At 74.0% G+C, this 57,671-nt stretch carries 53 protein-coding genes and 2 tRNA genes (2 of these 55 only partly in view); 35 read left to right on the top strand and 20 right to left on the bottom strand.

Translation table 11 applies throughout. The features are described from left to right. From CLV37_RS12005 to CLV37_RS11990, 4 genes are all read left to right on the top strand, one after another. A protein-coding gene (locus CLV37_RS12005) for a TatD family hydrolase (RefSeq protein WP_106210546.1) crosses the window boundary here: on the top strand, window positions 1-708 show its 3' portion. The gene continues 120 nt to the left of window position 1, outside the view; the window shows 708 of its 828 coding nt (coding positions 121-828); the start codon falls outside the window, past its left edge; it ends in the stop codon at window positions 706-708. 205 nt (window positions 709-913) lie between these two features. After that, window positions 914-2,077: a resuscitation-promoting factor gene (locus CLV37_RS12000; RefSeq protein WP_170127215.1), complete on the top strand. Its 1,164-nt coding sequence runs from the start codon at window positions 914-916 to the stop codon at window positions 2,075-2,077. Continuing rightward, complete coding sequence (gene rsmA / locus CLV37_RS11995) at window positions 2,050-2,934, top strand: 16S rRNA (adenine(1518)-N(6)/adenine(1519)-N(6))-dimethyltransferase RsmA (protein WP_106210542.1); 885 nt, start codon at window positions 2,050-2,052, stop codon at window positions 2,932-2,934. The genes CLV37_RS12000 and rsmA overlap by 28 nt, the downstream gene beginning before the upstream one ends. Before the next feature lies 1 nt (window position 2,935). Next, window positions 2,936-3,868: a 4-(cytidine 5'-diphospho)-2-C-methyl-D-erythritol kinase gene (locus CLV37_RS11990; protein WP_106210540.1), complete on the top strand. Its 933-nt coding sequence runs from the start codon at window positions 2,936-2,938 to the stop codon at window positions 3,866-3,868. Between the two features lie 26 nt (window positions 3,869-3,894). Here the strand turns inward: CLV37_RS11990 and CLV37_RS11985 are convergent, their stop codons facing one another. After that, window positions 3,895-4,257, bottom strand: a complete 363-nt coding sequence (locus CLV37_RS11985) for a hypothetical protein (RefSeq protein WP_106210538.1) — start codon at window positions 4,255-4,257, stop codon at window positions 3,895-3,897. Between the two features lie 52 nt (window positions 4,258-4,309). Beyond that, a complete protein-coding gene (locus tag CLV37_RS11980; protein WP_106210536.1) occupies window positions 4,310-6,112 on the bottom strand; it encodes an ABC-F family ATP-binding cassette domain-containing protein in 1,803 nt (600 codons plus the stop codon). 370 nt (window positions 6,113-6,482) lie between these two features. On the opposite strand from CLV37_RS11980, the gene CLV37_RS11975 reads away from it, so the two are divergent. After that, on the top strand, window positions 6,483-7,949 hold the full coding sequence (locus tag CLV37_RS11975) for a sugar transferase (protein WP_106210784.1): 1,467 nt from the start codon (window positions 6,483-6,485) through the stop codon (window positions 7,947-7,949). Window positions 7,950-8,186: 237 nt separating this feature from the next. Here CLV37_RS11975 and CLV37_RS11970 read toward each other — a convergent pair whose 3' ends face one another. Together CLV37_RS11970 and CLV37_RS11965 are read right to left on the bottom strand one after the other, a co-directional pair. Continuing rightward, window positions 8,187-8,690 carry a MarR family winged helix-turn-helix transcriptional regulator gene (locus CLV37_RS11970; protein ID WP_245885370.1) on the bottom strand — a complete coding sequence of 168 codons (504 nt, stop codon included), beginning with the start codon at window positions 8,688-8,690 and terminating at the stop codon, window positions 8,187-8,189. A gap of 9 nt (window positions 8,691-8,699) precedes the next feature. Continuing rightward, window positions 8,700-9,314: a TetR family transcriptional regulator gene (locus CLV37_RS11965; protein ID WP_106210532.1), complete on the bottom strand. Its 615-nt coding sequence runs from the start codon at window positions 9,312-9,314 to the stop codon at window positions 8,700-8,702. 96 nt (window positions 9,315-9,410) lie between these two features. On the opposite strand from CLV37_RS11965, the gene CLV37_RS11960 reads away from it, so the two are divergent. From CLV37_RS11960 to pth, 5 genes are all read left to right on the top strand, one after another. Then, window positions 9,411-9,482: transfer RNA gene (locus CLV37_RS11960), tRNA-Gln, on the top strand. A 133-nt stretch (window positions 9,483-9,615) separates the two neighbouring features. Beyond that, on the top strand, window positions 9,616-11,124 hold the full coding sequence (gene glmU / locus CLV37_RS11955) for a bifunctional UDP-N-acetylglucosamine diphosphorylase/glucosamine-1-phosphate N-acetyltransferase GlmU (RefSeq protein ID WP_106210530.1): 1,509 nt from the start codon (window positions 9,616-9,618) through the stop codon (window positions 11,122-11,124). Then, on the top strand, window positions 11,124-12,101 hold the full coding sequence (locus CLV37_RS11950) for a ribose-phosphate diphosphokinase (protein ID WP_106210528.1): 978 nt from the start codon (window positions 11,124-11,126) through the stop codon (window positions 12,099-12,101). The genes glmU and CLV37_RS11950 overlap by 1 nt, the downstream gene beginning before the upstream one ends. Before the next feature lie 216 nt (window positions 12,102-12,317). Further along, on the top strand, window positions 12,318-12,953 hold the full coding sequence (locus CLV37_RS11945; protein WP_106210526.1) for a 50S ribosomal protein L25/general stress protein Ctc: 636 nt from the start codon (window positions 12,318-12,320) through the stop codon (window positions 12,951-12,953). A gap of 25 nt (window positions 12,954-12,978) precedes the next feature. Further along, window positions 12,979-13,575: an aminoacyl-tRNA hydrolase gene (gene pth / locus CLV37_RS11940; RefSeq protein WP_106210524.1), complete on the top strand. Its 597-nt coding sequence runs from the start codon at window positions 12,979-12,981 to the stop codon at window positions 13,573-13,575. Window positions 13,576-13,596: 21 nt separating this feature from the next. Here pth and CLV37_RS11935 read toward each other — a convergent pair whose 3' ends face one another. After that, window positions 13,597-14,853, bottom strand: coding sequence for a hypothetical protein (locus tag CLV37_RS11935; protein WP_106210522.1), 1,257 nt, complete (start codon window positions 14,851-14,853; stop codon window positions 13,597-13,599). 101 nt (window positions 14,854-14,954) lie between these two features. After that, complete coding sequence (locus tag CLV37_RS11930; RefSeq protein WP_146149380.1) at window positions 14,955-16,589, bottom strand: ArnT family glycosyltransferase; 1,635 nt, start codon at window positions 16,587-16,589, stop codon at window positions 14,955-14,957. A gap of 403 nt (window positions 16,590-16,992) precedes the next feature. On the opposite strand from CLV37_RS11930, the gene CLV37_RS11925 reads away from it, so the two are divergent. From CLV37_RS11925 to CLV37_RS11905, 5 genes are all read left to right on the top strand, one after another. Then, a complete protein-coding gene (locus CLV37_RS11925; protein ID WP_211298582.1) occupies window positions 16,993-17,955 on the top strand; it encodes a dolichyl-phosphate beta-glucosyltransferase in 963 nt (320 codons plus the stop codon). Next, window positions 17,952-19,394 (top strand): glycosyltransferase family 4 protein, encoded by a 1,443-nt coding sequence (locus CLV37_RS11920; RefSeq protein ID WP_211298581.1) that lies wholly within the window; start codon window positions 17,952-17,954, stop codon window positions 19,392-19,394. The genes CLV37_RS11925 and CLV37_RS11920 overlap by 4 nt, the downstream gene beginning before the upstream one ends. After that, window positions 19,391-21,886 (top strand): glycosyltransferase, encoded by a 2,496-nt coding sequence (locus CLV37_RS11915; protein ID WP_106210518.1) that lies wholly within the window; start codon window positions 19,391-19,393, stop codon window positions 21,884-21,886. Before CLV37_RS11920 ends, CLV37_RS11915 begins: the two co-directional genes overlap by 4 nt. After that, entirely contained in the window at window positions 21,886-22,629 is a 744-nt protein-coding gene (locus CLV37_RS11910; protein ID WP_146149379.1) for a PIG-L deacetylase family protein, read from the top strand. Before CLV37_RS11915 ends, CLV37_RS11910 begins: the two co-directional genes overlap by 1 nt. 320 nt (window positions 22,630-22,949) lie before the next feature. After that, on the top strand, window positions 22,950-24,332 hold the full coding sequence (locus CLV37_RS11905) for a glycoside hydrolase family 26 protein (RefSeq protein ID WP_106210514.1): 1,383 nt from the start codon (window positions 22,950-22,952) through the stop codon (window positions 24,330-24,332). 48 nt (window positions 24,333-24,380) lie between these two features. Here the strand turns inward: CLV37_RS11905 and CLV37_RS11900 are convergent, their stop codons facing one another. The 7 genes from CLV37_RS11900 to CLV37_RS11870 form a co-directional block, all read right to left on the bottom strand. Continuing rightward, the gene (locus tag CLV37_RS11900; protein ID WP_106210512.1) at window positions 24,381-25,442 is read right to left on the bottom strand and encodes a glycosyl hydrolase; all 1,062 of its coding nucleotides are present in this window, start codon (window positions 25,440-25,442) and stop codon (window positions 24,381-24,383) included. A 26-nt stretch (window positions 25,443-25,468) separates the two neighbouring features. Beyond that, entirely contained in the window at window positions 25,469-26,998 is a 1,530-nt protein-coding gene (locus CLV37_RS11895) for a lipopolysaccharide biosynthesis protein (protein ID WP_170127214.1), read from the bottom strand. Further along, the gene (locus tag CLV37_RS11890) at window positions 26,995-28,035 is read right to left on the bottom strand and encodes a polysaccharide pyruvyl transferase family protein (RefSeq protein WP_170127213.1); all 1,041 of its coding nucleotides are present in this window, start codon (window positions 28,033-28,035) and stop codon (window positions 26,995-26,997) included. The genes CLV37_RS11895 and CLV37_RS11890 overlap by 4 nt, the downstream gene beginning before the upstream one ends. A 213-nt stretch (window positions 28,036-28,248) precedes the next feature. Further along, window positions 28,249-29,406, bottom strand: coding sequence for a glycosyltransferase (locus tag CLV37_RS11885; RefSeq protein WP_106210506.1), 1,158 nt, complete (start codon window positions 29,404-29,406; stop codon window positions 28,249-28,251). 90 nt (window positions 29,407-29,496) lie between these two features. Next, complete coding sequence (locus CLV37_RS11880) at window positions 29,497-30,657, bottom strand: glycosyltransferase family 4 protein (protein ID WP_106210504.1); 1,161 nt, start codon at window positions 30,655-30,657, stop codon at window positions 29,497-29,499. 797 nt (window positions 30,658-31,454) lie between these two features. Then, window positions 31,455-31,790: a hypothetical protein gene (locus CLV37_RS11875; RefSeq protein ID WP_146149377.1), complete on the bottom strand. Its 336-nt coding sequence runs from the start codon at window positions 31,788-31,790 to the stop codon at window positions 31,455-31,457. Between the two features lie 155 nt (window positions 31,791-31,945). Beyond that, on the bottom strand, window positions 31,946-33,754 hold the full coding sequence (locus CLV37_RS11870; protein WP_106210500.1) for a DUF4012 domain-containing protein: 1,809 nt from the start codon (window positions 33,752-33,754) through the stop codon (window positions 31,946-31,948). Window positions 33,755-33,869: 115 nt separating this feature from the next. Between CLV37_RS11870 and mfd the strand changes: the two genes are divergently transcribed. Next, window positions 33,870-37,457: a transcription-repair coupling factor gene (mfd, locus tag CLV37_RS11865; protein WP_106210777.1), complete on the top strand. Its 3,588-nt coding sequence runs from the start codon at window positions 33,870-33,872 to the stop codon at window positions 37,455-37,457. Between the two features lie 3 nt (window positions 37,458-37,460). Here the strand turns inward: mfd and CLV37_RS11860 are convergent, their stop codons facing one another. Beyond that, window positions 37,461-38,009 (bottom strand): Uma2 family endonuclease, encoded by a 549-nt coding sequence (locus CLV37_RS11860; RefSeq protein WP_106210498.1) that lies wholly within the window; start codon window positions 38,007-38,009, stop codon window positions 37,461-37,463. Window positions 38,010-38,066: 57 nt separating this feature from the next. Between CLV37_RS11860 and CLV37_RS11855 the strand changes: the two genes are divergently transcribed. From CLV37_RS11855 to CLV37_RS11835, 5 genes are all read left to right on the top strand, one after another. Next, window positions 38,067-38,705: a nucleoside triphosphate pyrophosphohydrolase gene (locus CLV37_RS11855; RefSeq protein ID WP_106210776.1), complete on the top strand. Its 639-nt coding sequence runs from the start codon at window positions 38,067-38,069 to the stop codon at window positions 38,703-38,705. A 141-nt stretch (window positions 38,706-38,846) separates the two neighbouring features. Next, window positions 38,847-39,155: a hypothetical protein gene (locus CLV37_RS11850; RefSeq protein ID WP_146149376.1), complete on the top strand. Its 309-nt coding sequence runs from the start codon at window positions 38,847-38,849 to the stop codon at window positions 39,153-39,155. After that, window positions 39,152-40,264 (top strand): polymorphic toxin type 24 domain-containing protein, encoded by a 1,113-nt coding sequence (locus tag CLV37_RS11845; protein ID WP_106210493.1) that lies wholly within the window; start codon window positions 39,152-39,154, stop codon window positions 40,262-40,264. Before CLV37_RS11850 ends, CLV37_RS11845 begins: the two co-directional genes overlap by 4 nt. Then, on the top strand, window positions 40,261-40,713 hold the full coding sequence (locus tag CLV37_RS11840; RefSeq protein ID WP_106210491.1) for a hypothetical protein: 453 nt from the start codon (window positions 40,261-40,263) through the stop codon (window positions 40,711-40,713). Before CLV37_RS11845 ends, CLV37_RS11840 begins: the two co-directional genes overlap by 4 nt. A 31-nt stretch (window positions 40,714-40,744) precedes the next feature. Next, on the top strand, window positions 40,745-41,692 hold the full coding sequence (locus tag CLV37_RS11835; RefSeq protein WP_106210489.1) for an ROK family protein: 948 nt from the start codon (window positions 40,745-40,747) through the stop codon (window positions 41,690-41,692). On the opposite strand, the gene CLV37_RS11830 is transcribed toward CLV37_RS11835, so the two are convergent. Beyond that, window positions 41,689-41,892, bottom strand: a complete 204-nt coding sequence (locus tag CLV37_RS11830; RefSeq protein ID WP_106210487.1) for a hypothetical protein — start codon at window positions 41,890-41,892, stop codon at window positions 41,689-41,691. The two genes, CLV37_RS11835 and CLV37_RS11830, sit on opposite strands and share 4 nt — an antisense overlap. A gap of 141 nt (window positions 41,893-42,033) precedes the next feature. On the opposite strand from CLV37_RS11830, the gene eno reads away from it, so the two are divergent. The 4 genes from eno to CLV37_RS11810 all read left to right on the top strand — a co-directional run bounded on the left by eno (window position 42,034) and on the right by CLV37_RS11810 (window position 45,488). Beyond that, a complete protein-coding gene (gene eno / locus CLV37_RS11825; protein ID WP_106210485.1) occupies window positions 42,034-43,329 on the top strand; it encodes a phosphopyruvate hydratase in 1,296 nt (431 codons plus the stop codon). A gap of 215 nt (window positions 43,330-43,544) precedes the next feature. Then, a complete protein-coding gene (locus tag CLV37_RS11820) occupies window positions 43,545-44,000 on the top strand; it encodes an FtsB family cell division protein (RefSeq protein WP_170127212.1) in 456 nt (151 codons plus the stop codon). 10 nt (window positions 44,001-44,010) lie between these two features. Continuing rightward, window positions 44,011-44,529, top strand: a complete 519-nt coding sequence (locus CLV37_RS11815; protein ID WP_106210481.1) for a DUF501 domain-containing protein — start codon at window positions 44,011-44,013, stop codon at window positions 44,527-44,529. Further along, entirely contained in the window at window positions 44,526-45,488 is a 963-nt protein-coding gene (locus CLV37_RS11810; protein WP_106210479.1) for a Ppx/GppA phosphatase family protein, read from the top strand. Before CLV37_RS11815 ends, CLV37_RS11810 begins: the two co-directional genes overlap by 4 nt. A gap of 56 nt (window positions 45,489-45,544) precedes the next feature. Here the strand turns inward: CLV37_RS11810 and CLV37_RS11805 are convergent, their stop codons facing one another. Further along, window positions 45,545-45,904, bottom strand: coding sequence for an MmcQ/YjbR family DNA-binding protein (locus CLV37_RS11805; RefSeq protein ID WP_106210774.1), 360 nt, complete (start codon window positions 45,902-45,904; stop codon window positions 45,545-45,547). Window positions 45,905-45,945: 41 nt separating this feature from the next. Between CLV37_RS11805 and CLV37_RS11800 the strand changes: the two genes are divergently transcribed. The 10 genes from CLV37_RS11800 (at window position 45,946) to CLV37_RS11755 (ending at window position 54,389) form a co-directional block, all read left to right on the top strand. Next, window positions 45,946-46,389 (top strand): SRPBCC family protein, encoded by a 444-nt coding sequence (locus tag CLV37_RS11800; RefSeq protein ID WP_106210477.1) that lies wholly within the window; start codon window positions 45,946-45,948, stop codon window positions 46,387-46,389. Beyond that, window positions 46,349-47,224 carry a uracil-DNA glycosylase gene (locus tag CLV37_RS11795; RefSeq protein WP_106210475.1) on the top strand — a complete coding sequence of 292 codons (876 nt, stop codon included), beginning with the start codon at window positions 46,349-46,351 and terminating at the stop codon, window positions 47,222-47,224. The genes CLV37_RS11800 and CLV37_RS11795 overlap by 41 nt, the downstream gene beginning before the upstream one ends. Further along, window positions 47,217-48,518 (top strand): NAD(P)/FAD-dependent oxidoreductase, encoded by a 1,302-nt coding sequence (locus tag CLV37_RS11790; RefSeq protein WP_106210473.1) that lies wholly within the window; start codon window positions 47,217-47,219, stop codon window positions 48,516-48,518. The genes CLV37_RS11795 and CLV37_RS11790 overlap by 8 nt, the downstream gene beginning before the upstream one ends. Window positions 48,519-48,560: 42 nt before the next feature. Next, window positions 48,561-48,647 (top strand) — tRNA-Leu (locus CLV37_RS11785). Window positions 48,648-48,853: 206 nt separating this feature from the next. After that, window positions 48,854-49,117 (top strand): hypothetical protein, encoded by a 264-nt coding sequence (locus CLV37_RS11780; RefSeq protein WP_106210471.1) that lies wholly within the window; start codon window positions 48,854-48,856, stop codon window positions 49,115-49,117. Between the two features lie 98 nt (window positions 49,118-49,215). Further along, window positions 49,216-50,052, top strand: a complete 837-nt coding sequence (locus tag CLV37_RS11775; protein ID WP_106210469.1) for a Bax inhibitor-1/YccA family protein — start codon at window positions 49,216-49,218, stop codon at window positions 50,050-50,052. A 5-nt stretch (window positions 50,053-50,057) separates the two neighbouring features. Continuing rightward, entirely contained in the window at window positions 50,058-50,408 is a 351-nt protein-coding gene (locus CLV37_RS27585; RefSeq protein ID WP_170127211.1) for a hypothetical protein, read from the top strand. Between the two features lie 66 nt (window positions 50,409-50,474). Continuing rightward, the gene (locus CLV37_RS11765) at window positions 50,475-52,094 is read left to right on the top strand and encodes a methyl-accepting chemotaxis protein (protein WP_106210467.1); all 1,620 of its coding nucleotides are present in this window, start codon (window positions 50,475-50,477) and stop codon (window positions 52,092-52,094) included. Between the two features lie 33 nt (window positions 52,095-52,127). Beyond that, window positions 52,128-52,982 carry a transporter substrate-binding domain-containing protein gene (locus CLV37_RS11760; RefSeq protein WP_106210465.1) on the top strand — a complete coding sequence of 285 codons (855 nt, stop codon included), beginning with the start codon at window positions 52,128-52,130 and terminating at the stop codon, window positions 52,980-52,982. Between the two features lie 42 nt (window positions 52,983-53,024). Next, window positions 53,025-54,389: a cystathionine beta-synthase gene (locus CLV37_RS11755; RefSeq protein ID WP_106210463.1), complete on the top strand. Its 1,365-nt coding sequence runs from the start codon at window positions 53,025-53,027 to the stop codon at window positions 54,387-54,389. Between the two features lie 84 nt (window positions 54,390-54,473). On the opposite strand, the gene CLV37_RS11750 is transcribed toward CLV37_RS11755, so the two are convergent. The 4 genes from CLV37_RS11750 to CLV37_RS11735 all read right to left on the bottom strand — a co-directional run. Next, window positions 54,474-55,706 (bottom strand): ABC transporter permease, encoded by a 1,233-nt coding sequence (locus CLV37_RS11750; protein WP_106210461.1) that lies wholly within the window; start codon window positions 55,704-55,706, stop codon window positions 54,474-54,476. Next, on the bottom strand, window positions 55,703-56,440 hold the full coding sequence (locus tag CLV37_RS11745; protein WP_106210459.1) for an ABC transporter ATP-binding protein: 738 nt from the start codon (window positions 56,438-56,440) through the stop codon (window positions 55,703-55,705). Before CLV37_RS11745 ends, CLV37_RS11750 begins: the two co-directional genes overlap by 4 nt. Next, the gene (locus CLV37_RS27580) at window positions 56,440-57,465 is read right to left on the bottom strand and encodes a permuted SH3 domain-containing protein (protein WP_106210456.1); all 1,026 of its coding nucleotides are present in this window, start codon (window positions 57,463-57,465) and stop codon (window positions 56,440-56,442) included. The genes CLV37_RS11745 and CLV37_RS27580 overlap by 1 nt, the downstream gene beginning before the upstream one ends. Before the next feature lie 141 nt (window positions 57,466-57,606). Continuing rightward, window positions 57,607-57,671: the 3' end of a sugar phosphate isomerase/epimerase family protein gene (locus CLV37_RS11735; protein WP_106210454.1), read on the bottom strand. 688 nt of this gene lie beyond the right edge of the window; only the last 65 of its 753 coding nucleotides appear in the window; its start codon lies off the right edge, out of view; it ends in the stop codon at window positions 57,607-57,609.

Here is a 57,671-nt window from a genome sequence, read left to right as displayed (position 1 = left end):
GCGGCCGCGGGGGTCCCGCGCAGCGTCCAGATCGGCTGCGACCTGGCCGCGGCGCGGTGGACCGTCGAGGCCCTCGACCGCCACCCGCAGCTGCTCGGCGGGGTCGCGCTGCACCCCAACGAGGTCCCGGACCTCGTGGCGGCGGGGGAGTTCGAGGCGGCCCTGGCCGAGATCGCCGCCCTGGCCCGCCACCCCCGCGTGCGCGTCGTCGGGGAGACGGGCCTGGACTACTTCCGCACCGGTCCCGAGGGCGCGGGGGTCCAGCAGGAGTCCTTCCGGGCCCACGTCCAGCTCGCCAAGGACCTCGGGCTGGCCCTGCAGATCCACGACCGGGACGCCCACGACGACGTCCTGGCCGTCCTGCGGGAGGTCGGGGCCCCGGAGCGGACCGTCTTCCACTGCTTCTCCGGCGACGCGGCCATGGCGCGGGTGTGCGCCGACGCGGGGTACTACCTGTCCTTCGCGGGCACCGTGACCTTCAAGAACGCCGAGCCGCTGCGCGAGGCCCTGCGGATCGCCCCGCCCGAGCGGATCCTCGTCGAGACCGACGCCCCGTACCTGACGCCGACGCCCCACCGGGGCCGGCCCAACGCCGGGTACCTGGTCCCGCTGACCGTGCGGTCCATGGCGGCGACGCTGCAGACCGACCTGGACGGGCTGTGCGCCGCGCTGGACGCCAACGCCGAGGCCGTCTACGGGCCCTGGTGAGGCTCGTCACGCCCGGGCGTTGAAAGGGTTCAACCGGTCAAGCGGTCACGGCGGTTTGTCGATCGGGTCTCGGAGCGGTTACGGTCCGCTCCTGTCGGCCGGATCGAGGCGGCCGGACCGAACGGCGTCAGCTGGGGACGGGGGTCCCTCCACGACGGCGCCGGGTCCGGATCTCGTGCCCGGGCACATCGTCGAAGGATCCCTCGTGCCGTTCCCCCTCGTCCACGCCGTCCGCCGCTCCTCGAAGACCGTCCGCCTCGTCGCGGGCGGCACCTGCCTGGCCGCCGTCGTCGGCGGGACCGTGGCCGTCACGGCCCTCGACAAGGACGTCACCATCGACGCCGACGGGACGCGGACGCAGGCCAGCGCCTTCGGCGGCACCGTGGCCGACGTGCTCGCGGACCAGCACATCACCGTCGGTGAGCACGACATCGTCGCTCCCGCGGCGGGCACGAAGATCTCCGACGGCCAGACCATCGTGGTCCGCTACGGCCGTCAGCTGACCCTCACCGTCGACGGGCAGACGAAGACCTACTGGACCACGGCGCAGACCGTCGACGCCGCGCTGACCGACCTGGACGTGCGCGCCGACGGCGCCAAGCTGTCCGCCTCGCGCTCCGAGCCGCTGGGCCGCCAGGGCCTCGCGGTCGACATCACGACCCCCAAGGCCGTGACCCTCGTCGCCGACGGGCAGACCCGGCAGGTCACGAGCACGGCCGCCGACGTGAACGCCCTGCTCGCCGAGAACGGCGTGACGATGCGCCAGGGCGACGAGATGTCGAACGCCGGCGCCGACCCGCTCGCGGCGGGCATGACCGTCACGGTCGTCCGGGTCGACCGCTCCACCAGCACCGAGACGGTCGGCATCCCGCACGGGTCGCAGACCCAGGACACCGACACGCTGTTCCAGGGCGAGAAGAAGGTCGTCACGCCCGGGGTCGACGGGTCCAAGACCGTCACCTACGCCGACCTGTTCCGCGACGGCGTGCGCGCCGAGCACACCGTCACCGGTGAGGTCGTCGACGTCGCGCCCGTCCAGGAGGTCGTCCAGGTCGGCACCAAGGCCAAGCCGAAGCCCGTGGCGGCCCCGGCGGCCGCGGCCTCCTCCGGCGGTGGTGGCTCGGTCGGCGGCGCGGACGGCCTGAACTGGGGCGCGCTCGCGCAGTGCGAGTCCGGCGGGAACCCCTCGATCGTGTCCTCCAACGGCAAGTACCACGGGCTGTACCAGTTCAGCCCGCAGACCTGGCGGGCCGTCGGCGGCAGCGGGCTGCCGAGCCAGGCCTCGGCCGCCGAGCAGACCTACCGCGCCAAGCTGCTGTACCAGCGCTCCGGTGCCGGACAATGGCCCGTGTGCGGCAAGAAGCTCTGACCCCCGAACCGTCCGGCTCCCTCCTGACGGGCCGTGACGTCCGCGACCTCGCCGAACGTCTCGGCATCCGGCCGACGAAGACCCTCGGGCAGAACTTCGTCGTCGACGCCAACACGGTGCGGCGCATCGTCCGGGTGGCCGACCTCACCGCCGACGACGTCGTCGTCGAGGTCGGCCCCGGGCTGGGGTCGCTGACCCTGGCGCTGCTGGAGGTCGCCGACCGGGTCGTGGCCGTCGAGATCGACCCGGTGCTGGCCGCCGAGCTGCCGGCCACCGTCGCGGCCCGGGCCCGGCCCGGCACCTCGTTCGACGTGGTGCTCTCCGACGCCCTCGACGTCACCGAGCTGCCCGGCCCGGCGCCGACGGCGTTCGTGGCGAACCTGCCGTACAACGTCGCGGTCCCGGTGCTGCTGACGATGTTCGCGCGCTTCGACTCCCTGCGCGGCGGCGTCGTCATGGTCCAGTCCGAGGTCGCCGACCGGCTCGTGGCCGGGCCCGGCAGCCGCACGTACGGCGTCCCGAGCGTCAAGACGGCCTGGTACGCCCACGCCCACCGCGCCGGGTCGGTGCCGCCGCCGGTGTTCTGGCCCGTCCCGCGGGTCGACTCCGGGCTCGTCGCCTTCACCCGCCGCCCCGCGCCGCGGACGTCGGCCACGCGCGAGGAGGTGTTCGCCGTCGTCGACGCCGCCTTCGCCCAGCGCCGCAAGACGCTGCGCGCCGCCCTGGCCACCTGGGCCGGTTCCCCGGCCCGGGCCGAGGAGCTGCTGCGCGCCGCGGACGTCGAGCCGTCCCTGCGCGGTGAGCAGCTGGGCGTGGAGGACTTCGCCCGGATCGCGGCCGCGGCGGGGGAGTCCTGACGTGCGGGGAGCGGTGACGGCGCAGGCGCCGGCAAAGGTGAACCTGCTGCTGCAGGTCGGCCCGCTGCGCGAGGACGGCTACCACGACCTGGTGACCGTCTTCCAGGCCGTCTCGCTGCACGAGGAGGTCACGGCCGCCCCGGCGCGGGAGTGGGGGATCAGCGTCGAGTCGGCCGACGGCACCGACGTCAGCGGGGTCCCGCTGGACTCCTCGAACCTGGCGCTGCGGGCCGCGCAGCTGCTCGCCGAGCGCCGCGGGGTCGACGAGGCCGTGCACCTGCACGTGCGCAAGGGCGTGCCGGTGGCGGGCGGGATGGCCGGTGGTTCGGCCGACGCGGCCGCCGCCCTCGTGGCCTGCGACGCCCTGTGGCAGCTGCACTCCGGCCTCGACGGCCTGGCCGCGCTCGGCGCGGAGCTGGGCTCGGACGTGCCGTTCGGACTGCACGGGCGGACCGCGGTCGGCACCGGGCGCGGCGAGCAGCTGGTCCCCGTGCTGACCACGGCGTCGTTCGCGTGGGTGTTCGTCCTGGGGACCGCGGGGTTGTCCACGCCGGCGGTCTTCCGCGAGTGCGACCGGCTCCGGGCGCTGGACGGCGCGAGCGCGCAGCCGGGCGACGGGCGGCTGGAGGCCGTCGAGCTCGCCCTGCGCGGCGGGGACGCCGAGGCCCTCGGCCGGGCCCTGTCGAACGACCTGGCCGACGCGGCCTGCTCGCTGGCCCCCGAGCTCGGGCGCACCCTGGCGGCGGGCCGGGCCGCGGGGGCGGTGGCGGGACTCGTCTCGGGCTCGGGCCCGACGGTGGCCCTGCTCGCGGACTCCCCGGCCGGTGCCCAGCGGCTGGCGGCCGAGCTGGCGCCGGTCGTGGGCCCCGGACGCCTGCGCACGGCGACCGGGCCGGTGGCGGGGGCCCGCGTCCTCGAGCCCGTCGCGTCCTGACCCCCCGGCCGGCGGGGTCAGGGGGCTCAGGGGGCGTCGAACAGGCGCAGTTCGTTCTGCGCCTCGTTGCGACGGCGGACGGCGAGCTTGTGCTCGGCGTCGGCCTCGTCGTGCTCGTCCTCGGCCCTGGCCTGCGCGGCGCGGGCCCGCCGCAGCCGCGCGCGCTGGTCGCGGTGCAGCCGCCAGCGGGCGAACCAGCCCGCGGCGTCCTCGTCGAGCTGGCGCTGCTCCTCCAGCCAGACCGCGATCTCCTGCTCGGCCAGGGAGCCGTGGGCCAGCCGCGCCGCCTCGTCGGCCTCGGCCAGGTGCTGCTCGGACTCGACGAGCCGGCGCCACACGGCGTCCCGCTGCCTCAGCCGGTCGTCGGACCGGGGCTGCTCCGCGCTCACCCGAGGAGTATGCCCGACACCCTCCCGTCGCGTGAGGTACCGCGGCCGGGATTCACGCCACGAGTTCGGACAGCTCCAGCCAGCGCTCCTCCAGCGCGGACACCTCGGCCTCCAGGAGCTTCAGGCCGTCCGCCAGCTCCATCGTGCCCTCGTAGTCGTTCGGGTCGTGCTCGGCCATCTTCCGGTGCACGTCCTCGATCTGACCGGTCAGCTTGTCGAGGCGCCGTTCGGCCGCCGTCATCTCCTTCTGCGCCGCCCGCAGCTCGGCCCCGCTGAGCCCGGCGGGGGCGGTGGTGCCCCCGCCGGCCACGGGCGCCGGGGACGTCGCGGTCGAGGAGGCCGGGGTGGAGGAGGACGCCGCGCGCAGGCGCAGGTACTCGTCGAACCCGCCCGGCAGGTGTCGCAGGCCACCGTCCAGGACGGCGTACTGCTGGTCGGTGACGCGGTCGACGAAGTAGCGGTCGTGGGAGACGACGATCAGCGTCCCCGGCCAGGTGTCGAGCACGTCCTCCATGGCGGCGAGCATGTCGACGTCGAGGTCGTTGGTCGGTTCGTCCAGGATCAGGACGTTCGGCTCGGACAGCAGCACCAGGAGCAGGTGCAGCCGCCGCGCCTGCCCGCCGGACAGCTCCCCGACGCGGGCCGACAGGTGCTCGCGGGCGAACCCCAGGCGCTCCAGGAGCTGGGCGGGCGTCATCTCCTTGCCGTCCACCTGGAAGGTCGTCTGCGTCCGGGCCAGGACCTCGCGGACGCGGTCGGCGGCGAGGTCGGCGAGCTCGCGGAACTGCTGGTCCAGGATCCCGATCCGCACGGTCGTGCCGGTCTTGACCCGCCCCGCCGTGGGCTGCAGCGTCCCGGCGATCAGGGACAGCAGCGTGGACTTGCCGGACCCGTTGGCGCCCAGGACCCCGGTGCGCTCGCCGGGGGCGATGCGCCACTCGACGTGCTTCAGGACGTGCTTGTCGCCGTAGTCGACGGACACGTCGAGCAGGTCGACGACGTCCTTGCCGAGCCGGGCGGTCGCCAGCCGGGACAGCTCGACGCGGTCGCGGGGGGCGGGCACGTCGGCGATGAGGGCGTTGGCGGCCTCGATGCGGAACTTCGGCTTCGACGTGCGAGCCGGGGCGCCGCGGCGCAGCCAGGCGAGCTCCTTCTTCATGAGGTTCTGCCGCTTGGCCTCCACCGAGGCCGCCTGCCGGTCGCGCTCGACGCGCTGCAGGACGTAGGCGGCGTACCCGCCCTCGAACGGCTCGACGACCCGGTCGTGGACCTCCCACGTCGTCGTGCAGACCTCGTCGAGGAACCACCGGTCGTGCGTCACGACGAGCAGGGCGCCGTCGGAGGCGCTCCAGCGGCCCTTGAGGTGGCCGGCCAGCCAGGCGATGCCCTCGACGTCGAGGTGGTTGGTGGGCTCGTCGAGGACGAGGACGTCCCAGTCGCCGATCAGGACCTTCGCGAGGGCGACGCGGCGGCGCTGGCCGCCGGACAGGTCGCCGACGACGGCGTCCCAAGGGATGTCGGCGACGAGCCCGGCGATGACGTCGCGCACCTTCGGGTCACCGGCCCAGACGTGCTCGTCGGTGTCGCCGACGACGCTGTGCCCGACGCTCGCCCTCGCGTCGAGGTCGTCGGTCTGGTCCAGGACGCCCACCCGGACCCCGCCGCGGCGCGTCACGCGGCCGGCGTCGGGGGTGATCCGGCCCGACAGCAGCCCCAGCAGGGACGACTTGCCGTCGCCGTTGCGGCCGACGATGCCGATGCGGTCGCCCTCGTCGACGCCGAGGGTGAGGGAGTCGAAGACGACGCGGGTCGGGTGTTCCAGGCGGAGAGCCTCGCCGCCGAGCAGGTGTGCCACGGGACAAGGGTAGGCGCCCGCGCGCTTCGATCACTCTCCGTCGCCAAGGGTGATCATTGCGTCGAACGGGTGAGCCCAACAGGTCGAATCGTGCTCGACCTGGGTGAACTCGGCTGTCACCCCTTGCGTCGTTCGGGTGGCCTTCTACTACTGTCGGGCCCGCACCGGTGGGCAGAGCGTGGGGGCGTTCGGCCCGGTGCCGCTCACGGGTGACCGCGAGCGTGGAAGGTCGGAACCAGGTCCAGGGGGGACTTTGAGCATCAGCGACGTGCCCGACGCCAGGACGGTGCCGGGTGAACTGGACGACCAGCTCCTCGGCACCTCACCCGCGGACGAGACCGCTGACGCCGCGCGTCGCGAACGTCTCCTCGTGCCGCGCCAGCGCAACGCCCTCGGCACGGCCGAGCGCACACCCGCCTGGCAGCGCACCTACGTGCAGAAGATCGTCGCGGTGGACGCCCTCGCCGCCGCCTTCGCCGCCTTCGTGGGCTTCTTCGCCCGCTTCAACGACTCGCCCGCCGACCTGGCCTCGACCTCCGGTCGCGCCGTGGTCGCCTGCGCCGTCCTCCTGCCCGTCCTGTGGGTCGTGGCCATGGGCGCCCTGCGCACCTACGAGCCGCGCTTCCTCGGCGTCGGTTCCGAGGAGTTCCACCGCGTGCTGACGGCCGGGCTGGCCGTCGTCGCCCTCGTCGGCACCAGCTCCTGGGCCTTCGGCCTCGAGATCGCCCGCGGGTACGTCGTGGTGGCCTTCCCGATCGCCATCCTGCTGACCCTCGTCGGCCGGTACACCCTGCGCCAGCAGCTGCACGCCCAGCGCACCCGCGGCGAGGCCGGCCAGACCGTCGTCGCCGTCGGCCACCGCGCCGCCGTCGCCGGCATGGCCCGCCAGCTGCACCGCGCCAGCTACCACGGCATGCGCATCGTGGGGGCCTGCGTCCCTGGCGGCCCGGGCAGCGCGGCCGACGACGCCGAGCTGCGCGAGCTCGGCATCCCCGTCATCGGCAGCCTCGACGACGTCCGTCACGCCGTCACCACCGTGGACGCCGACGTCGTCGCCGTCACCGCCTGCCCCGAGCTCGACGGCCCCGGTCTGCGCCGCCTCGGCTGGGAGCTCGAAGCCACCCGCGCCGACCTCGTCGTCGCCCCGGCCCTCACCGAGGTCATCGGGCCGCGCGTCGCCATCCGGCCCGTGTGCGGCCTGCCGCTGCTGCACGTCGAACGCCCCGAGCTCGAAGGCGTCCGCCGCCTGGCCAAGACCACGGTCGACCGCGTCAGCGCCGGCCTGGCCCTCGTCGTCCTCAGCCCGCTGTTCCTGGCCCTCGCCGTCGCCATCAAGCTCGACAGCAAGGGCCCGGTCTTCTTCCAGCAGCAGCGCGTCGGCAAGGACGGCAAGTCCTTCCCGATGATGAAGTTCCGCTCCATGGTCACCGACGCCGAGAAGCTGCTCATCGACCTGCGCGAGTCCACCGACGGCAACGGCGTCCTGTTCAAGATGAAGGTCGACCCGCGCATCACCCGGATCGGCCGCGTCCTGCGCCGCTACTCCCTCGACGAGCTGCCCCAGCTCATCAACGTCGTCCGCGGCGAGATGTCCCTCGTCGGCCCCCGCCCGCCGCTGCAGAAGGAGGTCGACGAGTACGGCTACGACATGCGTCGCCGCCTGCTGGTCAAGCCCGGTCTGACGGGGCTGTGGCAGATCAACGGCCGCTCCGACCTCGACTGGGACGAGTCGGTCCGCCTCGACGTGCGCTACGTCGAGAACTGGTCCTTCACCTTCGACTTCATGATCCTCTGGAAGACCGCCGGCGCCGTCCTCCGCGGCCGCGGGGCGTACTGAGTCTTCGCGCTCCGCTCCTCACGGCGCTCCAGTCGAGGACGACGAGGGCCCGACACGCAGCGACTCCGTCGGCGTGTCGGGCCCTCGTCGTCCTCGACGCGCCGATCGTCGCTCCGCTGAGCGTCCTGGGCCCACTCCTCGCGGCGCTCTGGTCGACGACGAACGGCCCGTGACACGCAGCGACTCCGTCGGCGTGTCACGGGCCGTTCGTCGTCGACGCGCCGATCGTCGTGGGCCCTACTCGAAGGGCGCGGAGACCCGGCGCAGCAGGGTGGCGAGGGCTCGGCGCTCCTCGCGTCCCAGGACGCCCAGCATGTGGTGCTCGGCCTCGACGAGGTCGGCCAGCGCTGCGTCGACGACGGCCGAGCCGGCGGCCGTCAGGCGCACCCGGACGCTGCGCCGGTCCTCGGCGTCGGGGCGCCGTTCGACGAGGCCGCGGCCCGCGAGGCGGTCGACGCGGTTGGTCATGGTCCCGCTCGTGACGAGCGTCTCCACGAGCAGCTGGCCGGGGGACAGTTCGTGCGGGGCACCGGCCCGGCGCAGCGCGGCGAGCACGTCGAACTCCCACGTCTCGAGCTCGTGGGCGGCGAAGGCGTTGCGGCGCAGCCGGTCCAGGTGGCGGGCGAGGCGGGCGACGCGGGAGAGGACCTCCAGCGGCTCGACGTCGAGCTGCGGGGCCTCCCGGCGCCAGGCCGCGACGATGAGGTCGACCTCGTCGCCCCCCACCGGTTCGTGTGCCACAGCGCGACCCTAGTGCTCGGTGATCCGCGCCCGCGCCGACAGGCGGGGTTCGGCCTCCAGGGCGCTCAGACCGTTCCAGGCGAGGTTCACCAGGTGCGCGGCGACCTCCTCCTTGGCCGGTTCCCGCGTGTCCAGCCACCACTGACCGGTCATGGCGACCATCCCGACGAGCATCTGGGCGTACATCCCCGAGCGTTCGGGGGCGTAGCCGCGGGCCGCGAAGGCGTCGACGAGCAAGTGCTCGACCTGACGGGCGATGTCGGAGATGAGGCTCGCGAAGGTGCCCGTGGCCTGGTGGGCGGGGGAGTCGCGCACGAGGATCCGGAAGCCTTCGGTGGAGCCCTCGATGTAGTCCAGCAGCGCGATCGTGGCCCGTTCCAGCAGCGTGCGCGGGGACCCGCGGCCCGACAGCGCGCGGGTGATCGCCCCCAGCAGCGCCGCGATCTCGCGGTCCACGACGACGGCGTACAGCCCTTCCTTGCCGCCGAAGTGCTCGTAGACCACCGGTTTGGACACCCCGGCCGCGGCGGCGATCTCCTCCACCGTCGTGCCTTCGACACCCTTGGCGGCGAACAGCGAGCGGCCCACGCCGATGAGCTGCTCACGCCGCTCCCCACCGGTCATCCGGGCGCGGGGACGGGGCGGGCTCACGGGGTCATCCTGCCGGACGGGTGTCCGGGGGCCGGCGGCGAGCCTGGCAGGATGGGTCCGCATCGACCGTCCCGGGTGGTGTAACGGCAGCACGGCGGGTTTTGGTCCCGTCCAGTAGGGGTTCGAATCCTCTCCCGGGAGCGCGCCGGGGTGTCCGGCAGCGCGTTCGCGGGCCGTTATCCTCGGCTGTGTCCGCCGACGCCACCGGCCGGCTCGATCCCGGGACCACCTCCCGGTTCGGCCGACCGGACCAGCCGCGAGGAGCGCGCACCGCGTGACCACCGCCCAGCCCACCACCCGTGCCGCCACCGCACCCGCCACCGCACCCGTCGCCGTCATCGTGCTGGCCGCCGGTGAGGGCACCCGGATGAAGTCCGCCACGCCCAAGGTCCTGCACCCCCTCGGGGGCCGTCCCCTCGTGGGTCACGCCCTGCGCGCGGCCCGCTCGACCGGCCCCGGCCACCTCGTCGTGGTGCTGCGCCACCAGGCCGAGCGCGTGGCGGCCGCCGTCGAGGCCGCCGAGCCCGGCGTGCTCGTCGCCCTGCAGGACGACGTCCCCGGCACCGGCCGGGCCGTGCAGTGCGGTCTGCAGGCGCTGCCCGCCGACCTGACCGGCACGGTCCTGGTGACCTACGGCGACGTCCCGCTCCTGTCCGGTGCCACGCTGACCCGGCTGACGCAGGCCCACGTCGACGGCGGCAACGCCATGACCGTCCTGACCGCCGAGCTCGACGACCCCACCGGCTACGGGCGCGTGCTGCGCGACGCGGCGGGCGTGAGCGCGATCGTGGAGCAGAAGGACGCCACCGACGACCAGCGCGCCGTGCGCGAGGTGAACTCCGGCATCTACGCGTTCGAGGTCTCGGCCCTGCGCGAGGCCCTGGGCCGCGTCGGGCGGGACAACGCCGCCGGCGAGGTCTACCTGACCGACGTCCTGGCGATCCTGCGCGCCGACGGTGGTCGCGTCGAGGCGCTGGCCCTGGACGACGAGTGGGAGATCCGCGGGGTCAACGACCGCGTCCAGCTCGCCGACCTCGCCGCCGAGGCCAACCGCCGCACCCTGCGCCGCTGGATGCTCGCCGGCGTCACGGTCGTCGACCCCGCGACCACGTGGGTCGACGCCGACGTCGAGCTCGCCCCCGACGTGACGATCCGCCCCGGCGTCCAGCTGCACGGCGCCACCCGCGTCGCCACGGGCGCCGTCGTGGGCCCCGACTCCACCCTCACCGACGTCGAGGTCGGGCCCGGCGCCCGCGTCGAGCGCACCCACGGGTCCTCGGCCGTCGTCGGGGCCGGGGCCCAGGTCGGGCCCTTCGCCTTCCTGCGCCCGGGCACCCGGCTCGGCGACGACGGCAAGATCGGCACGTTCGTCGAGACGAAGAACGCCACCATCGGCCGCGGCTCGAAGGTCCCGCACCTGTCCTACGTCGGGGACGCCACCATCGGTGAGCACTCCAACATCGGGGCCGCGTCGGTGTTCGTGAACTACGACGGCGTCACCAAGGCGCACACCACCATCGGCAGCCACGTGCGGATGGGGTCGGACAACATGTACGTCGCGCCGGTCACCGTCGGCGACGGCGCCTACTCCGGGGCCGGGACCGTGATCCGCAAGGACGTCCCCGCGGGGGCGCTGGCGATCAACGTGGCCCCGCAGCGCAACCTCGAGGGCTGGACCCTCGCCAAGCGCTCAGGAACTCCCGCGGCCGAGGCGGCGCAGCGGGCTGGGAAGACCGACGAGCAGGACCCTGGGCAAGACCTCGAAGGGCAGGAGACCGACTGATGACCGGCATCACCACCACGGGTGAGAAGCGCATGGTGCTCATCTCCGGGCGCGCGCACCCGGAGCTGGCGGAGGAGGTCTCCAAGGCCCTGGGGGCCGAACTGGTGCCCACCAGCGCCTACGACTTCGCGAACTCGGAGATCTACGTGCGGTTCGAGGAGAGCGTGCGCGGTTCCGACGCGTTCGTCATCCAGAGCCACACCGCGAACGTCAACCAGTGGATCATGGAACACCTGATCATGGTCGACGCGCTGAAGCGGGCCTCGGCCAAGCGCATCACCGTCGTCGCCCCGTTCTACGGCTACGCGCGCCAGGACAAGAAGGGCCGCGGCCGCGAGCCGATCTCGGCGCGCCTGATCGCGGACATGTTCAAGACCGCCGGCGCCGACCGGCTCATGTCCGTCGACCTGCACACCGCGCAGATCCAGGGCTTCTTCGACGGGCCCGTCGACCACCTGTGGGCGCTGCCGATCCTGGCCGACCACGTCGGCAAGCGCGTCGACCGCTCCAACATCACGATCGTGTCCCCGGACGCCGGCCGCGTCCGCGTGGCCGACCTGTGGTCGGACCGCCTCGGCGCGCCGCTGGCGATCATCCACAAGCGCCGCGACCCGAACGTGCCGAACCAGGTCAAGGTCCACGAGGTCGTCGGTGACGTCGCGGGCCGCACGTGCGTGCTGGTCGACGACCTCATCGACACCGCCGGCACGATCGTGCAGGCCGCCGAGGCGCTGAAGGCCAACGGCGCCGCCGACGTCATCGCGACCGCGACCCACGCGGTGCTGTCCGGTCCGGCGATCGACCGCCTGAAGAACTCCCCGATCTCCGAGCTCGTCGTGACGAACACGCTGCCCATCGCCGAGTCGCAGCAGTTCCCGCAGCTGACGGTGCTGTCCATCGCGCCGCTGCTGGCCCGCGCGATCCGCGAGGTCTTCGACGACGGGTCGGTCACCTCGCTGTTCGACGGTCACAGCTGACGGTCGCCGGATCGGCACGTCGACTCCGCGGTCCCGTTCGCAGGGACCGTGGAGTCGACGTGCCGGAACGGGCGGACCGGGGGAGCGGGTAGACTCTCCGCCGGTTGCCTCGGCGAGGGTGGCGCGTGAGCGCCACCGTGATCGACGCGGTGGATGAGCAGCAGTTCTCTCCCGGGGCCTTCGCACGCCGTCCGTCCCGAGATCGAGGAGAACACCATGGCCGAGACCAAGCTCGCCGCCGAGAAGCGCGACACCTTCGGCAAGGGCGCCGCCCGCGCCGTCCGCCGCGCGAACCGCATCCCCGCCGTCCTGTACGGCCACGGCGAGGCCCCCCTGCACATCACCCTGCCGGGCCACGAGACCCTGCTGGCGCTGCGCCACTCCAACGCGCTGCTCGACGTGACCGTCGACGGCGAGTCGCACCTGTCGATCCCCAAGGACGTCCAGCGCGACGCCATCAAGGGCTTCATCGAGCACGTCGACCTGCTGATCGTCCGCCGTGGCGAGAAGGTCACCGTCGACGTGCCGCTGCACCTCGAGGGTGAGGCCGGCCCGGAGACCGTCGTCCAGCAGGAGCTGACGACCCTGTCCCTCGAGGTCGAGGCCACCCACATCCCCGACGCGGTCACCGTCTCGGTCGAGGGCCTGGAGGCCGGTTCGCACGTCGCGGCCTCGCAGGTCTCCCTGCCCGAGGGCGCGGCGCTGGCCGGCGACCCCGAGCAGCTCGTGGTCGTCGTGACCGCCGCCGCCACCGCCGCCCAGGCCGAGGCCGAGCTGGAGGCCGCTGAGGCCGAGGCCGGCATCGTGAAGGAGGAGCACACCGAGGTCGAGGGCGAGAACGAGAACGCCTGACCCGCTGCTGAGGGGAACCGAACGCGTGAGCGAGGTCTGGCTCGTCGTCGGCCTGGGCAACCCCGGGTCCGAGTACGAGCGCACCCGGCACAACGTGGGCCAGATGGTGCTCGACGAGCTGGCCTCGCGCGCGGGAGGTTCCTTCAAGCGGCACAAGTCCGGGGCCAGGGTCGCCGAGGTGCGCCTCGGCGTCCTGCCCGGCGGTGCCCCCGGGCCGCGGGTGGTGCTGGCGGCCCCCACGTCCTACATGAACGTCTCCGGCGGTCCCGTGGCCGGGCTGGCGAAGTACTTCGACGTCGACGTCGAGCGCGTCGTGGTCCTGCACGACGAGCTGGACATCGACTTCGGGGCGGTCCGGTTGAAGCGCGGCGGCGGCGAAGGTGGCCACAACGGTCTGCGCTCGATCTCGAAGTCGCTGGGCGACAAGGACTACCACCGGGTGCGGGTCGGCATCGGCCGCCCCCCGGGCCGACAGGACCCGGCCGACTTCGTGCTCAAGGAGTTCTCGAGCACGGAGAAGAAGGACCTGCCGTTCCTGCTGATGGACGCCGCGGACGCGGTGGAGAAGCTCGTCCTGGACGGGCTGGAGGCGGCGCAGCAGAAGTTCCACGCCCCCGCCTAGGCACCTGACCGCGTCCGGACCTCAGGAGAACGTGCGGGCCAGGGTCTTCGCCAGCACGGGGTCGCGGTTCACGGTCAGGTCGTTGAACCAGAACACGTGGCTGAGCCCGAGCGCCGCGGCGCGCTGCTGGCAGGTCCGCAGCGCGTCCAGGTCCTCGGCGGAGTCCGCGGTGTTCTCCCCGCCGACGGCGAGGTTCAGCGGCGCGGCCTGCCGGGCGAGGAACGCGACGGGGGACAGGTCCTGGTCGGAGGGGCCGAACTCGGGGCCGTCGAGCCACGTCGAGTACGCCACCGCGCGCACGGGGTAGGTTGCGGCCCGCGCGACGAGCCGGCTGAAGTCCAGGCCCTGCACCAGTTCCGAGTAGCGGACCGCCTTGCGGGACAACGCCGCGGCGACGGCTCCGGCGCGGTCGCCGGTGCGGACGCCGAACGAGGGGTACATCAGCAGCAGGTCGCCGGAGAACGCGGCCGTCGTCGCGCCGACGAGGAAGTCCTGGTAGGCGGCCAGCGACGACAGGTAGTGCTCGAGGAACTTCGCGTCCTTGGCCTGGTCCCGCTTGGAGATCCCGGGGCGGTAGCCGGGGACGGGGGAGGAGGTCTGCGCGTTCCTGCTGAACGACCACCACGAGCCCGTGCCGGTGGTCGCGTCGACCGCGCCCCGGGCGTCGCGGGGGAAGCGCAGTTCACCGGTCAGCAGGCCGCCCACGCGGATCGCGGAGAACGTGGTGCGTCCCAGCGCACTCGCCAGGGCGGCGAGGTAGGCGGCCTGCGCAGAGCGCACGCGGGGGTTCCAGACGGCGTCGGGGACGTTCTCGCCGGACTCCGTCGTCGCGGTGTGGGCGGTCCCGAACTGGTCGACGAACAACGCGTCCGGCAGCTTCAGCACCCACGCCGGCGCGTACTGCAGGCCCGTGTCGAGGACGACGGACAGCCCCTGCGCGCGGTAGGCGGCGATGCGGGCCCGCAGCTGGGCGACGTACCCGGCGTCGAGGCCCGTGCCGGGGGTGGGCTGGGCGGCGTCCCAGGCGACCTGCAGGGTGACGGACGTCAGGCCCGCCGCGCGCAGGTCGGGGGCGGTGCGGGCGTCGGAGCCGAGGACGCCGACGACCTTGGCGACCGCGGGGCCGGGCCCGGCGGGCGCCGCGCCGGGCGTCGGGCGCTGCGTCGTGGTGACGGCGTCGGCCACGGGCGCGCTCGCCGCGGCGATGCCGCCGAGGATCGCGGTGGAGAAACCGGCGGCCAGCAGGCGGCGGCGGTCGATCGGATTCCTCGCGAACACCCCCTCATCCTCGGCCCCGCCGCGGTCCTCTGGAGCCTCGCGCACCCGTTCGGCGTCCGAGCGGCGGTGCGGCGCAGCCGGTCCCGTCGCGGACCGTCACGTCAGGAGGTTCCCGTCAGCTCCACGTCGTTCACCCGTCCGCTGCCGCCGGTCACCGACCGCACGTCCCACAGTTCCAGACGGCCCAACGACTGACCCGTCGAGGTGAAAACGAGCCGGCCGTGGTCCTGCAGCTCGCTCAGCAGCTCCGGGGAGGCCGTCCCGTAGCCGCGGGAGACCAGCTCGGTGGACAGCAGGACGAGGTCGACGTGCTCGGAGCCCAGTTCCGCCCACGTGTCGGCGGCGGAGATGTCGTAGCCCTCGTAGAGGAACTGCCCGGTGACTTCGGTCATCGCGATGCGGGCGTCGAGGGGCACGTGGGCGGCCAGGTAGTCGCGCACCCGCAGGTAGGAGTCGTCCTCGCCGGCGTGGACGTGCGCCCACGACGTGAGCGACGCCCCCAGCAGCAGGCCGACCGCGAGCCCGGCGGCCACGGTCCGTCGCCTCGTCCGGGGGCGCAGCACCGCCGCCAGGAGCACCCCGGACCCGGTGGCGGCCGGGGCCAGCAGCATCGAGACGTTCTGCTCCTCGAAGGTCCCGAAGCAGAAGGCGTAGCCGACGTACGCGAAGGCGCACGCCGTCCACAGCGACGTCACCGCCCGTCCGGCCCGCTCGGGGTCCGCCGGCAGCCGTCGCGTCCGCCACAGCGGACGCAGCAGCGGCAGGAGGACCACGGCGGCGCTGAGGGCTCCCAGCAGGGCGAGGACCACGCTGGGGACGAACGTCGCCAGGTGCTCGGTGAAGCTCGAGGACGCCGACTGCGCCCCCGGGGCGTTGTACCCCGTCGACTGGTCCTGGCCGACCAGGCGCAGGAAACCGCTGCTCTGCTCGGTCCACCAGTCGCCGAACTCCCCGGCGGCGGCCAGCGCGCCGAGCAGGCCCACGTTGGCGACGACGGTGATCGCCAGGACCGTGCCGGTGTCGCGGCGCCGCGCCAGCCGTCCGGTGACCAGCAGGACCAGCGGCGGCAGCGCGGCCAGGAAGGCGTAGGGCTCCTTGCACAACGTGCACGCGGCCACCGCGAGCCCGGTGCCGACGACCAGCCGGCCCCGCGGCCGCTCCTGCTGGACGAGGGCGACCAGGCAGCTGATCGCGGTGACGCTGAACAGCGTCGCGGGGGCCTCCAGGAAGACGCGGCTGTCCCAGCGGTTCGCGAACGGGTCCAGGGCCAGGACGAGCCCGGCCAGCACGGCGGGGACCCGCCCGGCGAGCCGGTCCACCAGCACCGTGACCAGCGCGCACGTCAGCGCCCCGAGGACGGCGCCGGCGGGACGCAGGTGCAGGACCTGGGCGAAGCGGTCGGCCTCGCTGAGCCCGAAGGGGGCCAGGACCTTCTCCACGACGGCGAGCAGGACGAAGTACCCCGGCGGGTGCAGGTGGAACGGCACCCCGAACATCGTCAGGCCCTGCCCGTCCGCGACGGCCGTGGCGGTGTCGGCGTAGGAGACCTCGTCGACGTGGATCTCGTAGGCGGTGTCGATGCGGTACAGCCGCGCGGCCAGCGCGACGACCAGCACCGCCAGCGCCGGGTGGTGCAGGCCCCGCCGGAGCAGGTCCGCCGCCCGGGCCACGGCGTCGACGACGCGACGCGGCCCGGGCAGGGCTCGGGTCGCGCCGGCGCGCAGGACGAGGGCCATCGAGAGGTGCTCCAACGGTCGGGACGTGCGGGGCCGTACTCCTGATCGGCTGCCGAGGCCGCTTCCTCCAGCGTCGACGACGCCCGGCCACCGGCCCGTCCGGCCCGTCCACCGGGCGGTTGCCCCGAGCGGGTGAGGGGTTCGGCGGCGAACGGGTGACGCACGGTGCCGGACGGTGCACCCCTCACCCGTCCGCCCTGCGACCCCGCGTCGGCCGGGTGGTCCGCGGCGCGAGGGGTCTTCGCGGGTGCGGGCCGTGAGGACGTGGACCGCGCGGGGGAAACCGGTCGGCGAAAGGGTGACGAGCCGTGCTGCGAGGTCACGTCCCGTGGGTTGCCGGCCGATCCAAGAGCCGTACGTGGGGCGCAGAACCCCGCTGACCACCACGAAGCGGAGTTCACCCGTGACCCCCTCGCAGCCCCTCACCCCGGCCGCCGAGCCGGCCGCCGCCCCGGACCTGCACGAGACGCCGGAGCGCACCCCCGCCGTGCCCCGCGCCCACGAGGTCGAGGCGTTCCGGGCGCTGGCCCGGGCCAACGCCACCATCGACGCCCTGGCCCGGCCCTCCGCCGGGCAGCACCCCGACGGGGGCCTGCACGGCGGCGCCGACGCCACCGACCGGCCCGTCGTCGACCTCGAGGTCGTCGTCCCCGCCTACGACGAGGAGCACCGGTTGCCGGCCACCCTCGCCGCCGCCGTCGAGCACCTGTCCGCCCTCACCGCCCGCACCGGGCTGAGCGCGGCGGTCGTCGTCGTCGACAACGGTTCGGTGGACCGGACCTCCGACCTGGCCAGCGCCGCCCGCGGGGACGTGCCCGTCTACCTGCTCGGCTGCCGCCAGCGCGGCAAGGGCAGCGCCGTGCGCCGCGGTTTCGCGACCAGCCGCGCCCGCTGGGTCGGCTTCATGGACGCCGACCTGGCCACCCCCATGGACACCCTGGACCGCGTGCTGCCGCTGCTGGCCGACGGAGCCCCCGTCGTCATCGCCTCGCGCAACGCCGGGGAGGCCGACCGCGTCGTGAAGCAGAGCTCCCTGCGCCGGCTCGGCGGCTCGGTGTTCCGCCTCGCCGCCCGCTCGATCCTGCCCGACGTCGCCGACAGCCAGTGCGGGTTCAAGTTCTTCGACGGCCGCACCGTGCGCGCCGTCCTCGACGACTGCACCATCGACGGCTTCAGCTTCGACGTCGAACTGCTCGCCCGCCTGCGCTGGGCCGGGCACCCCGTCGTGGAGGTCCCCGTGCTGTGGACCGACGTCCCCGGGTCCACGTTCTCGCCGGTGCGCGACGGCGTGCGGTCCTTCTCCGACACCGTCCGCATCCACCGCGCCGCCCGGCGCTGGCCCGCGCCCGCAGGGAGCCCCGCGTGAGCATCGACCCCGGAACCCGCCCCCTGACCGAAGCCGTCCCGTTCCCCCTGCAGGGCAAACGGGTCCTCCTGCTGAACTGGCGCGACCGCACGCACCCCCTCGCCGGGGGCGCGGAGGTCTACACCTGGAACATCGGCGAGCGCCTCGTCGCCGGCGGCAGCGAGGTCACCGTCTTCACCGCCCGCCACGCCGGGTCCGCCCGCACCGGGCTCGACCGCGGCATGAGGGTCGTGCGCGGCGGCGGGACCTTCGGCGTCTACCTCGCCGCGGCGTGGTTCCTGCTGCGCCACCGGCGGCGCTTCGACGCCGTCGTCGACTTCCAGAACGGCATCCCGTTCTTCGCCCCGCTGTTCGCGGGCCGCCGGCGCGCCGTCGTGGTCGTCGTCCACCACGTCCACACCGAGCAGTTCGCCCTGCACTTCTCCCCCTTGTTCAGCCGCATCGGGCAGTTCCTCGAGGGCCCCGCGTCCCGGCGCGTGTACGGCAGGCGACCCGTCGTCGCCGTCTCGCCCTCCACCCGCCGCGACGTGCGCCGCCGCCTGAAGCTGCGCGGACCCATCCACGTCGTGCCCAACGGCACCGCCGCGCGGCCCACCGTCCCCGCCGGTGCGCGCTCGCCGTTCCCGCACGTCGTCGTCGTCAGCCGGCTCGTCAGCCACAAGCGGTTCGACCTGCTCCTCGAGGCGGTCCCCGACCTCCTCGCCACCCACCCCGACCTGCGCGTCGACATCGCCGGCGACGGCCCCGACCGGGCCGCGCTGCAGGCCCGGGCCGCCGAGCTCGGCCTCGACGACGTCGTCACCTTCCACGGTTTCGTCTCCGCCGAGCAGCGCGAGCAGCTGCTCGCCGCCGGCTGGGTCACCGCCGCCCCCTCCCAGGCCGAGGGCTGGGGCCTGACCGTCGTCGAGGCCAACGCCGCCGGCGTGCCCGCCGTCGCCTTCGACGTCCCCGGCCTGCGCGACTCCGTCGTGCACGGCCGCACCGGCTGGATCGTGCCCACCGGCACCCCGCTGGCCGCCGGCCTCGACCACGCCCTGCGCGAACTCGCCGACCCCCGCACCGCCGGGTCGATGGCCGACCGGTGCCGCACCTGGGCCGGGTCGTTCTCCTGGGAGACCAGCGCCGAACGCCTCGCGGGGGTCGTCGCCGGGGAGATCGACGCCCGGCGCTCGCGCTCGCGCCGCGAGGCCAGCGACCTGTCCGTGCGCGTCGAGGCCGACCTGCGCGGTTTCTCCGGGGACGTCGACGCCCTGCTCACCCGGCTGCCGCAGGTGCTGCGCCGCTCCGACGAGTGGGTCGTCGACGGCCACACCCTGCAGGTCCTGCTGCACGGCTGCGACCAGGCCGTCGCCTCGGAGGTCATGGACCGGCTCGGGCTGGCGCTGTGCTCGCGGATGCGGCTGGCCACCAGCTCCGACCTGCTGACCGGCGCCCGGTGAGCCCCGCGGTCGGTCCGGAGGCGGACGCGCCCTCCAGCGCCCGGGGGGCGCGGGTCCTCACCGTCGCCTCGCTGCTGGTGGGGGTCGTGAACTACGCGTTCTCGCTGGCGCTGACCCACGTGCTGCCCATCGCGCAGTTCGCCGTCGTCGGAGCCGGGCAGGCGTTGCTGCTGACGGCCGGGACGGTGGCCTCGACGTCGGTGTCCTGGGTCCTGGCGCAGGCGCTGCTGCAGGCGCGCTCGGTGGCCGACCGGCGCGCGGCGCTGTGGTTCTCGGTGTGCACGAACCTCGTCCTCGGCGTCCTCGGCGGGGCGGTGACGTTCGCGCTGGCGTCGCGCTTCGCCTCGCCGGCCGCGTCCGTCGTGCTCGCCGCCGGGGTGTTCGGCGTGTTCTGCTCGGCCACGAGCGTCGGGCTGCTGCAGGGCGAGGAACGCCTGGGTCTGCTCGGGGCGGGCCGCATCGGTGAGGTCCTGGTCAAGGTGGCCGCGGGGTTGGTCCTCGTCGTCGCCGGGGCCGGTGCCGTCGGCGCGCTGGGGGGTTTCCTCGCCGGGTCGCTGCTGCTGGTCGCCCTGGGGGTCGTCGTGGCCCGCGGGGACCTGCGGCCCGTCCGGGGTGCGCTGCGGCTGCGCCGGCTGTGGGCGCCGGCCCTGGGGGTCGTCGGGGTGCAGGGCCTCGTCGCGGTGCTCACCTCGGCCGACCTCGTCCTCGTCGCGGTCCTGGCCGACGACCCGGCGCAGGCCTCGACCTACCAGGCCGCCATGATCGTCTCGCGGGTCCCGCTGTTCGTGGCGACGGCCCTGAGCACGTCCGTCTTCGCCGTCGTCGTGCGCGACCCGGCCCGTTCGGCGGCCGCGCTGCGCCGGACGTCGCTGGCCTACGCGTTGCTGTGCGCGCCGTACGCCGCCGCCCTGACGGTGGCGCCGCCCCCGCTCCTGCACGTCGTCTTCCCCTCCGGGTACTCCCTGGCCGGGGTGCTGCCCTGGACGGCGGGCGCGGGGCTCGTGCTCGGCTGGGTCGTGCTGCTCGCGACGTACGTGCAGGCGCGGACGCTGTACCGGCGTTCCGTCGTCGCGCAGTCGCTGTGCCTGGTGGTCCACGTCGCCGCCCTGGTCGCCGGGTACCTCGTGGCGGGGGTGCCGGGGCTGGCCGCGGGCGCGCTCGCGGGGTTCGTCGTGACGTGCGCCGGGCTGTTCGCCGCGGTCCCGCGCTCGTGGCGGCCGGCGTTCGCGCTGCCCCGGACCGTGCTGCTCGGATCGGTCGTGTTCGCGGTGGCGCTGCTCGCGCTGCGCCCGCACGTGATCGCCTGGGTGGCGCTGGCGGTGGTCGTCGGGGTGGGCCTGGCCCTGCTGGGGTTGCGGTCCACGGGGCCTCTCCCGCCGGCTCCCGACGTGACCGATCCGTCGCGGCGGCTGCGAATCCTGCACCTGGGTTTCGAGGACCCCCGCAAACCCGGGTCCGGCGGGGGAGCGGTGCGCACCCGGGAGATCGACGAACGGCTCGCCCGTCACCACGACGTGACCGTGCTCGTCTCGAACTACCCGGGTGCCGTCGAACGCGTCGAGAACGGTGTCCGCTGGGTCCCCGTCGGTCTGCCGCTGGGGTACTTCACCGGGATCGTCAGCTACTTCCTCGCGGTGCCGTTCGCGATGCGCCGGTTCGAGGCCGACCTGGTCGTGGAGGACTTCGGCGCCCCGGTGGGCAGTTTCCTGCCGCAGTTGTGGACGGCGAAACCCGTCGTCGCGGTCGTGCAGTGGCTGGGCGCCGAGGAGAAGGCGAAGCAGTACCACCTGCCGTTCCACTGGGTGCAGAACCTCGGCGTCCGCCGCCACCGCACGCTCATCGCGATGTCCGAGGACCTCGCCGACCGGCTGCGCGCGGTGAACCCCGCCGCCGAGGTCGTGGTCCTGCCCAACGGCGTCGTGCGCGACGCGTTCGACGCCGGGGGGACCCGTGGCGACGACGTGGTGTTCCTCGGCCGGCTGGAGGTCGAGCAGAAGGGGCTGGACCTGCTGCTGCCCGCCTTCGCCGCGGTCGCGGACCGCCTGCCGGGCCGTCTGGTGATCGCCGGTGACGGCGCGGGCCGGGCCGCCGTGGAGCGGATGGCCGTCGAGCTCGGCATCGGCGACCGCGTGGTGTTCGCGGGCCGGGTCGAGGGTGGGGCCAAGTACGCCCTGCTCGCCTCCGCGCTGCTGGTGGCCATGCCGTCGCGGCAGGAGACGTTCGGGATCGTGGCCGCGGAGTCCCTCGCCTGCGGGACGCCCGTCGTCGCCTTCGAGATCCCGTCCCTGCGCGAGGTCGTCGTCGCGGGGACCGGGGTCCTGGTCCCCGCGTTCGACGTCGCCGCGTTCGGCGCGGCGATGGCGCGGCTGGCCGCGGACCGCGCCTGGCTGGACGTCATGGGGGCGGCCGGGCGGGTGCACGCCCGCGGGTACGACTGGGACGACGTCGCGCGCCGCCAGGACGACCTGTACCGGCGGCTGGCGGGGGTGTGATGTACGAGGAGCTGCCCGGGTTCGACCTCGACGCCGTCGGGCCCTCGCGGTGGGTCGTGCTCTCACCGCACCTGGACGACGCGGTGCTGTCCTGCGGGAACCTGCTCCTGGCGCTGGCCGGGCGAGGGTGGCCCGCGACCGTCGCGACGTTCTTCACGGAGTGCTCGGCGCCGCTGACCCTGTCGGCGCAGGCGTTCCTGCGCCAGTGCGGGGCCTCGTCGGCGCCGGTGCTGTACGAGGAGCGGCGGCGCGAGGACGCCGAGGCCGTCGCGGCCTGCGGGGCGCGGGCGCTGCACGCGGGCCTGCCGGACGCCCTGTTCCGGCGGTTCCGCTCCTCCGTCGTGCCCGAGCTGGCGCACGTCTACCCGACGTGGAGGTTCCACCTCTCGCGCGGGGTGGTCTCGCGCCGCGATCCGGCGGTGGCGCTCGTGGACCGGCTCCTGGCCGACCTGCTGGCGGAACCGTCGGACCTGCCGACGGTGCTGGTCGCGCCGATGGGGATCGGGGGGCACGTGGACCACGTGCTCGTCGGGCAGGCCGCCGAGCGCGCCCGGGGGCGCGCGGGCGTGCGGGTGGTGCGGTACGCCGACGTCCCGTACGTCCTCTCCTCCGCGCTGCCGGCGGGGGTCCGGCGGTTCGCGGGACCGGGGAAGGCCGAGGTCATCGGGCACTACCGGAACCAGGTCCACGCCCTGTTCCCGCAAGGGGTTCCGGTGGGGTTGCCGGACCTGCTGGCGGCGTGAGGAGAACCCCGTCTGACGGGTGATCGCGACGACCCGCTCGCGTGGACCCGGTGCGGTTCCCCCCTGGTCTGTGACGCGCGCCACGTGCCGTCGACCACGAGGCGTGGTTCTCCCCGGGTTTTCGGACCCGGGTGGCGGAGTTCAGGGGGACGTGATCGCACCGCGTGACCGTCCGCTGGCGAACGTGTGATGCATCACTCGATCCTCGCCGCACCGTCAAGGACCGGCGTCGGCGGGCCGAAGTCATGGGGGTAACCAACGAACGCCGACTGACCGCAGCTGACCCCCCACGTGCAGCCGACTCGAAGGACCCACCCCCGATGAAGACCACGAAGACCCCCCGTCGCCACCGGTTCACCAGCCTCGCCGCCGCGCTCGTCACCGCCGGCAGCGCCCTCGTGGCCACCGCGACCGTGAACGCCCCGGCCGCCGACGCCGCCACGATCCCGGTCAACACCAAGGCGGGCGTGTTCTCCACCGGTTCGCGCGCCACCGTCACCGAGTGGGGCCAGTGGGTCGGGCGCGACGTCGGCGTCACGACCGCCTTCATCCCGCACATGACCTGGAACGACATCTCCAACTGGCAGTGGGGCGTGGGCCTGTACGCCGACCGCTACCACCGGGTGGCCTGGGCAGTCCCGATGCTGCCCGACACCGCCGGGGTCAGCATCCAGCAGGGTGCGGCGGGCCAGTACAACGGGTACTACAAGTCGCTCGCCCAGCTGCTCGTCAAGAACAACCAGGGTGACTCCATCATCCGCCTGGGCTGGGAGTTCAACTCCGACAGCTACAAGTGGAGCGCGAAGAAGGACCCCGCCGCCTGGGTCGCCTACTGGCGCCAGGTCGTCACGACGATGCGCTCGGTCCCCGGCGCGAACTTCTCGTTCAACTGGTCGCCCGGCAGCGGCAACAACATGGGGCAGTTCGACTCCGCCAAGGCCTACCCCGGTGACGCCTACGTCGACATCGTCGGGCAGTCCCTGTACGACCACAGCAAGAGCTTCAAGGCCTCGCAGAGCGTGGAGCGCTGGGGGAACTTCTACAACCAGCCCGGTGGCCTGAAGTGGCTGGCGGAGTTCGGCAAGGCGCACGGCAAGCCGATCGCCTTCTCGGAGTGGGGCCTGACCAAGAGCTGCGACGGCCTGGACAGCGGTGACGACACCTACTTCATCCAGAAGTTCTACGACTACGTGTCGAACAACAACGTCGCGTACGAGAGCTACTTCAACAAGGACGTCAACGGCTGCGAGCAGCACGCGCTGAACACCGGCAACTTCCCGAAGGCCGCGGCGCTCTACAAGAAGCTCTGGTCCGCCGGGTTCGTGGCCTCGGTCGCCCCCGTGACGAGCGGCACCCCGGCGACCGACACCACGCTGATCCGCACGCGGGTCGACTCCGACGTCACCTCGGCCAAGTTCGACCTGAACGGTGCCCACCTGCACGGCGCGAACTACATCGACGTCAACGTCCCCAAGAAGTCCACGCGCGCCGTGTACTTCTACCTCGACAAGGCCGCGACCGGCACCCCCACCAAGACCGAGTGGACCGCGCCCTACGACTTCGGCGGGATGTCCCCGATCTCCCCGTCCGCCCTGCCGACCGACGTCTCGTCCTGGACCCCCGGCCAGCACACGATGACCGTCGTGGTGAGCCGCTACAACCTGCCGAACCTCGTCCAGACCGCGACCTTCCAGGTCGGCTGACCCGGCTCGCACCCGGGGCCGGCGTGAGCCGGTCCCGCGCGCTCGACCTCACCCGCTGCCGCGCAGCTCCCCGGTCCGTCCGGGGGGCTGCGCGGCGGTCGCGTTCCCCGTGCCCGCGACGGACGCCCGCGGCCCGAGCAGGCGCAGGTACGCCTGCGCGGCCCCCGCGTTGCACCCCTCGTCCAGCCGGTAGCGGCACCGCTCGTCGGGGTCGTTCGTCCGGTTGAAGTACCCCTCGTAGGCCAGCACGTCGGTGTTGGCCGCGAACAGCGCGACCATCCCCTCGACGTAGGCCACCTGATCGGCGTCCGGGGCCTCGCGCGCGTCGACCGCCCACTCGGGCACCGCGAACCGCTTGCCGTGCTCGCGGGCGAACTGCGCCAGCCGGCACAGCCCCACCGGGCGCTCGGCGGTCCCGGCCCAGCAGCTCTCGGTCCAGGCCGCCGCGCTGGTCGTCTCCGACGACAGGTAGACGTCGTTGGCGACGATGTCCACGAACTCGTCACCGGGGTAGACGTCCGCGATGTTCGTCACGCGTCCGATCCCGTTGCCGTAGTTGAGCTCCAGCCGGGTGTCGGGGGCGACCTCGCGGAACACCGCCGCGAGCCGCGCGAAGCAGCGCCGGAACCGTTCCTCCGCGACCTCGACGTCGTCGCCGTCGGCGGTGTTGCGCGGCGAGGTGACGCCCCACGGGTACCAGCTCGCCGAGCCCTCCCAGCCGGGCCGCACGATCGCGTCGCCGAAACCGGTGTCGACGATGCCCTGCGCCATCACCCGGAAGTGCCCGTCGTTCCGGCCGGCCGCGCACCCGGCCAGGCTCTGACCGGCTTCCTCGGTGACCAGCGGCACGCCGTAGCTGACGAGTCGCCGCTCGCCCTGTTCCGCGGCCTCTCGCAGCACGTAGTTGCGTTCGGCCCTGTCCCACGTCTCGGTGTTGTTCCACATCACCCGGACGTCGACCGGGCGGCCCCGCCAGCGTTCGAAGGAACCGATGCCGCGGTCGTCCGAACCACCGCTGGCCCAGGGCAGCCCGGATCCGCGGGGGGCCTCGTCCCGGGTCCGGTCCACGACCACGACGGTGCCCACGACGATCACGGCCAGCAGCGCCACGGCGGCGGCGATCCAGCGGCGCGGGGTCAGAGCGCGGCCTTCGGCGAGGGCCGGCGCCGCAGCGCGGAGCGGGCCGTCCGCAGCAGGTCGGTCACGAAGCCGCGGTCCAGCAGGAACAGCACCAGGGCGTAGACCAGGACCATGACGACCGCGCCGAGGACGAGCAGCAGGAGCGGGGGAGCGCCGCCGAGCAGGGCGCCGAGCCCGACGCCGGCGGCGGCCGCGGGCAGCGTGGCCAGCACGGGACGGCTCCACTGCGCGAGGTAGCGCAGCACCGACAGGCCGGTCACCCGACGCAGGAAGACGATCCGCAGCGGCCACAGGCCCCACGTCCGCACGACCAGCAGGACGCACACCCCCACCAGGCCCCAGTGGGCACCGACGAAGCTGGCGAGCGCGGTGCCGACCGCCGTCGCGGCGGCCACGACGAGTTCCAGCACCGGGCGTCCGGCGGCGTACAGGACGCTGCGGTCGAAGAACGTGACGGAGAAGACCAGGCCGCTGACGCACAGGACCTGCGTCAGCACGACGGCGTCGGACCACTGCCGGCCGAAGACCACCGGGACGAGTTCGGGGGCCAGCACCAGGATCGTCACGAACACGGGGGCGGCGACCGACACGGAGACCTTCGTCGCCTTCATCAACGCGCGGACCGTCGCCTCCCGGTCGCCCTTCAGCCGGGAGAACAGCGGCAGCGCCACCGCGGACATCACCCCGGTCATGACCTCGGTGGCCAGCATCAGGATGCGCCAGGCGATGTAGTAGTACCCCAGCGCCTTCGTGCCCAGCACCGCCCCGACGATCAGCTTGTCGAGGTTGCCGGCCGCCCACGTCATCAGGTCCACCCCGAGGACCCCGCTGCTGAACCGGACCAGGCGCTTCCAGTGCTCGCGGCCGAAGGTCAGGCTGGGGCGGAACCGGGTGGCGGCGTACAGGACGACGACGGCGCCGGCCAGGGTCACCAGGGTCTGCGAGACCAGGGCCCAGACACCGCCCCCGGCGGCCGCGACGACGATGCCGACGATCCCGCCGAGCGCCACCGACACCAGGCGCCGGACCGCGAGCTGGCGGAACTTGAACTCGCGCGACAGCAGCGCGTTCGGCACCCCGGCCCCGGCCTGCAGGACGAAACCCAGCGAGAGCCAGCGCAGGACGGCCGTCAGCTGCGGTTCGTCGTAGTAGCCGGCGATGACGGGAGCCAGGGCGAACATCGCCGCGGCGCACACGACCGACGCGGCGACGCCGACCCAGAAGGCGGTGCTGACGAACCGTCGGTCGGGTTCGTCCTCGACGACGATGGCCTGGCTGAACCCCTGGTCCACCAGGATGCGGACCAGGTCCAGCACGACCGAGGCGATGGCCACGACGCCGAAGACCGTCGGGTCCAGCAGGCGGCTGAGCATGACGAACACGAGCAGCTGGGTCAGCCGGGAACCCCACTTCTCCAGCACCGACCAGGCTGTCCCCCGCAGGGCGTGGACCCCCAGCGGGACGGCGGTGCCGCCCGGGGGCGCCGGGTCCACCCGGGGTGGGGGCGGGGAGGCGGGCGAGGTCACCGGCGACCCTGCACGTCCGGCTGCCGGCCCAGCTCCTCCACCAGTTCCCGGGCCCGACGCACACCGGCGCGACCGTCGCTCTCCAGGTGGGCCAGCGGTGAGTCGGCCAGCCAGGTCTCGTGGTAGCTGCGGATCTTGCCGTACCCGGAGTCGACCGCGACGTGCGGGATGCCCAGGAGCTCGGCGAGCAGGTGCGCGTGCAGGCGGTCGGTGAGGACGACGCGACCGCGGCCGAGGAAGTCCAGGCCGCGCTGGACGTGCCCCTCGGCCAGGTGCTCGTAGACCCAGCCGTGGCGCCGCTCGAACAGGCCCAGCGAGCGCAGCGGCGCCGGCAGGCGGGCCAGGCCGAGGTTCACCCGGATCAGGAAACCCTCGGGGGTGTGCGCGGCCGGACGGGGGCGACCCCAGTCGACCGGCTGCAGCCCCTCGGCGGCCGCGACCGGGCCCAGGGCCTCGCCCAGGGCCTCGTGGTCGGTGCGGGCCAGGGTGAAGACGTCCTGCACCGGCGGAGCGCTCGGCGTCAGCGCTCCGAGCATGAAGGCCATGTCGGGGGAGAGCATCACCCGGCAGTCGAAGTTCTCCTCGGCGAACCGGCGGCTCTGGTGGTCCCGGACGACGAGGACGAAGTCGGGGTGCTGGTCGATGATCCGCCGGGTGCGTTCCAGCGCCTTCGCGTCCTGGAAGTGGATCGACTGCGGCATCTGCACGATGCGGCGGTCCGGGAAGTCCTGGACCACGCGTTCGCGGAAGGCGTGGAAGTGGGGCCAGAGGTCCCCGAAGTTGCCGCCGCCGTGCAGGAGCACCACGGTCGAAGAGGGCAGCCGGGCCACGTCCTCGCGGCGGTAGGTCCCCGTCTCGCAGCGGTAGACGACGCGGCAGCCCAGGGCCTGCGCGAGGGCCACCTCACCGCGCCAGATGGCGCTGTCGCCGCAGTTGCTGTGGTTGGGGAAGTCCAGGATCGCCAGGTCACGGCCCTCGAGCAGGGGGCGGAAGGCCTCGAGGGTGGACTGCTGCAGAGCGGAGATGACCGTCGACATCGTGCCTCCGTGGGTGGGAGCGGTCGCGACCGGGCGGGACGGTTCGACGGACCGCGCCCGACGCCCGAGCCGTCCCGGCCCGAGGTGCGGGCCCCAGAGTACCGAAGGTCGTCGGGGCATCGGCCCGTCGACTGTGACGCATCGGTGAAGACGAGGGCCGGTCCAGGTCGCGCGCTGGAGCGTGCGACCTCGACCGTCCTCGTCGGCGGACGACTACCGGGAGAGGGTTTCCGCGGTCCGGGACCGCGTGCCCATCCGCGCCAGCAGTTCCCTGCTCAAGGCGACGTGCCGCTCGGCGTACCCGGTGTCGGTGAACTGCTCGCTGCGCACCCGGGCGCGCATGGCGGCGACCACCGACTCGCCCGCGGGGCCGACGAGATCACGCACCTCCTGCCACCACCGTTCCGCCGCCGCCCCCTCGGGCAGGTAGCGGACGGCGTCGTCGTCGAAGTAGGTCCGCAGACCACCGGTGTCCGTGACCACGCACGGGGTGGACCAGGTCGCGCACTCGAGCAGGACGGTGATCCCCGAGGCGTGCAGGTTCGTGTGCAGCGGCAGGCAGACGACGTCGGCGGCGGCGTAGGCGTCCGCCGTCTGCGCCACCTGCAGGGCGGGCCGCACGTGCAGGTTCGGCAACCCCTCGGCGAACGAGGGCGCGAGGCGTTTGGTGATGAGCGTCACCTCGGCGGCCGGGCCGGCCACCCGCGCCAGCTCGCGCAGGAGTTCCCAGTCGCGGTGAACGTCGTTGCCCAGGCACAGCACGCGGATCGGCCGGTCGGCAGCAGGTTCGGCAGCGGTTTCGGCGGTGGGTCCGGGGTTCACCCCACCCGAGCCGGGCCAGGGGTCCTCGCGCACCCCGAAGGGGACGACCCGCACGGGAGAACCGGTGAGGCGTTCGAGGAACGCCGCGTTGAGGGGGGCCAGCGTGGTCAGGAGTTCCACGTGGCCGAGGCACCAGCGGAACAGGGCCCGCCGGGGCCGGGGCCAGGAGTTCCAGTGGTCCGCCACCCACACCGACTGCGCGATGACCGGGGGCAGCGGGCGGGTTCCGCGGCCGAGACCCAGACCCTTGAGCAGGCCCAGGCCGAGGTGTTCGCGTTCGGTGTGGGTCCAGACGACGTCGGCCCGCCGGAGTTCCGGCAGTTGCCGCAGCGCGTGCACGAGGTCGAAACCGAGGAGTTTGGCGGTTCCCCGGCGCACGAACGATGAGAGCCGACCCTCCGCGTGGTCGGTCGACAGCACGACCTGCACGTCGGGGTCCTCGACCGTCCCGTACCCGTAGGGGGTGGCTTCGTAGACCTCGCCGCGGCGGAAACGTTCGCCCCAGCGGGGATCGCCCTTGCCGTGCTCGAGCAGGACGAAGACGCGCATGTGCACCTCTCGGACGAGACGGGGAGGAGGTCGTGCGTGAACCGTACTACGGGGGTGGTCCCGTCCCGGCCGAACGGGCGGCGGGTGCCCTCAGGCGAAACGACGCTGGTCCGCGTCCGCTCCCGCAGCGAGTTCCCCGCGGTTCCGCAGCCGGTCGGCGAGCACCGAGAACGTGGCCCGGACCGGGCGCGACGAACTCCCCGAGGTGGCCGCACGCAGGTACCTCCCGGCGATCTCGCGCGGGGAGTGCCGTTCCGCGGCGATGTCCTGCGCGTGCTTGGCCATGGTCGCCACCTCGCTCTCCTGGTCCAGGACCTCGCGCAGGACCCCGGCGAGGTCCTGCGCGGACCCGGCCTCGAAACGCCGGCCGGTGACCCCCTCGTCGACCATCTCCGAGGCGCCGCCCCGGTCCGGGACGACGACCGGGACCCCGGCCAGCTGCGCCTCGGCCACCGAGCGCCCCAGCGCCTCCTCGTGGTTGGCCACCACCAGGCAGGACAGCCCTTGCATCGCCGAGTCCCGGGGCACGCGTCCCTCGTAGACCAGGCGTTCCCCGAGCACCGCGTGCGCGTGCTCGAGCAACCGCTCGGTGTAGGTCTCGTCCAGACCGGAACCGCCCCGCAGGACGAGGGTGACGTCCGGCATCGTCGCGACGGCGTCGACGACCACCTCGATCCGCTTGTCCGCGTCGAGGCGACCGACCACGCCGACCCGGTCCACCTGCGGGCGGTCGGCGGTCAGGTCGATGGTCGTGGCGCTGCCCGCGGCCGCCGGGTCCAGCTCGACGGGACGGGGCAGGACCGTCACGGAGGTGTAGTCGGGGTGCAGCTGGGTCGTGGTGAACTCGCTGACGGCGATCACGCGGTCGAAGAACCAGGTCGACCACTTCATCCGGCGGCGTCCGCGCGGGGCGGGCATGTAGTCGTGCAGGTCGAACACCAGCGCCGGCCGCCACCGCCGGGGGACGATCCGCAACGGGACGAAGACCATCGACAGCCGGTTGTTGCAGCAGACGAGCGCCTGCGGCCTGTCGCGGAACGCGACCTCGAACAGGCGCAGGTAGAACTGCGTGCCCGTGGCCAGGCGCTTGGCCGCCCCCGGCCAGCTGTCGACGAGGTCCGGCGCCTGACCCAGGAGCCCCACCTCGACGCCCTGGTCGGCCAGGTGCCGGGCGGTGGTGAGCAGGCTCAGCTCGGCGCCCCAGACGATGGAGCTGGTGCTGACGAAGACGGCGGGCAGTCGGTCGTTCACGGCGTCGACTCCTGGGGGTGGAGGGGGACTGGGGGCGGTGAGCGGTCAGCGGCTGGTGGCCGTCGTGCCGGGCTGTCGTCGTGGTGCGCCTGGTCGACCCGCCTCGGCCGCCGGCCGTCCGGGCGTCACGGGCGACCGGTGGGGGCGGTCGCCGGCTCGGTCCCGGGCGGGAGGGTGACCCGGGGCCCCCGCCGTCCGGGGCAGTGCTCGCGAGGTGGGGCGCCGTGGACCCGCGGGCCGGGCCCGACGGGGGCGAGCGCCCGGCGTCCCCGGAGCGGTCGGGGTGGGGTGGACGACCAGCAGCACGAACCTGCGGCGGAGGACGAACCGGAACTCACCTGTGGTCACTGCGGGTCTCCATCTCAGCGCCCTTCCCCGGAGGGTGGGAGGACGCCGGTCGGCCTGGGTCACGCGGTACCCGTCGTACGGACACCGTTGTGAGACATCTGTGCGACGGCCTGGTCTTGCGGGTGAAGATCGCCTCTCACACAGGGGTGGAGATCGTTGGTCCTGCAGGTGCGAAGCGGCTCCATGATGGGGGATCTTCACCCGTTGAGTCCAGTTCGTCCACTATCCGGAGAAGCGAAGTGTCGGAGAGTGTTCGTGTGCTGAATGATTACTGACCGTCACCGCTCGGGCGTCTGGATCGACGCCGGAATGAGGCTGTGCTCGGCGTCGAGCAGCCCTGTGGGCGGCGGTGCGCCGCGTGTGCCGTCCCCGCCGTCCCGACGGCTCCGTCCGGACGCGCGAAGGGCCGCCGGGATCACCCGGCGGCCCTTCGTGCGTGGTGCGTCAGCTCAGTGCGAACGACCCGGCTTGCGGCGGCTCGCGACGACCAGGGCGGCACCGCCGAGGACGAGCACGGAACCGGCAGCGGCCCAAGGCAGGACGTCGGCGCCGGTGTAGGCGAGCTCGTCGCTGGTGCCGGCCACGGCGGCCGGGGTGGTGGAGCGGGTGGTCGACGGGGTCGAGCCACCGGTCGTCGGGCTGGCCGACGGGGTGACGACGTCCGACACTGTGGGGGTCGGGGTCGTCGGGGCGTAGTTGCTCGCGAAGGCCGCCCCGGAGGAGGCGCCCAGAGCGGCGACGGTCAGAGCGCCGGCAGCGGCCAGGCGGACGGTGGTCTTGGGCACGGTGGTTCCCCCCACTTTCGGTACCTCAGCGAACCCTGTGATCGTGAGGCAGGGCTCAGGATGACGGAACGTCACCCCCGGAGTCCAGTTGATCGACTCTGTTCGTGTGACGTGTTGTGATCTCGGTGACGAGATCCACCCGTTCGGCGCAACGCTCACGGGGTGCAGCTCCGGGTGGTCACCGTCGGAGCACTGGCTGTCGCAGGACCGGTCACCGTGCGGGGCAGGGCCGCCGCGGAGCCGCTGAACGACCACGTCACGACCACGGGGGCGCCGGGCGGCAGGTCCACGGTCAGCCGGACCAGCCGCCACCCCTCCTCGGAGTCGACGGCCGTCCCCACCCCGCGACCGTCGACCGTCACGCCGTCCAGCCCCACCCAGGGCGCCACCCACAGCGACACCGTCTCCTGGGCGGTCCGGCGGTCCGCGGCGCGGCGGGCGGTCGCGTTGGCCACGTAGTCCGGGATGGTCTCCGGCACGGTGTTGGTGAGGGTCAGCGTCAGCGAACCCTTCCCCGCACCGGTCGCGGCGCACGGCGCGGAGACCTCGAACGCCGGCTGGACCCAGTAGTCCAGCTTCGACGGCTCGGTGTTGGTCAGGCCCGCGCGGGCGACCGGTCCCGCCGTCGCGGGGTCGCCCAGGACGCCGGCCACCCCCGCCGCCACCAGCGCGGCCTGCTCCTCGGCCTTCGACGACCACACCGCCAGGTGGCCGGAGCCCACCGCCGTGCGGGCCCCGTCGAGCGCCGCCGTCGACAGCCCGTCGGACAGGACCGCCTCGAACGCCGCGGCCGACGTCGCGGCCAGGAAGGCCTTGCGGGCGTCCTGGTCCGCGCCGTAGGTGACGTACGCGTCGTACATGAGGGTCTTCGCCAGGTCCGACGTGCGCACCTGCCCGAAGGGGCCGAGCTCCAGCGGGGCGTGGTCGGTGCCCAGGAGCTGGGCGAGCCCGACGGGGTCCACGAAGACGACGACGTCGGGCCTCGGCAGCCCGGCGTCGGTCACCAGGGAGGCCGTGAGGACCCCGGCCTCGTCCGCGCTGCCGCCGGTCGTGACGTTCTGCACGATGGACGCGTCCTCGCCGTACAGGGCCGCGTACTCCGCGCTCACCGCCGAGACGTCCGCCCTGGCGCTGTAGAGCTCGTTGTCCGTCCCCGTGGACGTCAGCGAGATCTTCCCGGCGTCGACGGACAGGTAGGCGTAGGCGCCGACGATGCCCTGCACCGGCCGGATCTCGGCAGGGTTCGTGAAGGCCACCAGGACGGTGCGGGCGCCGTCCGCCCCCAGCAGGGACGGCAGCTGCGGCAGCACCCGGGCGGCGGTGTCCAGCGGGCCCGCGACGGTGTCGAGCCGCGAGGCCACCGGGTCCAGCCGGCGGCTGATGGCGGGCAGCACGTCCGGGCCGCGTCCCGCCCGCAGCGACGACCGGGCCGCTGCCACGCGGGCCTGGTAGTCCGTCACGACCGGGATCAGCTCCTGCAGGCCCGCGACGTCGACCCGCCGGTCGGCGGAGACCAGACCGTCGCGCACCACGTTCCCGGCGGTCTGCAGCGCCTCCGGCAGCGGCTCGGTCAGCAGCGCCGCCGCGTGCGCCCCGCCCCGCACGGCGGCGAGCTGGTCACCCACCCACGGCACGTGCTCGGCCCAGCGGTAGGGGAACTGCGCGGTCGCGCGGTCGGCGGCCGCCGCGTCCCGCGCCACCGCGGCCGCGGTGGTCGTCGCCGCGGTGAGGTCCTGGTCGCGGACCTGCTGCTCCAGCACCGGCACCCGGTCGGCCACCCGCTGCAGGGCGCGCCCGGCCTGGTAACCGGACACCGCGACCGCCACGACCCAGGCGAGCAGCACCAGCACGACGACGCCCAGCACCAGCAGGACCGGCCGGCGCCGGCCCCCGCGGCGCTCGCGGCGCCCGGCCCGGCGGGTCGGCATCGGCTCGTCGGGGGACTGCGCGGCGTGGTCGGACACGTCGCGACAGTAGCGAGCAGGGGTGTCGTCCCCGGCCGTCCGGCGCGACCGGGCTCGTGTCGGACACCGGTCGTAGGCTGGTCGCACCCCTTCCGGATCTTCTCTCGGAGTGTTCGTGAGCCTCACCGGCCTGCTCGACGTCCTGCGCACCGAACCCGCCGTCCGCGCGGCCGTCGAGACCGCCCACGAGGGCGGCAGCAGCGCCCTCGACGTCGTCGCCCCCCTCGGCGTGCGGCCCGCCCTCGTGGCGGCCTTCGCCGCCGAGCGGCCGCTGCTGGTCGTCACGGCCACCGGCCGCGAGTGCGAGGACACTGCGACCTGGCTGCGCTGCTACCTGCCGCACGACGCGGTGGCCGAGTTCCCCGCCTGGGAGACGCTGCCGCACGAACGCCTCTCGCCCCGCAGCGACACCGTCGCCCAGCGCCTCGCCGTCCTGCGCCGCCTCGCCCACCCCTCGCCGGACGACCCCACGACCGGGGAGGTGCGGGTCGTCGTGGCGCCCGTGCGCGCCGTCCTGCAGCCGCTGGTCAAGGGGCTGGCCGACCTCGAACCCGTCCGGCTGCGCGCCGGCGACGAGGTGGGCCTCGACGCGACCGTCGCGGCGCTCGCGGCCGCGGCGTACACGCGGGTCGACATGGTGGAGCGGCGCGGGGAGTTCGCCGTCCGCGGCGGCATCCTCGACGTCTTCCCCCCGACCCGCCCCCACCCGCTGCGCGTGGAGTTCTTCGGCGACGAGGTCGAGGAGGTGCGCTCCTTCTCCGTCGCCGACCAGCGCACCCTGGAGGTCGAGCCCGACGGGGTCTGGGCCCCGCCGTGCCGCGAGCTGCTGCTGACCGACGCGGTCCGCGAGCGCGCGGCGGCGCTCGCGGAGAGCCTGCCGGGCGCCGCGGACGTGCTGGCCAAGCTCGCCGAGGGCATCGCCGTGGAGGGCATGGAGTCCCTGGCCCCGGCCCTGGTCGACGGCATGGAACCGCTGCTCGACGTGCTGCCCGCCGGCACCCACGTCGTCCTGACCGACCCCGAGAAGGTCCGCGCCCGCGCGCACGACCTCGTCGCCACGGGGGCGGAGTTCCTCGACGCGGCCTGGGTGAACGCCGCGGCGGGCGGGCAGACCCCCGTCGACCTCGGCGCGTCGTCGTTCGCGACGCTGGCCGAGGTCCGCGCCCACGCCGAGGTCACCGGCCGCCCGTGGTGGTCGATCACCTCCCTCGGGGACGACGCCGAGCTGCGCGACCTCGAGGACGTCCGGATCCTGCGCGTCGGCGCCCGGGACGTCGCCGGGTACCGCGGGGAGACCGAGAAGGCGCTGCACGAGCTGCGCGACCTGGCCTCGGCCGGCTGGCGCATCGTCGTGACCACCGAGGGGCACGGCCCGGCCAAGCGCCTCGTCGAGATGCTGTCCGGCGAGGACGTGCCCGCGCGCCTGGTCGACGACCTCGTGGAGGAGCCCGCACCGTCGGTCGTCACCGTCACCACGGCCAGCGTCGAGCACGGGTTCGTCGCCGAGAAGCTCAAGACGGCCCTGGTCACCGAGTCCGACATCACCGGCGTGGGCGGGCAGTCGACGAAGGACATGCGCCGGATGGCGCCGCGCCGGCGCCGCAACGCCGTCGACCCGCTCTCGCTGCGCCCGGGCGACTTCGTCGTCCACGAGCAGCACGGCATCGGCCGCTTCGTCGAGATGGTGCAGCGCACCGTCTCCGGGGCCACCCGCGAGTACCTCGTGCTGGAGTACGCCCCCAGCAAGCGCGGCCAGCCCGGGGACCGGTTGTTCGTGCCGTCCGACACCCTGGACCAGGTCACCCGCTACACCGGCGGCGAGGCCCCGACGTTGTCGAAGATGGGCGGCTCGGACTGGTCGAACACCAAGAACAAGGCACGCCGGGCGGTCAAGGAGATCGCCGGCGACCTCATCCGCTTGTACTCGGCGCGGATGGCGACCAAGGGGTACCAGTTCGGGCCCGACACCCCGTGGCAGCGCGAGCTCGAGGACGCCTTCCCGTACGTCGAGACCCCCGACCAGCTGGCCAGCATCGACGAGGTCAAGGCCGACATGATGAAACCGGTCCCCATGGACCGGCTCATCTGCGGCGACGTCGGCTACGGCAAGACCGAGATCGCCCTGCGGGCGGCGTTCAAGGCCGTCCAGGACGGCAAGCAGGTCGCCGTCCTCGTGCCGACCACCCTGCTCGTGCAGCAGCACTTCAAGACGTTCGCCGAGCGGTACGCGCAGTTCCCCGTGGTGGTCAAGCCCCTGTCCCGGTTCACGCCGGGCAAGGACGCCAAAGAGACCATCGCCGGGCTCGCGGACGGGTCGGTCGACGTCGTCATCGGCACCCACCGCCTCATCAGCGGCGAGGTCAAGTTCAAGGACCTCGGCCTGGTGGTCGTCGACGAGGAGCAGCGGTTCGGCGTCGAGCACAAGGAAGCGCTGAAGACGTTGCGCACCAACGTCGACGTGCTCGCCATGAGCGCCACCCCCATCCCGCGCACCCTGGAGATGGCCGTCACGGGCATCCGCGAGATGTCGACGCTGGCGACCCCGCCGGAGGAACGCCACCCCGTCCTGACGTACGTCGGCGGCCAGGAGGAGAAGCAGATCACCGCCGCCATCCGCCGCGAGCTCCTGCGCGAGGGGCAGGTGTTCTACGTCCACAACCGGGTCTCCTCCATCGAGCGGACCGCGGCGCGGCTGAAGGAACTCGTCCCCGAGGCGCGCATCGCGACCGCGCACGGGCAGATGGGGGAGCACCGCCTCGAGCAGGTCGTCGTCGACTTCTGGGAGAAGCGGTTCGACGTGCTCGTCTGCACGACGATCGTCGAGACCGGCCTCGACATCTCCAACGCGAACACGCTGATCGTGGAGCGGGCCGACACCATGGGCCTGTCGCAGCTGCACCAGTTGCGCGGCCGGGTGGGCCGCGGCCGGGAACGGGCGTACTCCTACTTCCTGTTCCCGCCGGAGAAACCGCTGACCGAGACGGCGCACGACCGGCTCGCCACGATCGCCCAGCACACCGACCTCGGGTCGGGCATGGCCGTGGCGATGAAGGACCTCGAGATCCGCGGCGCCGGGAACATGCTCGGCGGCGAGCAGTCCGGGCACATCGCCGGCGTGGGGTTCGACCTCTACATGCGGATGGTCGCCGACGCCGTCGCCGACGTGCGCAACAAGGTGCCGGGTGCGGCCAACGAGGACGCCGAACCCGAACCCACCGAGGTGAAGATCGAACTGCCGATCGACGCCCACCTGCCGCACGACTACGTGCCCTCCGAGCGGCTGCGGCTGGAGGCCTACCGCCGGCTGGCCGCCGCCGACTCCGCCGAGGACCTCGTCGAGCTGCACGCCGAACTCGTCGACCGCTACGGCACCCCGCCGCAGCCGGTGCTGAACCTGCTCGAGGTCGCGAAGTTCCGCATCGCCGCCCGCCAGGGCGGGTTGCGGGAGGTCGCGCTCATGGGCAAGCAGGTCCGGTTCGCGCCGATCAACCTGCCCGAGTCCAAGGAACTGCGCCTCAAGCGCCTGTACCCGGGGACGATCCTCAAACCCGCCCTCGACGTCGCGCTCGTGCCGGCGCCCATGACCGCGCGGATCGGGGGCAAACCGCTGCAGAACGCCGAGATGCTCGCGTGGGCGACGGAGTTCGTGAACGCGGTGCTGCTCGACCAGCCGGCGGCGGTGGCGGCGGGCAACGCGCGGTAGGGCCTACGGCAGCAGGGCGCCGAGGTCCAGGGTCAGGGTCGCCGGGCCGACGTCCAGCGGGACGGTGGGGTCGCCGTCCCGCAGGACGCGGTCGGGACGGAACACCCCGGAGTCGTCGAGGACGTGGACGGACAGGGTGCGCTCGCGGGGGTCGACGATCCAGTAGCGGGGCAGGCCCGCCGCGGCGTACTTGGCCATCTTCAGCAGCAGGTCGTCGCTGCGGTTGGTGGACAGGACCTCGACCGCCAGGGACGGGATCCCGGTGAAACGCTTCGTGCCCGTCTCGTCGGCCCGGGCCCACACCATGACGTCGGGGATGAACTCGTCCTTGCCCGGCTTCCACGCCCACGCGAGCATCGCCGAGTGGGTCGGCGGCAGCACCGATCGAAGCAGCGTGACCAAGGCGAACGAGATCTCCTGGTGACGCAGGTCCGGGCTGGGGGTCACGACGGCGACTCCATCGATGTACTCGGTGCGGGGTTGCTCCGGCAGGGCCTCGTACTGCTCCCAGGACATGGACTCGCCCGCCGGCAGCGGTGTGGTCACCGACATCGCGCTCGCCTCCTCCGGGTCGTCCCTGCGAGTCCAGGCACTTGTACCGTGCCCATCGTGAGCGATCCCCGGCCCGGCCACAAGCTCCTCGACCTCGTCGCCGTCATGGACCGCCTGCGCTCACCCGGCGGCTGCCCGTGGGACGCGCAGCAGACCCACACCTCCCTCCTGAGGTACCTGGTGGAGGAGAGCTACGAGGTCGTCGACGCCGTGGAGAACGGCACCCGCGCCGAGCTGCGCGACGAGCTGGGGGACCTGCTGCTGCAGGTCGTCTTCCACGCCCGCGTCGCCCAGGAGGACAGCGCCGAACCGTTCGACGTCGACGACGTCGCCGCGGCCATCGTCGCCAAGCTGGAGCGGCGGCACCCGCACGTCTTCGCCGGGGAGGCCGTCGCCGAGGACCTGCAGGCCGGGTGGGACGCCATCAAGGCGACGGAGAAACCGCGCGAGTCCGTCCTGGACGGCATCCCGCTGCAGCTGCCGGCGCTCGCGCGCGCCGACAAGGTGCTGGGCCGGCTGCAGCGCAACGGGCTCGACGAGGGGACCCAGGCGCAGGCCACGGCCGAGGAGATCGGGGAGGAACTCCTGCGCGTCGTCCGGAAGGCGCACGCGGCCGGCGTCGACCCGGAGGCGGCGCTGCGGACGACGACGCGGCGGCTGGAGAGCGCGGCGCGCCAGCGGGAGTCGCGCGTCTGAGGAGGGTCACCGGGGCTGCACGATCCGTGGCGCCGCGTCGCCCGTCCGGTGCTGTCCGTCACCCGGAGGGCGCTGTGCGGTCCGGGTGATGCTCTCGGGAGCCCTACCGTCGGGTCCTCCTGGACGCTGGAGGGGGACGTGGTGGCGGGGGAACTGGTCGTCGACGGGGCCTCGGTGGTGGCGGGGGCGGATCGTCTGACCGCCTGCTCCGACGCCCTCTCGCACTCGGCCGCGTCCTTCCGGAGCGCGGCGGGGGACCTGTCGGCGTTCGGGCTGGTGGGGCGCATGGCCCACGCGCAGACCAGCGTCGGTGAGGCCATGGGCTCGCTGGCGGAGGCGGTGACGGACTTCTCCGGCCTTCTGCAGGACGCTGCGGCGTCGATGCGGCTCTTCGCCACGGAGACGGCGGCCGCCGACGAACGACTGGCCGGCGCGGCGGGCGGCTCGTGACCGACCTGAACCCGCTGCACCTCATCGGTGAGGTGAACCGGCAGATCGGGGGCTCGACGGCGTCCGTCCTCGAGTTCCTCGGCATCACCGACACGCTGGTCGACCCGGACGGCGTCCGGGACGTCGCACGGGCCTGGCAGGACCTCGGGAACGCGGTCGACGCCCAGGTCTCGAACTCCTACCTGGCCGTGCTGGACGTGACGTGGTCCGGCGACACGCCGGCCGCCGTCGTCGGCCAGGTCGAGCAGGCGCGGACCCGGGCGAGTTCCGTCGCCACGCAGTTGCACGACGGCGCTGCGTCGCTGCGCGGCTTCGCGGACGAGGCGCACCGGGCGATCGTCGAGATCGGGGTGATCGCGGCCGAGATCATCGAGTGGGAGGCCGTGGGGCTCGCTCTCGACGTCGTGACCGCCGGGTTGGCGACGTGCGTGGCGACCATCGCCGCCGGCGCGCGGGCACTGCGCATCGTGGCCCTCGTCGAGAGGATCGGCGAGACCGGGGCGGCGCTCCTGCGGACCCTCGACGAGCTCGCCGCGAGCGTCCGCGGGCTCGGGGCGGCGCTGCGGGCGCTGAGAGGCGTCGCGCGTGCGGGAGCGCACGGTGCCGGGGTGGCTCTGGGGGCCGACGCCGTCGACCTGGTCACCGCATCGGGTCGTGTCCACGACGCCCGCGACGTGGGGCGAGACGTCCTGTGGGGCGCCGCCGGCGGCGTCGCCTCCGAAGGGCTCGCCGCCGGCGTCCGCGCCGCTGCGCCGGGGGCGAGGGCACTCGCGCGCAGGACCGCCCCGGGAGGGCGCCCCGTGCCCGATGGCCTCCGCGCCGTCCAGGGCGATCCGTGGAGGGGGAACTTCCCGCAGTCGGCGGGGCCGGGCCAGGTGCTGGTGCGTCGCGATGCCGCCGGCCGGGTCACCCACTACCAGGTCTACGACGGTGACGGGCTGCCGATCAAACGGGTGGACGTCACCGGGCGGTCCCACGGCGGGGTCGACACACCGCACGTGGTTGAGTTCGGACGAGACCTCAACCCCGAGACCGGCGAGGTGTTCGTGAAGAAGGGCAGGCACGTCCGTCCGGCGACCCCGGACGAGGTGGAGGGGATCATCCCGTGAAGGACGAAGCGTTCGACCCGTTCAGCCTCCCCGCCCTCGCGGCGTGGCGGCAGCCGTTCGACCCGCCCCCGAGCGTCTCCGACTACGTGTACCGCCACGTCAGCGTCACCGACGCCGTGGCCCTCGCGTCGGTGTTCGCCCCTCGCTTCGTGGACGTGCAGGGGTGCCTGCTGGTGGCTGAGAACTACGAGCCGGAGAACCTGCGCACGTGGTTGGCGCAGTTGGAGGGCCGCGCGCAGGACGTCGAACGGATGATCAACCACCAGAGCCTCTGGGACCTCCTCCCGCCCGCGGGCGAGGACGAGGAGCGGGCGCTGGAGCAGGTGGCTCTCGTCATGGCCGACGCCTGGCGGGCGGCCGCGCAGCGCCAGTTCCCCCACCTGCAGGTCCGCACCGACGTCGTCGACGACTACGGACCCACCGTCCTGCTGTGGACCGACCGCGGGTGAGGCGTCCCGCGGCTGGGTAGGGTCACCGACCGTGACCCACGTCCTGGCCATCGACATCGGCGGCACCAAGCTCGCCGCGGGACTCGTCGCCGACGACGGGACCGTGCTGCACGACCGCGAGGTGCCCACCGACGCGCGCGACGCCGACGCGGTCGGTCGGGCGCTCGCCGACCTCGTCCGTGCGGTCGTCGCGGACGGGCGCGGTGAGGGGCTGGAGGTCGCCGACGTCGTCGGCATCGGTTCCGCGGGCCCCGTCGACACCACGACGGGCACGGTGCACCCGGTGAACATCGTCTCCCTGCGCGGTTTCCCGCTCGTCGAGCACGTCGCCGCGCAGGCCTCGCAGGCCCTGGGGCGCACGGTGTCCGCCGCGCTCGCGCAGGACGGCCAGTGCTTCGCGGCGGCCGAGCAGTGGGTCGGGGCGGCGGCGGGGTCGCCGTCGATGATGGGCGTGGTCGTGTCCACCGGCATCGGCGGCGGCATCGTCCTGGACGGCCGGATCCTGGCCGGCAAGACGGGCAACGCGGGGTTCATCAGCCACGTCGGCGTCGTCCTCGACGGGGAGCTGCTGCCCGGCTCGGGGGCCTCCGGCGTCGTCGAGGCCTACGCCAGTGGCCCGGCCATGGTCCGCGCCGCGCACGCGCAGGGCTGGCGCGTGGGCGAGGCCGCCGACGCCCGGCACCTGACGCAGGACGCCCGCGAGGGCGACCCGGTGGCGACCGCGGTCATCGCCGCCGGCACCCGCGCGCTGGCCTCGGCGTTCCTGTCCACGGCGGCCCTGTTCGACCTCACGGACATCGTCGTGGGCGGTGGCGTGGCCTCGGCCGGCGACGTCCTCATGGACCCGCTGCGCCGCGCCTACGCCGAGCTCGCCGTCTACCCGCACCTGGCCGACGTGCGGATCAGCACCTCGACCCTGCCCCGGCGCTCGGGCCTGGTGGGGGCCGGCCGGCTGGGCTGGACGACGCTCGCCGGTTAGCGCCGCAGCGGCTCGACGTGGGATCCGTCGAACTCGAGCGAGGACCGCGTCGCGAAGCCGCCGTAGGCCAGGTCCACCTCGACCAGCACCTCGCGGTCCCCGACCGGGAAGCGGAACTCCTCGTCGGAGAACCGGATCCGGTCCTGTTCGAGCACCTCGCCGTCCACGTCGAACCGCCAGCTGTCGTCGCCCTCGCTCACCGTCGCCCCCCAGGGATCGCCTCCACGTGCCCCGATCCCGCCGCACCGCGGGCGACGAGGCGCTCGGGCGGTGGACCGCGGGGAGCGGAAGGCGACTAGGCTCGGCCCGACAGACGACATCGAGAAGCACGAGGAGTGCGCGTGGCCACCATCGAGGCCGTCGGAGCTCGCGAGATCCTTGACTCGCGCGGCAACCCCACCGTCGAGGTCGAGGTCCTGCTCGACGACGGGACCTTCGCGCGGGCGGCCGTGCCGTCGGGCGCCTCCACCGGGGCCTACGAGGCCAACGAGCGCCGCGACGGCGACAAGGGCCGGTACCTGGGCAAGGGCGTGGAGCAGGCCGTCGAGGCCGTCATCGAGGAGGTCGGCCCGGCGCTCGTCGGCCACGACGCCCACGAGCAGCGGATCATCGACCAGGTCATGCTCGACCTGGACGGCACCCCCAACAAGAACCGCCTGGGCGCCAACGCGATCCTCGGCGTCTCCCTGGCCGTCGCCAAGTCCGCGGCGTCCTCGGCGGACCTGCCGCTGTTCCGCTACCTCGGCGGCCCGAACGCCCACGTGCTGCCCGTGCCGATGATGAACATCGTCAACGGTGGTGCCCACGCCGACACCGGCGTGGCCATCCAGGAGTTCATGATCGCCCCCGTCGGTGCGGCCTCGTTCCGCGAGGCGCTGCGCTGGGGCGCCGAGACGTACCACGCGCTGAAGTCGGTGCTGAAGTCGCGGGGCCTGTCCACCGGCCTGGGTGACGAGGGTGGTTTCGCCCCCGACCTGCCCAGCAACAAGGACGCCCTCGACCTCATCCTCGAGGCCGTGGGCAAGGCCGGTTTCGAGCCCGGCAAGGACATCGCCCTGGCCCTGGACGTCGCCGCGACCGAGTTCTTCGAGGCGGGCAAGTACTCCTTCGAGGGTTCTGAGCGCTCCGCGGAGTGGATGACGGGCTACTACGAGGGCCTGGTGTCGGAGTACCCGCTGGTCTCCATCGAGGACCCGCTGTCCGAGGACGACTGGGACGGCTGGGTGCACATCACGAACGCCCTGGGCGGCAAGCTCCAGCTCGTCGGCGACGACCTGTTCGTCACCAACCCCGAGCGGCTGCAGAAGGGCATCGACCTCGGCGCCGGCAACTCGATGCTGGTCAAGGTCAACCAGATCGGTTCGCTCACCGAGACCCTCGACGCCGTGGACCTGGCGCACCGCAGCGGTTTCACCACGATGATGAGCCACCGCTCGGGGGAGACCGAGGACACCACCATCGCCGACCTCGCCGTCGCCGTGGGCTCGGGCCAGATCAAGACCGGTGCCCCGGCCCGCTCCGAGCGCGTCGCGAAGTACAACCAGCTGCTGCGCATCGAGGAGGAGCTGGACGACGCCGCGCGCTACGCCGGCGCCAAGGCGTTCCCGCGCTCGGCCGGTTTCACCGGGCGCGCCTGACCCGCTGACGGCTGCGTCCGGGAGAAGCTGGTCCCATGGCGACGCGACGTCCTGCTGCGCCCCGCAGTCCCTCCCGGCAGGGAGGGGCGGCGGGGCGCGCTGCTGCTCCGCGACAGGGCCCGCGCCCGGGGTCGGGACGCGGGCCGAGCGGCTCGCGCCCGGCTGCGGCGAACTCCCGGCCCGCACCCGCGGCCCGCGGCCGCAGCTCGGCGACCATGTCAGCGGCCGACCGCCGTCGCGTCCGGGGGCCCCGCGTCCTGGTGCTGTCGGCCGTCGTGCTGCTGCTGGCGATCTTCCTCGTCCCCAGCCTGCAGAAGTGGCTGGAGCAGCGCTCCGAGATCGGCCGGCTGAACGCCCAGATCACGCAGCAGCAGCAGGACCTCGCCACCGCGCAGGCGGCGCAGGAACGCTGGAAGGACGACGCCTACGTCATGACGCAGGCGCGGGAGCGACTGCGCTACGTCCTGCCCGGGGAGGTGCCCTACGTCGTCGACGGTGAGTCCGACGCCGACCAGGTCTCCCCGCAACGGGCCGCGACGACCGTCCCGAAGTCGGCGGCCGCCTGGTACGAGAACATCTGGGAGTCCCTGCGCCTGGCCGGGAACGACACCGTCGCCCCCGTCCAGACCCCGGGGCTCGGATCGACCGGTTCGAGCACCACCACGAAGTAGAAGGCAGGCCGTGAGCACGACCCCCGCCACCCAGGCCGACCTCGACAGCATCGCCGGCCGCCTCGGCCGGGTGCCGCGCGGTGTCGTCGCCGTCGCCCACCGCTGCTCGTGCGGGCGTCCCGACGTCGTGGAGACGTCCCCGCGCCTGCCCGACGGCACCCCCTTCCCGACGACGTACTACCTCGTCGACCCGATCGCGGCCGGGGCGATCTCGACCCTGGAGGCCTCGGGCCTCATGCGGGAGATGACCGACCGCCTCGGCGACGACGAGGACCTCGCCGCGCGCTACGTCGCGGCCCACGAGGACTTCCTGCGCCGGCGTGCGGCCCTCGGTGACGCCGACGTCCCCGAGATCGCCGGGATCTCCTGCGGCGGGATGCCGACGCGCGTGAAGTGCCTGCACGCCCTCGTCGGGCACGCCCTCGCCGCGGGGCCGGGCGTGAACCCGTTCGGCGACGAGACCCTCGACCGCCTCGCCGCCGACGGCGGCTGGCCGGCCACCTGCCCGCACACCGGGGCGGACGCGTGAGCCGTCGCCGGGTCGCCGCCGTCGACTGCGGCACCAACTCGCTGCGCCTGCTCGTCGCCGACGTCGACCCCGCGACCGGGGAGGCGGTCGAGCTCGAACGCACGATGGAGGTCGTCCGCCTCGGTCAGGGCGTCGACCGCAGCGGGGCCTTCGCCCCGGAGGCGTTGCAGCGCACGTTCTCCGCCGTCGAGCGGGCAGCGGAGCTCGTCGCCCGGCACGCGCCGGAGGCCGTCCGCTTCGTCGCGACGTCCGCCTCGCGCGACGTGTCCAACCGCGAGGAGTTCTTCGCCGGCGTGCGCGAGCGCCTCGGCGTCGAACCCGACGTCGTCACCGGCGAGGAGGAGGCCGCGCTGAGCTTCTCCGGCGCCACCGCCGAACTCGGCCCCGAGCAGGCGCCGTTCCTCGTCGTCGACCTCGGCGGCGGGTCCACCGAGCTCGTCCTCGGGACCCGCGAGGTCGAGTCCGCCCGCTCGCTCGACATGGGCTCGGTCCGGATGACCGAGCGGTACCTGCACGACGACCCGCCGGGCGCCGCGCAGGTCGCCGCCGCCCGGGCGGACGTGGAGCGCCTGCTCGACTCCAGCCCGGTACCGCTGGAACGGGCGCGCACCCTCGTGGGCGTCGCCGGGACGATCACGACGATCACGGCGTGCGCCGTCGACCTCGCCGAGTACGCGCCCGGGTGCCTGCACGGGGTCCGCCTGCCGGTCGGGCAGGTCCTCGCCGCGTGCGACCGGCTCCTGCGCGCCACGCGGGCCGAGAAGGCGGCCATGCCCTTCGTCCACCCGGGCCGGGTCGACGTCATCGGCGCCGGGGCGCTGGTGTGGGCGACGGTGCTCGAGCGCGTGGTGGCGCGGGCCGGGACCACCGAGGTCGTCACCAGCGAGCACGACATCCTCGACGGGATCGCCGTCGCCCTCGCCCGCTCCCTGCGAAAGCCTCGGGTTTCGGCACGTTGACTCCCGGGTCTCTTTCACCGGGACTGTGGAGTCAACGTGCCGAAACCTCGGCTCCGTCAGCGGCGGGGGAGCAGGGCGCGCAGGTCGTCGGGCAGGGCGAGCTGCAGGCGCTTCGGCGCCGTCCGGCGCCACGCCTCCAGGACCACCGAGCGCAGCTCGACCGGGTCGGCCGACGACAGGGTCACCCGCACCCAGCCGAACCGGCCCACGTGCGAGGCGACGGCGTACGTGGCGGGGTCGCCGGCGATGAGTTCGGCCTGGTCGGCCGGGTTCGCCTTCACCGAGGCCGTCCCGTCCTCCGCGCGCAGGACCGCGAAGATCTTCGCCCCGACCCGGAACGTCGCCGCGCCCCAGGTCTCCTCCTCGTGGGCCCCGGGCAGCTCCAGTGCCCAGCCGCGCACCGTGCCGCTCGTCACCACGGGCACCACTGCACCGCACATCTGGCAGGGTGGGAAGCATGAGCACCGTGACCGCCACGACCACTCGACGCATCGACGCGCCCGCAGACCGCGTCCTCGCCGCACTGGCCGACTACCGCGGCACGCGGCCCCGGCTCCTGCCCGAGCAGTTCACCGACTACGAGGTCGTCGAGGGCGGCCAGGGCCCCGGCACCCAGGTCCGCTGGAAGCTGCACGCCACCAAGAAGCGCGTGCGCGACGTGCACGCCGTCGTCAGCTCCACCGACCGGCACGCCCTCGTCGAGAGCGACGAGAACTCCACGCTGGTCACGACGTGGCGCGTGGAGTCCGACGGGCCGGACGCGGCCGAGGTCGTCGTCACCAGCGAGTGGAACGGCGCCGGCGGCATCGGCGGGTTCTTCGAGCGCACCTTCGCCCCCCGCGGCCTGGACCGCATCTACGGTGAACTCCTCGACAACCTCGCCGACACCGTCGCCCGCTGAGCACCCCGCGACGGGGCAGCCGTTCACCTCGCCCGTCGCGCCGGGCACGGGCTGGCCGGGGGACCCCTCCGACGCGGCGACCCCGGTCGCCCGCACGCCCGACGACGTCCGCCGGCTCGCCGCCGGCGGTACGGCCGCCGACGTCGTGGCCCGCAGCTGCGTGTGCCGGGCGTGCCCGCGGCTGGTGACCTGGCGCGAGGACGTGGCCCGGGCCAGGCGCCGCGCCTTCCGGGCCGAGCCCTACTGGGGCCGGCCCGTGCCGAGCCTCGGCGTCGACGACCCCCGGGTCCTCGTCGTCGGGCTCGCGCCGGCCGCGCACGGCGGCAACCGCACGGGCCGGATGTTCACCGGGGACTCCTCGGGGGACTGGATCGTCCGGGCCCTGTCCCGGGCGGGCCTGGCGAACCAGCCGACCTCCGTGCACGCCGCGGACGGGCTCGCGCTGCGGCGCACCCGCATCGTCGCGCCCGTGCGGTGCGCACCGCCGGACAACAAGCCGACGCCGCAGGAGCGCGCCACGTGCGGGACGTGGTTCGACGCCGAGCTCGCCGCGCTCGCCGGCGACGTCCGGGTGGTCCTCGCGCTGGGCGCGATCGCGTGGGCCTCGACCCTCGGGGCGGCCCGCCGCGCGGGGTGGGCGGTGCCCCGCCCCCAGCCCCGGTTCGGCCACGGCGCCGAGGCCGGGCTCGGCGCGCCGCACCGCGACGTCGTGCTGCTCGGCAGCTACCACGTGAGCCGGCAGAACACCTCCACGGGCCGGCTCACGGAGGCCATGCTCGACGAGGTCGTGGCCAGGGCCGCTCGGCTGGGACGTCAGGACGACCTCGGTGCGTGAACGCGTCCCGCACGTCCTCGTGGTCGGCGGCGGGCACGTCGGGCTCACCCTGACGTTGCGGCTGCAGCAGCGGCTGCGCCGGGGCGAGGCGCGCGTCACGCTCGTCGACGCCCGCGGGTACATGACGTACCGCCCGTTCCTGCCCGAGGTCGCGGCCGGCTCCGTCGAACCCCGCAACGTCGTGGTGCCGCTGCGGCCTGCGCTGCCCGGGACCGACGTCGTCACCGGCGAGGTGACGCGCGTCCGGCACGCCGACCGCGTCGCGACCGTCCGCACCGACGACGGCACCCACCGCGAGATCGGGTACGACGTCCTCGTCGTGGCGCCCGGCTCGATCTCGCGCACCCTGCCGGTCCCGGGTCTGGCCGAGCACGCCGTCGGGTTCACGACGGTGGAGCAGGCCGTGCACCTGCGCGACCGCGTCCTCGCCCACCTCGACCTCGCCGAGGCCACCGACGACCCCGCCGTCCGCGCCCGGGCCCTGACCTTCGTGTTCGTCGGTGGCGGCTACGCCGGCGTCGAGGCCCTCGCCGAGGTCGAGGACATGGCCCGCTACGCCCTGCGCCTGCACCGCGGGCTCAGGGCCGCCGACCTGCGGTTCGTCCTCGTGGAGGCCGGCGACCGGATCCTGCCCGAGGTCGGGGCGCGGCTCGCCCGCTACGCCGCCGACGTCCTGCGCGAGCGCGGGATCGAGGTCCTGCCCCGGACCACGCTGGCGAGCTGCGCCGGCGGTCGCGTCGTGCTGACCGACGGGCAGGAGTTCGACGCCGCGACGGTCGTGTGGACGGCGGGGGTCGAGGCCCACCCCGTGCTGGGGGCCACCGACCTGCCGCTGGACGGGCGCCGCCGGCTGCGGGTGCGCGCCGACCTGCGCGTCGAGGGCGTGGAGTCGGCCTGGGGCGCGGGGGACAGCTGCGCCGTGCCCGACGTGACGGCTCCCGGCACGTTCTGCGCACCCAACGCCCAGCACGCCGTGCGGCAGGCGCGACGGCTGGCCGACAACCTCGTCGCCGTGCTGCGCGGCGGGGCACCGCGCGAGTACCGGCACCGCCACGTCGGGTCGGTGGCGACGCTGGGGCTGCACCGGGGCGTCGCGCAGGTCCGGGGCCTGCGGCTGCGCGGGTACCCGGCCTGGCTGCTGCACCGGCTGCACCACCTGTCGCGGGTCCCCACCGCGGGCCGCAAGGCCGGGGTGCTGCTCGGGTGGCTCCAGTCCGCGCTGTTCCCGCGCGAGAGCGTCTCCGCGGGCGTCCTGTCGCCGCCCGCGGAGCCCGGACGCGCCGTCCGGCCCTGACGCCGACCCCGCGCGGGGCCTGAGAGGATGTCGGCTGCGCAGGCCCGGGTGGCGTAACTGGTAGGCGCACGGGGCTTAAACCCCCGGGCCGTTCGCGGCGTGCGGGTTCGATCCCCGTCCCGGGTACCACGCGCGGCGCCGACCCGCGCCGGGACCGGCGGGTCCGCCGCCGGGGTTCAGCGGGCCGTCCCCGTGGTCGATACCCACCCCGTGAGCTCGACACCACCGACCGGAGCGGGGCTGCCCGTGACCGGCGAGCGCGACGTCTCGGCCCGTGGCCACCGCCCCGTCCGCCCCGTCCGCCCCGTCCGCCCCGGACCCGCGGCGGGTGCGGCGTGACACCCACCGAGGTCACCGTCCTCGTCGACCCCGGCACCGGGCTCGTCCAGAGCGTCTCCGGCGCGTACTGGGGCGAGTACCGGCCGAGCCCGCAGACGAGGGCCGTCGAGACCGTCGCCAAGGCGCTGTGGGAGCAGGGCGCCTGGGCGGGCCGGCCCGTGCCGTTCAGCGACGAGGCCGGCGCGCGGTCGGGGTGGCGGGCCGGCGAGCCGTCCCGTCCCGGGAGCGGACGCGGCCGGTGGTGGAAGGGGCGGCGCTGACGCCCCCGCCATCGTGATGAGTCCGTGATCCGCTCCGGGAACCCCCGCAGGTGCTTGGCCGTTGCAACGATCAACGACCTCAGCTCCGGAGGGGAGCCATGGAGAGCAAGAACCCGGTCTTCGCACGCAGCAACGAGTGGAAGCGCAACGGCTACGCGACGTTCGACGCCCCCGGCTCGGCGCAGCGGCAGCGGCAGCGTCCCGCGGACGCGTCCGCCCGCACGCTCGAGGACTGGTACACCAAGCCGTCCGCCACCCCGGCGCAGTCGCGCCGCATGACCCTGGACGACGTCGTCGTCCGCACCGGTTCGCTGTTCGCGGTCCTGCTCGTCGGCGCCGCCGCCGGGTACCTCGGCGTCACCCGCGCCGGGATGGGCTTCGGCGCCGTCATCGTCCCGGCCCTGGTCGCCATGGTCCTGGGCCTGTGGGCCCAGCTGTCCAAGAAGGTCCGCCCGGGCGTCATGTTCGCCTACGCGGCCCTGGAAGGCGTCTTCGTCGGGGGCATCTCCGCGTTCTACGCCTCCCTGTACGACGGGATCATCGGCCAGGCCGTCCTCGGCACGCTCGCCGCCTTCGCCGGGATGCTGCTCGCCTACAAGACGGGCGTCGTCCGCAACAGCCCGCGCTTCACCAAGGTCCTGCTCATCGCCGGCATCGGGTACGGCGTGTTCATGCTCGCCAACCTCGCCTCCTCGCTCATCGGCTGGGGCAACGTGTACGCCGGCGGCGGCGCGCTGGCGATCCTCGTCAGCGCCTTCGGCGTCGTCCTGGCCTCGCTGTTCCTGGTCCTCGACTTCGACCACATCGAGCAGGGCATCCGCAACGGCCTGCCCGTCAAGGAGAGCTGGCGGGCCGGCTTCGGCCTCATGGTCACCCTGGTCTGGCTGTACCTGGAGATCCTGCGCCTGATCGCCATCCTGCGCGGCAACGACTGACGCACGTGAGCACGCACGACGAGCTCGGCCCCCCGGACGCCCGGAGGGCCGAGTTCTCGCGTGCGGTGCACCTGCAGGCCGACCGCGTCCGCGGCCTGCCGCTGGCCCGCCTGGACCGGCCGGCGGCGGGGGAGAGCACCAGCCCCGCCGACGCCGTCCGGGCCGCCGCCCAGGAACTGGCCGACCTCGCCGCCGACGCCGAGGGCCGTGACCGGCGCCCGCTGCCGCGGCTGGCCACCCACGGCCTCGGCGACCAGCTCGCCGTCGTCGGCGCGGACGTCGTCCGTTCCGGCACCGCGACCACCCTGGCCGCCGCCCACGACGTCCTCGCCCGGGTGCGCCGCGCCCTGCCGTAGCGCTTCAGCCCCTCACCCTCTCGGCCGATGGTCCGGTGAACCCATCGACCACCGAGGAGGACGGCGATGTCTCGATCGCTGAACGGGCACCAGGGCGGCGCAGCACGCCGCGGCTCCGGCATCGCCGCCCGCCTGATCGCGCTGTCCGCCGTGGGGGTCGTCGGCGTCGTCGCCGTCGGCGGCGTCGGCATCCTCGGCTCGCAGCAGCAGGACAGCGCCCAGACCGCCCTCGTCGTCGCCGACCGCGCCACCGCCCAGGCCGGTGCCGTCGACGCCGCCCAGGCCAAGCTGCGCGGCGACGTCATGACGGCCCTGGTCACCTCCGACAGCGCCCAGCGCCACCAGGCCATCGGGGCGCTGGGGGCCGACGCGATCACCCTGCGGTCCTCCCTGCGCGCGCTCGCCGCCTCCGACGACGCCCAGGTCCGCCGCCAGGCCGCCGCGCTCGGCACCCAGACCGAGACCGTCATCACCCTCGGGCAGCGCGTGGTCTCCCTGGCCAACCGCGAGATCACCGACCCCCAGCAGAACGCGGCCCGCCAGGCCGTGCCCGCCTTCTCTAAGGAGGCCGACGTCCTGGCCCAGGCCGTGCCGGGCATGGTGCAGGCCGCCGCCGCGGCCCAGTCCGCCGCCGTCGCCCAGGCCGCGCACGCCCGCCGCACCGCCCTCGTCGTCACGGTCTCGGCCAGCCTGATCGTCACCGTCGTCCTCGCCCTCGTCGCCCTGACCGTCGTCCGGGGCCTGCGCCGGCGGTTGAGCAGCACCGTCGAGATCCTCGAGGCCGTCGCCGAGGGGCGCCTGGACCAGCGCGGGACCGTCGGCCGGGAGGACGAGGTCGGCCGGATGGTCCGCGCCCTGAACACCGCCCTGGACAAGCTCGGGGAGCTGTTCGCCGAGGTCGGCCGCGTCAGCCGGGAGATGTCCTCCTCCGCCGGCGAGCTCACGCACGTCTCCGGCTCCCTGCACGAGCGGGCCGTGGGCTCGGCGGCGCAGGCCGACGCCGGGTCGGCCGCCGCCGAGGAGATCTCGGTGACGATCCGCAGCGTCGCCGACTCCAGCGGGGAGATGTCGGCCGCGATCGAGCAGATCGCCGCCGCCACCGCCGAGGCCAGCAGCGTCGCCACCGACGCCGTCGCCGCCGTCGAGCAGGCCGTCGAGACGGTCCGCGGGCTCGCCCAGTCCTCCGCCGAGATCGGTGACATCGTCCGCGTCATCACCTCGATCGCCGAGCAGACCAACCTGCTCGCCCTCAACGCCACGATCGAGGCCGCCCGCGCCGGCGACTTCGGCAAGGGGTTCGCCGTCGTGGCCAGCGAGGTCAAGGAACTGGCGTCCGAGTCGGCCCGCACGTCCGAGGGGATCGTCGCGAAGGTCGCTGCGGCGCAACGGGACGCGGCTGCGGCCGACCACGCCATCCGGACCATCCGGGGCGTCGTGGAACGCATCAGCGACCTGCAGTCCACCGTCGCCAGCGCCGTGGAGGAGCAGACCGCCACGACGCGCGAGATGGTGCGCAACGTCGACGAGATCGCGATCGGCTCGGCCGACGTGACCCGCTCGATCACCTCCATCGCCCAGGACGTGAACCTCACGACCGAGGTCGCCCAGCAGACGGCCGGGACGGCCGACCGGGTCGCCTCGGCGGCCGCCGCCCTCGAGGACGAGCTGCGCAAGTTCACCGTCTGACCCCCCGGACCCACCGACCGCCAGGAGAACCCCGTGTCCCGTGCGACGGCGCTCCTCGCCGCCACCACGGTGCTGCCCCTGCCGGCCCTGACCGGCTGCGGGGGCCAGGCCGCCACCAGCGCCGCGCCCGCCCGGCCGTCGGCCGACCTGCAGCTCGTGACCCCCGGCACCCTGACCGTCGCGGTGGACGCGACCTACGCGCCGATGGAGTACCAGGAGAACGGTCGGGTGGCGGGGGCGAACATCGACCTGCTCACCGACCTGGCCCACCGCCTGGGCCTGACGCCGACGTTCGTCCAGACCCCGTTCGCGAGCCTGCGCGACCAGGCCGCCGCCCACCAGGTCGACCTCGCGGGGTCGTCCATCACCGACAAGGCCTCGCGGCAGACGAACGTCGACTTCGTGGACGCCTTCCACGCCGGTGAGCAGCTGATCGCCGCCGCGGGCAGCACCGCCGTCAGCGCCGACCCGATGTCCTGGTGCGGGCGCACCGGGGCCGCCTCGGAGGGCAGCACCGACGCCGACATCGTCCACGGCCAGTCCGGCACCTGCGTGGCGGCGGGTGAGGCGCCCATCGGCTTCGTCGACGTGCCCTTCACCGACAGCGCCGGCGAGGTCCTCGCCGGTCGCGCCGACTTCGGCGTCGAGGGGCTGCCGGCGGCGGCCGAGCTGGTCGCCGACTCCGGCGGGAAGCTGCAGGCGGTCGGCCAGCCGTGGCAGGCCGCGCCCTGGGGGTACGCGGTCGCCGAGGACCGCACCGCGTTGCGCGACGCGCTCCAGCGCGCGCTGCAGGACTCCATCGCCGACGGCACCTACGACGCGGTCCTGGAGAAGCACGGCGTCCAGGACGGTGCGCTGCACACGGCCGCGATCAACGGCGGCGCCTGAGCGCCGTCCCGGTGCCCGCGTCCCGTGCGGGATGATGGGCCCATGCGCTACGCCGAGACCGTCGTCGACCTCGTGGGCGGTACCCCGCTCGTCAAGCTGAACCGCGTCACCGAGGGGCTGGCCTGCACCGTCCTGGCGAAGGTCGAGTACCTGAACCCGGGCGGCTCGGTCAAGGACCGCATCGCGACGCGCATGATCGAGGCCGCCGAGGCCGAGGGGCTCCTGAAGCCCGGCGGGACGATCGTCGAACCCACCTCCGGCAACACGGGCGTGGGGCTGGCCCTCGTCGCCCAGCAGCGCGGCTACCGGTGCGTGTTCGTCTGCCCCGACAAGGTCAGCGTCGACAAGCGCAACGTGCTCAAGGCGTACGGCGCCGAGGTCGTGGTGTGCCCCACGGCGGTCCCGCCGGAGGACCCGCAGTCGTACTACTCCGTCTCCGACCGGCTCGTGCGGGAGATCGAGGGCGCCTGGAAGCCCAACCAGTACGCCAACGTCCACGGTCCGCGCAGCCACTACGAGACGACCGGCCCGGAGGTCTGGGCCGACACCGAGGGCCGGGTCACGCACTTCGTCGCCGGCGTCGGCACGGGCGGGACGATCACCGGCACGGGCCGCTACCTCAAGGAGCAGGGCCCGGTGCGCGTCATCGGCGCCGACCCGGAGGGCTCGGTGTACTCCGGGGGCACCGGGCGCCCGTACCTCGTCGAGGGGGTCGGTGAGGACTTCTGGCCCAGCGCGTACGACCCGTCGGTCCCGGACGAGATCATCGCGGTCTCGGACGCGGACTCCTTCCAGATGACGCGGCGCCTGGCCCGCGAGGAGGGTCTGCTCGTCGGCGGGTCGTGCGGGATGGCCGTCGTCGCGGCCCTGCGCGCCGCGAAGGACCTCGGCCCCGACGACGTCGTCGTCGTGCTGCTGCCGGACAGCGGCCGCGGGTACCTCGGCAAGATCTTCAACGACGAGTGGATGTCGTCCTACGGGTTCCTGGAGTCCGAGGAGGGCGGCACCGTCGGCGACGTGCTGCGGCAGAAGACCGCGGGGCTGCCCGCCCTGGTGCACACCCACCCGACCGAGACCGTCCACGACGTCGTCGAGATCATGCGCGAGTACGGGGTGTCCCAGCTGCCCGTCGTCGGCGCCGAACCGCCGGTGATGGCGGGCGAGATCGCGGGGTCGGTCAACGAGCGCGAGATCCTCGACGCGCTGTTCACGGGCAAGGCGAAGATGTCCGACGCGGTGAGCTCGCACATGGGGATGCCCTTGCCGCTGCTGGGGGCGGGGCAGTCCCTGGGCGACGCGCGCGAGGTGTTCTCCGGCGCCGACGCGGCCGTCGTCGTCGAGGACGGCAAGCCCGTGGGCGTCGTCACGCGGCACGACCTGCTGGCCTACCTCGCCTCCTCGCACTGACCCGGACCACGCCGCAGGCACACCTCCCGCCCGTCCCCCCGGGTTCCCGGGGCGCGGGGTGCGCCTGCGGCGTGGGACCGGCCGTCAGTAGCGGATCGCGTCGATGACCTTGGCGCGCACGGCCATCGTCGCGGGGACGACCCCGGCGAGGGCCCCGACGGCCGTGGCTGCGACGAGGCCCTCGACGGCCGCGGCGACCGGGAAGGGCGGCACGTCCTGCAGCGTCACGCCCGCCGGCAGGACGGCCTCCAGCGGGAAGTTCGAGACGAGGATGATCGACAGCATCACCGCGAGGAACCCCGCGACGAACGTCGCCGCGACGCTCTCGAGGAGCACCGCGAAGAACACCCGGCCGCCCGTGGCGCCGAAGCTGCGGCGGACGCCGATCTCGCGGATGCGCTGGCGCACCGTGACCAGCCCGACGTTCAGGACGCCGATCCCGCCGAGCAGCAGCGCGAAGACCCCGACGCCGCGCACCCCGTAGGCGAGCACCTTGTCCAGGACGTTCAGCTCGTCGCCGGCGTCCTGCCGGTACACGTTGACGGAGTACCCGGGCAGGCTCTGCTGGACCTCGGTCTGCAGGGCCGCGACGAGGGCCTCGGCGTCGGCCCCCGGCACCCACATCTCCAGCCCGGGCGGGGAGGAGTTCTGCGGGTCGCCCAGCACGTTCCACCGCTGCGCGTCGGAGTTCAGGACGTAGGCGCCCGGGGCCTGCGCGTCGTAGCCGGCCGAGGCCGAGACCCCGACGACGGTCGCCGTGACGGGGGTGTCCCCGCCCAGGACGACGGTCGGCGGGTTCGTCGCGTCGAACTCACCGAGGCGGTCGACGAACGCCTGGTTCACGACGAGGCGCGGCGCGAACGCGGAGGCGTCGGAGGCGGAGAACCAGCGGCCCTGCTCGGTGATGACGCGGTGCATGGTGCCGTAGCTGGGGTCGACGGTCGTCGCCGTGACGAGCTGGGTGCCCGCGGGGAAGCGGACCGTCAGCTGGCCGCCGCCGCCGTAGGGCTGGGAGGCCAGCCCCCACCAGGCCGTCTCGTGGCGCTGCGCCGCCGCGCGCAGGGCGGCGGACACCTCGCGCACGCCGTCGGCCGTGTTCGAGGTCATCGGGTAGGCGTCCACGCGCAGGGTCGCCGAGCGGCCGGCGGAGCGTTCGGTGCTCTCCCCGACCATCTGCCGCGCCATGTTCCCGACGGCCGTGATGGTCGTCATGGCGAACACCGCGAGGAACACCCCGACGAGGGAGAGCACGACGCGGACGCGGTTGACGCGGATCTCGCTCCAGGCCTCCGAGACCGCGGCGAGCAGGCCGGTCACATCGTCTCCCGGTGGGCGGTCGCGGTGGCCAGGGCGTCGGCGGTGATCTCGGTCAGGACGCCGTGGTCGAGGCGGAACTGCCGGTCGGCGCGGGCGGCGACGGACAGGTCGTGGGTGATGGTCACCAGGGTCGTCCCGTCGTTGCGCACGAGGTCCTCCAGGACGTCCATGACGGCGGAGCCGGTGTCGACGTCGAGCGCGCCGGTCGGTTCGTCGGCCAGCAGGACCCGCGGGCGCCGGACGAGGCTGCGGGCCAGGGCGACGCGCTGCTGCTCGCCGCCGGACAGCTTCTCCGGCATGGTGTCCAGCCGGTGGCCGAGGCCGACCCGTTCGAGCATGTCCCGGGCGATGCGCTTGCGGCGCAGGAACTCCCGGCCGCTGGCGTAGAGGAGCGGGTTCGCGACGTTCTCGGTGGCGGTGCGCCCGGGCAGGAGGTTGAACTGCTGGAACACGAAACCGAACGTCTGCCCGCGCAGCTTCGCGGTCCGCCGGTCGGAGCGGGCCCGGACGGGTTCGCCGTCGAGCAGGTACTGCCCCGTCGTGGGCGCGTCGAGCAGGCCGACGATGTTCAGCAGCGTCGACTTGCCCGACCCCGAGCGGCCGACGACGGCGATGTGCTCGCCGCGCTCGACGTGCAGGTCGACGCCCGTGAGGATGTGCAGGTCGGTGCCGTCGGGCAGGCGCACGCTGCGGCTGACCCCGCTCAGCGAGACGACGTGGTCCCCGGCGTCCATCAGGAGCCCGCCCCGTACGCGCCGGACTGGCCGCTGGGGGTGTCGGTGTTCGGGACGAACTGCAGGATCTGCTGGCCCTCGGTCAGGCCGTCCTTCACCTCGACGTCGTTGCCGTCGGTCAGGCCCAGGGTCACCCGGGTCTCGGTCTGGGTGCCGTCGTCGGCGACGGTCCAGACCGTGCCGGTGCCGACGCTGCCGCGCACGGCGGTGACGGGGGCCAGCAGGACGCCGGTCGCGGTGCCGGCCGTGACGTCGACCGTCGCGGACAGCCCGGCGAAGACCTGCACGCCCGGCGGGACGGCGCAGCTGACGCTCGCCCCGGTCATCGAGGCCGAGGGGTCGGCGTACGGGTCGACGTAGCCCTGGTTCGGGTCGGGCGTCTGCTGCTGCGGGGTCGTCGGGTTCCCCGTGCGCAGGCCGGTGCACTCGAAGGTGCCGGGACCGCCCGGCACCGTGATCTTCGCGGTCGAGGGGGCGGCGAGCAGCCGGTACTGCTGGGCCTGCGTCAGGGGTGCGGACACCGTGAGGGTGCCGGGGCTGACGGTGGCCACGTCGCCGCCGATGGTCACGGCCTGGCCGGGCAGGACGTCGAGGGTGGCCAGGGTGCCGCCGGTGGTGGAGGTGACCGTCACGGTCTTCGTGGTGGGGGCCGCGGGCGGGGCGGCCGGGTCGGTGGGGGCGGCGGTGGACGGGGGGGCCTCGACGGTCACCTTCACGGTGAACAGCGGGGTGCCCTTCTCGACGGTGTCGCCGACCTCGGCGCGGACCCTGGCGACCTCGCCGGTGGCGGTCGCCTTCACGGTCGTGGCCGGGTCGGCCTGGATCGTGCCCTGCAGGCTGACGGTGTTCGTGACGTCCCCGACGGTCACGGTGGCGTTGGGGGGCTGGACGACGGCGGACGGGGTGGCGACGGCGTCCTCGCTGCGGTTGGTGCGCACGAACGCGATCCAGAGCAGGGCCACGGCGATGAGCGCCCAGACCAGGAGCCTGAGCGCGGGGAAGACGATGGTGCGGACGACACCCACGGCGTACCTCCGGTCGATCGGCCGGGGGCCGCTGGTGCACGGTTGCAGGCTGCCGTTCCCCCGAGCGGCTGGGCCGGAACCTAGCAGCAGCTGAGCGCCCGGCAGGGGAGTTCGGATCACCCGCCCGGGGCGCGTCGGAGGTCAGGTGTTCAACCACTCCCGCAACACGGCTCCCTCGCGTCCCAGGACGCCGGGGTCGTCGCCGG

This window comes from Kineococcus rhizosphaerae, from assembly GCF_003002055.1.
GTDB lineage: Bacteria > Actinomycetota > Actinomycetes > Actinomycetales > Kineococcaceae > Kineococcus > Kineococcus rhizosphaerae.
This window is presented reverse-complemented; position numbering and strand designations above follow the sequence as displayed.

Bases quoted from the DNA above. Each gene is read 5' to 3' on its own strand.
- CLV37_RS11965 (WP_106210532.1), bottom strand. From the start codon at position 9,314: ATGACCGGTGGGGAGCGGCGTGAGCAGCTCATCGGCGTGGGCCGCTCG.
- CLV37_RS11945 (WP_106210526.1), top strand. From the start codon at position 12,318: ATGGCCGAGACCAAGCTCGCCGCCGAGAAGCGCGACACCTTCGGCAAG.
- CLV37_RS11905 (WP_106210514.1), top strand. From the start codon at position 22,950: ATGAAGACCACGAAGACCCCCCGTCGCCACCGGTTCACCAGCCTCGCC.
- CLV37_RS11890 (WP_170127213.1), bottom strand. From the start codon at position 28,035: ATGTCGACGGTCATCTCCGCTCTGCAGCAGTCCACCCTCGAGGCCTTC.
- rsmA (WP_106210542.1), top strand. From the start codon at position 2,050: ATGGCCCGTGTGCGGCAAGAAGCTCTGACCCCCGAACCGTCCGGCTCC.
- CLV37_RS11910 (WP_146149379.1), top strand. From the start codon at position 21,886: ATGTACGAGGAGCTGCCCGGGTTCGACCTCGACGCCGTCGGGCCCTCG.
- CLV37_RS11820 (WP_170127212.1), top strand. From the start codon at position 43,545: ATGTCAGCGGCCGACCGCCGTCGCGTCCGGGGGCCCCGCGTCCTGGTG.
- CLV37_RS11800 (WP_106210477.1), top strand. From the start codon at position 45,946: ATGAGCACCGTGACCGCCACGACCACTCGACGCATCGACGCGCCCGCA.
- CLV37_RS11950 (WP_106210528.1), top strand. From the start codon at position 11,124: ATGACCGGCATCACCACCACGGGTGAGAAGCGCATGGTGCTCATCTCC.
- CLV37_RS11755 (WP_106210463.1), top strand. From the start codon at position 53,025: ATGCGCTACGCCGAGACCGTCGTCGACCTCGTGGGCGGTACCCCGCTC.
- CLV37_RS11930 (WP_146149380.1), bottom strand. From the start codon at position 16,589: ATGGCCCTCGTCCTGCGCGCCGGCGCGACCCGAGCCCTGCCCGGGCCG.
- CLV37_RS11885 (WP_106210506.1), bottom strand. From the start codon at position 29,406: ATGCGCGTCTTCGTCCTGCTCGAGCACGGCAAGGGCGATCCCCGCTGG.
- CLV37_RS11765 (WP_106210467.1), top strand. From the start codon at position 50,475: ATGTCTCGATCGCTGAACGGGCACCAGGGCGGCGCAGCACGCCGCGGC.
- CLV37_RS11745 (WP_106210459.1), bottom strand. From the start codon at position 56,440: ATGGACGCCGGGGACCACGTCGTCTCGCTGAGCGGGGTCAGCCGCAGC.
- CLV37_RS11775 (WP_106210469.1), top strand. From the start codon at position 49,216: ATGGAGAGCAAGAACCCGGTCTTCGCACGCAGCAACGAGTGGAAGCGC.
- CLV37_RS11860 (WP_106210498.1), bottom strand. From the start codon at position 38,009: ATGTCGGTGACCACACCGCTGCCGGCGGGCGAGTCCATGTCCTGGGAG.